Annotated in this window: 42 protein-coding genes, 1 pseudogene and 1 riboswitch (1 of these 44 cut by a window edge); of the genes and pseudogenes, 26 read left to right on the top strand and 17 right to left on the bottom strand. The window is 39.6% G+C overall.

The annotated features are described in order from the left end of the window. Together IGJ63_RS12825 and folP are read left to right on the top strand one after the other, a co-directional pair. Positions 1 to 518: the 3' portion of a non-canonical purine NTP pyrophosphatase gene (locus tag IGJ63_RS12825; protein WP_002379022.1), read on the top strand. It extends 76 nt beyond the left edge of the window; the window shows 518 of its 594 coding nt (coding positions 77-594); its start codon lies beyond the left edge, outside the window; its stop codon occupies positions 516 to 518. Then, positions 511 to 1,302: a dihydropteroate synthase gene (folP, locus tag IGJ63_RS12820; RefSeq protein ID WP_010706955.1), complete on the top strand. Its 792-nt coding sequence runs from the start codon at positions 511 to 513 to the stop codon at positions 1,300 to 1,302. Before IGJ63_RS12825 ends, folP begins: the two co-directional genes overlap by 8 nt. Positions 1,303 to 2,216: 914 nt before the next feature. On the opposite strand, the gene IGJ63_RS12815 is transcribed toward folP, so the two are convergent. The 6 genes from IGJ63_RS12815 to IGJ63_RS12790 all read right to left on the bottom strand — a co-directional run bounded on the left by IGJ63_RS12815 (position 2,217) and on the right by IGJ63_RS12790 (position 7,302). Next, on the bottom strand, positions 2,217 to 2,582 hold the full coding sequence (locus IGJ63_RS12815; protein ID WP_002370162.1) for a type II toxin-antitoxin system PemK/MazF family toxin: 366 nt from the start codon (positions 2,580 to 2,582) through the stop codon (positions 2,217 to 2,219). Then, positions 2,572 to 2,817 (bottom strand): type II toxin-antitoxin system PemI/MazE family antitoxin, encoded by a 246-nt coding sequence (mazE, locus tag IGJ63_RS12810; RefSeq protein WP_002385128.1) that lies wholly within the window; start codon positions 2,815 to 2,817, stop codon positions 2,572 to 2,574. Before mazE (IGJ63_RS12810) ends, IGJ63_RS12815 begins: the two co-directional genes overlap by 11 nt. A 305-nt stretch (positions 2,818 to 3,122) precedes the next feature. After that, complete coding sequence (locus tag IGJ63_RS12805; protein WP_002372605.1) at positions 3,123 to 4,109, bottom strand: polyprenyl synthetase family protein; 987 nt, start codon at positions 4,107 to 4,109, stop codon at positions 3,123 to 3,125. A 37-nt stretch (positions 4,110 to 4,146) separates the two neighbouring features. Next, positions 4,147 to 4,704: a Gx transporter family protein gene (locus IGJ63_RS12800; RefSeq protein ID WP_002354743.1), complete on the bottom strand. Its 558-nt coding sequence runs from the start codon at positions 4,702 to 4,704 to the stop codon at positions 4,147 to 4,149. An 11-nt stretch (positions 4,705 to 4,715) separates the two neighbouring features. Beyond that, positions 4,716 to 5,138, bottom strand: a complete 423-nt coding sequence (locus IGJ63_RS12795; protein ID WP_002354745.1) for a NusG domain II-containing protein — start codon at positions 5,136 to 5,138, stop codon at positions 4,716 to 4,718. Positions 5,139 to 5,355: 217 nt separating this feature from the next. Next, positions 5,356 to 7,302, bottom strand: coding sequence for an NAD(P)/FAD-dependent oxidoreductase (locus tag IGJ63_RS12790; protein WP_002354747.1), 1,947 nt, complete (start codon positions 7,300 to 7,302; stop codon positions 5,356 to 5,358). Positions 7,303 to 7,579: 277 nt separating this feature from the next. Between IGJ63_RS12790 and pplA the strand changes: the two genes are divergently transcribed. The 6 genes from pplA (at position 7,580) to IGJ63_RS12760 (ending at position 18,671) form a co-directional block, all read left to right on the top strand. After that, positions 7,580 to 8,509, top strand: a complete 930-nt coding sequence (pplA, locus tag IGJ63_RS12785) for an extracellular electron transfer flavoprotein PplA (RefSeq protein WP_002368513.1) — start codon at positions 7,580 to 7,582, stop codon at positions 8,507 to 8,509. Positions 8,510 to 8,763: 254 nt separating this feature from the next. Beyond that, positions 8,764 to 9,831: an FAD:protein FMN transferase gene (locus IGJ63_RS12780; RefSeq protein WP_010823312.1), complete on the top strand. Its 1,068-nt coding sequence runs from the start codon at positions 8,764 to 8,766 to the stop codon at positions 9,829 to 9,831. Positions 9,832 to 9,844: 13 nt separating this feature from the next. Next, positions 9,845 to 10,792 carry a 1,4-dihydroxy-2-naphthoate polyprenyltransferase gene (gene menA / locus IGJ63_RS12775; protein WP_010821964.1) on the top strand — a complete coding sequence of 316 codons (948 nt, stop codon included), beginning with the start codon at positions 9,845 to 9,847 and terminating at the stop codon, positions 10,790 to 10,792. Positions 10,793 to 11,179: 387 nt separating this feature from the next. Continuing rightward, positions 11,180 to 11,542 carry an LPXTG cell wall anchor domain-containing protein gene (locus tag IGJ63_RS12770; RefSeq protein WP_438746597.1) on the top strand — a complete coding sequence of 121 codons (363 nt, stop codon included), beginning with the start codon at positions 11,180 to 11,182 and terminating at the stop codon, positions 11,540 to 11,542. After that, entirely contained in the window at positions 11,529 to 15,401 is a 3,873-nt protein-coding gene (locus IGJ63_RS12765) for a WxL domain-containing protein (protein WP_438746595.1), read from the top strand. Before IGJ63_RS12770 ends, IGJ63_RS12765 begins: the two co-directional genes overlap by 14 nt. A 360-nt stretch (positions 15,402 to 15,761) precedes the next feature. Then, complete coding sequence (locus IGJ63_RS12760; RefSeq protein WP_438746593.1) at positions 15,762 to 18,671, top strand: WxL domain-containing protein; 2,910 nt, start codon at positions 15,762 to 15,764, stop codon at positions 18,669 to 18,671. 190 nt (positions 18,672 to 18,861) lie between these two features. On the opposite strand, the gene IGJ63_RS12755 is transcribed toward IGJ63_RS12760, so the two are convergent. Beyond that, positions 18,862 to 19,005: a putative holin-like toxin gene (locus IGJ63_RS12755; RefSeq protein ID WP_002387585.1), complete on the bottom strand. Its 144-nt coding sequence runs from the start codon at positions 19,003 to 19,005 to the stop codon at positions 18,862 to 18,864. Positions 19,006 to 19,390: 385 nt separating this feature from the next. Between IGJ63_RS12755 and IGJ63_RS12750 the strand changes: the two genes are divergently transcribed. Continuing rightward, entirely contained in the window at positions 19,391 to 23,374 is a 3,984-nt protein-coding gene (locus IGJ63_RS12750) for a WxL domain-containing protein (RefSeq protein ID WP_438746591.1), read from the top strand. A gap of 189 nt (positions 23,375 to 23,563) precedes the next feature. Here the strand turns inward: IGJ63_RS12750 and pepG1 are convergent, their stop codons facing one another. Together pepG1 and IGJ63_RS12740 are read right to left on the bottom strand one after the other, a co-directional pair. Further along, the gene (gene pepG1 / locus IGJ63_RS12745) at positions 23,564 to 23,707 is read right to left on the bottom strand and encodes a type I toxin-antitoxin system toxin PepG1 (protein ID WP_277813408.1); all 144 of its coding nucleotides are present in this window, start codon (positions 23,705 to 23,707) and stop codon (positions 23,564 to 23,566) included. A 562-nt stretch (positions 23,708 to 24,269) separates the two neighbouring features. Next, positions 24,270 to 25,886, bottom strand: coding sequence for a phosphatase PAP2/LCP family protein (locus IGJ63_RS12740; protein WP_010820356.1), 1,617 nt, complete (start codon positions 25,884 to 25,886; stop codon positions 24,270 to 24,272). A 91-nt stretch (positions 25,887 to 25,977) separates the two neighbouring features. Continuing rightward, positions 25,978 to 26,144, bottom strand: a riboswitch (M-box (ykoK) riboswitch). A 203-nt stretch (positions 26,145 to 26,347) separates the two neighbouring features. Here IGJ63_RS12740 and IGJ63_RS12735 point away from each other — a divergent pair. Both IGJ63_RS12735 and IGJ63_RS12730 read left to right on the top strand, forming a co-directional pair. Next, positions 26,348 to 27,643: an AAA family ATPase gene (locus IGJ63_RS12735; RefSeq protein WP_086318120.1), complete on the top strand. Its 1,296-nt coding sequence runs from the start codon at positions 26,348 to 26,350 to the stop codon at positions 27,641 to 27,643. Positions 27,644 to 27,651: 8 nt separating this feature from the next. Then, a complete protein-coding gene (locus IGJ63_RS12730) occupies positions 27,652 to 28,284 on the top strand; it encodes an RloB family protein (protein ID WP_002358972.1) in 633 nt (210 codons plus the stop codon). Between the two features lie 66 nt (positions 28,285 to 28,350). On the opposite strand, the gene IGJ63_RS12725 is transcribed toward IGJ63_RS12730, so the two are convergent. Next, complete coding sequence (locus IGJ63_RS12725) at positions 28,351 to 29,343, bottom strand: biotin--[acetyl-CoA-carboxylase] ligase (RefSeq protein ID WP_002358973.1); 993 nt, start codon at positions 29,341 to 29,343, stop codon at positions 28,351 to 28,353. A 138-nt stretch (positions 29,344 to 29,481) separates the two neighbouring features. On the opposite strand from IGJ63_RS12725, the gene IGJ63_RS12720 reads away from it, so the two are divergent. The 5 genes from IGJ63_RS12720 to rpoC all read left to right on the top strand — a co-directional run bounded on the left by IGJ63_RS12720 (position 29,482) and on the right by rpoC (position 38,479). Then, positions 29,482 to 29,697, top strand: coding sequence for a zinc ribbon domain-containing protein (locus IGJ63_RS12720; RefSeq protein WP_002354768.1), 216 nt, complete (start codon positions 29,482 to 29,484; stop codon positions 29,695 to 29,697). A 405-nt stretch (positions 29,698 to 30,102) separates the two neighbouring features. Next, the gene (gene mazE, locus IGJ63_RS12715; RefSeq protein ID WP_002367500.1) at positions 30,103 to 30,333 is read left to right on the top strand and encodes a type II toxin-antitoxin system PemI/MazE family antitoxin; all 231 of its coding nucleotides are present in this window, start codon (positions 30,103 to 30,105) and stop codon (positions 30,331 to 30,333) included. Beyond that, on the top strand, positions 30,333 to 30,674 hold the full coding sequence (locus IGJ63_RS12710; RefSeq protein ID WP_002360937.1) for a type II toxin-antitoxin system PemK/MazF family toxin: 342 nt from the start codon (positions 30,333 to 30,335) through the stop codon (positions 30,672 to 30,674). Before mazE (IGJ63_RS12715) ends, IGJ63_RS12710 begins: the two co-directional genes overlap by 1 nt. 370 nt (positions 30,675 to 31,044) lie before the next feature. Beyond that, the gene (gene rpoB / locus IGJ63_RS12705; RefSeq protein ID WP_002389470.1) at positions 31,045 to 34,659 is read left to right on the top strand and encodes a DNA-directed RNA polymerase subunit beta; all 3,615 of its coding nucleotides are present in this window, start codon (positions 31,045 to 31,047) and stop codon (positions 34,657 to 34,659) included. Positions 34,660 to 34,825: 166 nt separating this feature from the next. Further along, positions 34,826 to 38,479, top strand: coding sequence for a DNA-directed RNA polymerase subunit beta' (rpoC, locus tag IGJ63_RS12700; RefSeq protein WP_002354777.1), 3,654 nt, complete (start codon positions 34,826 to 34,828; stop codon positions 38,477 to 38,479). 47 nt (positions 38,480 to 38,526) lie between these two features. Here rpoC and IGJ63_RS12695 read toward each other — a convergent pair whose 3' ends face one another. Further along, complete coding sequence (locus IGJ63_RS12695) at positions 38,527 to 39,219, bottom strand: prepilin peptidase (RefSeq protein WP_085443201.1); 693 nt, start codon at positions 39,217 to 39,219, stop codon at positions 38,527 to 38,529. 108 nt (positions 39,220 to 39,327) lie between these two features. Here IGJ63_RS12695 and IGJ63_RS12690 point away from each other — a divergent pair, with 108 nt between their 5' ends. The 5 genes from IGJ63_RS12690 to rpsI all read left to right on the top strand — a co-directional run bounded on the left by IGJ63_RS12690 (position 39,328) and on the right by rpsI (position 43,317). After that, the gene (locus tag IGJ63_RS12690; protein WP_438746587.1) at positions 39,328 to 40,848 is read left to right on the top strand and encodes a gluconokinase; all 1,521 of its coding nucleotides are present in this window, start codon (positions 39,328 to 39,330) and stop codon (positions 40,846 to 40,848) included. A gap of 83 nt (positions 40,849 to 40,931) precedes the next feature. Then, positions 40,932 to 41,651 carry a DUF5105 domain-containing protein gene (locus IGJ63_RS12685; protein ID WP_438746586.1) on the top strand — a complete coding sequence of 240 codons (720 nt, stop codon included), beginning with the start codon at positions 40,932 to 40,934 and terminating at the stop codon, positions 41,649 to 41,651. A gap of 127 nt (positions 41,652 to 41,778) precedes the next feature. Further along, complete coding sequence (locus IGJ63_RS12680; RefSeq protein ID WP_002354782.1) at positions 41,779 to 42,246, top strand: Dps family protein; 468 nt, start codon at positions 41,779 to 41,781, stop codon at positions 42,244 to 42,246. Positions 42,247 to 42,482: 236 nt separating this feature from the next. After that, positions 42,483 to 42,911, top strand: a complete 429-nt coding sequence (gene rplM / locus IGJ63_RS12675; RefSeq protein ID WP_048670019.1) for a 50S ribosomal protein L13 — start codon at positions 42,483 to 42,485, stop codon at positions 42,909 to 42,911. 13 nt (positions 42,912 to 42,924) lie between these two features. Next, positions 42,925 to 43,317, top strand: a complete 393-nt coding sequence (gene rpsI / locus IGJ63_RS12670; RefSeq protein ID WP_002354786.1) for a 30S ribosomal protein S9 — start codon at positions 42,925 to 42,927, stop codon at positions 43,315 to 43,317. 51 nt (positions 43,318 to 43,368) lie between these two features. Here rpsI and IGJ63_RS12665 read toward each other — a convergent pair. After that, positions 43,369 to 43,528, bottom strand: a pseudogene (locus IGJ63_RS12665) (site-specific integrase); the annotation flags it as partial. A gap of 362 nt (positions 43,529 to 43,890) precedes the next feature. Here IGJ63_RS12665 and IGJ63_RS12660 point away from each other — a divergent pair. From IGJ63_RS12660 to IGJ63_RS12640, 5 genes are all read left to right on the top strand, one after another. After that, the gene (locus IGJ63_RS12660; protein WP_284955244.1) at positions 43,891 to 44,532 is read left to right on the top strand and encodes a hypothetical protein; all 642 of its coding nucleotides are present in this window, start codon (positions 43,891 to 43,893) and stop codon (positions 44,530 to 44,532) included. 84 nt (positions 44,533 to 44,616) lie between these two features. Beyond that, complete coding sequence (locus tag IGJ63_RS12655; RefSeq protein WP_284955243.1) at positions 44,617 to 45,537, top strand: DNA-methyltransferase; 921 nt, start codon at positions 44,617 to 44,619, stop codon at positions 45,535 to 45,537. After that, a complete protein-coding gene (locus IGJ63_RS12650) occupies positions 45,506 to 48,262 on the top strand; it encodes an N-6 DNA methylase (RefSeq protein ID WP_284955241.1) in 2,757 nt (918 codons plus the stop codon). The genes IGJ63_RS12655 and IGJ63_RS12650 overlap by 32 nt, the downstream gene beginning before the upstream one ends. Before the next feature lie 755 nt (positions 48,263 to 49,017). Further along, positions 49,018 to 49,434 carry a (deoxy)nucleoside triphosphate pyrophosphohydrolase gene (locus IGJ63_RS12645; RefSeq protein WP_438746583.1) on the top strand — a complete coding sequence of 139 codons (417 nt, stop codon included), beginning with the start codon at positions 49,018 to 49,020 and terminating at the stop codon, positions 49,432 to 49,434. After that, complete coding sequence (locus IGJ63_RS12640; RefSeq protein WP_438746581.1) at positions 49,427 to 52,303, top strand: DUF3427 domain-containing protein; 2,877 nt, start codon at positions 49,427 to 49,429, stop codon at positions 52,301 to 52,303. Before IGJ63_RS12645 ends, IGJ63_RS12640 begins: the two co-directional genes overlap by 8 nt. Before the next feature lie 43 nt (positions 52,304 to 52,346). Here the strand turns inward: IGJ63_RS12640 and IGJ63_RS12635 are convergent, their stop codons facing one another. From IGJ63_RS12635 to IGJ63_RS12615, 5 genes are all read right to left on the bottom strand, one after another. Next, positions 52,347 to 54,866 (bottom strand): sigma 54-interacting transcriptional regulator, encoded by a 2,520-nt coding sequence (locus IGJ63_RS12635; RefSeq protein ID WP_131750330.1) that lies wholly within the window; start codon positions 54,864 to 54,866, stop codon positions 52,347 to 52,349. 147 nt (positions 54,867 to 55,013) lie between these two features. Then, entirely contained in the window at positions 55,014 to 55,841 is an 828-nt protein-coding gene (locus IGJ63_RS12630; RefSeq protein ID WP_002360964.1) for a PTS system mannose/fructose/sorbose family transporter subunit IID, read from the bottom strand. Continuing rightward, on the bottom strand, positions 55,838 to 56,653 hold the full coding sequence (locus IGJ63_RS12625) for a PTS mannose/fructose/sorbose/N-acetylgalactosamine transporter subunit IIC (RefSeq protein ID WP_002365419.1): 816 nt from the start codon (positions 56,651 to 56,653) through the stop codon (positions 55,838 to 55,840). The genes IGJ63_RS12630 and IGJ63_RS12625 overlap by 4 nt, the downstream gene beginning before the upstream one ends. Before the next feature lie 16 nt (positions 56,654 to 56,669). Continuing rightward, entirely contained in the window at positions 56,670 to 57,161 is a 492-nt protein-coding gene (locus IGJ63_RS12620; protein ID WP_142956677.1) for a PTS system mannose/fructose/N-acetylgalactosamine-transporter subunit IIB, read from the bottom strand. A 12-nt stretch (positions 57,162 to 57,173) separates the two neighbouring features. Further along, positions 57,174 to 57,593 (bottom strand): PTS sugar transporter subunit IIA, encoded by a 420-nt coding sequence (locus tag IGJ63_RS12615; protein ID WP_002354802.1) that lies wholly within the window; start codon positions 57,591 to 57,593, stop codon positions 57,174 to 57,176. Positions 57,594 to 57,671: the final 78 nt, after the last annotated feature.

Here is a 57,671-nt window from a genome sequence, read left to right as displayed (position 1 = left end):
GACTTGTCTCTTATCGAAAGTATACAACCAGTCAAGAACAACCTGCAGAAACTGGCACTACGTATGCTGAAAATGCTTATCTAAAAGCTCGCTTTTTCCAACAATTAATTGGCCGCCCAGTGTTAGGTGATGATGGCGGCTTAACGTTAACTGCTTTTCCTGATTTATTAGGTATTCATACAAGCCGCTTTTTCCATTCAGCCAATCCGGAAGAACAGAACCGCGAACTGTTGCACTTATTTGAAGGGCAACAGTCGACCCGAGAGTTAACCTTATCAGCCACGTTGGTCTATGTACTCAATGACGACAAACTGTTGCAAACGGAAGCCACTTTGACTGGTGAATTAGTTGAACCGCGCGGTACAGGCGGTTATGGCTTTGATCCGATTATTTATTTACCAGACCGAGGCAAAACCTTAGCGGAGTTGTCCACGAGTGAACGAATGAAGATAAGTCCTAGAATACGGGCTTTACGAAAGATGATTCAGCAGATAAAGGAGCAATGTGACAATGATTGATTTAAAAAAGAATTACCAAATTATGGGAATTGTCAACACGACTCCCGACTCTTTTTCTGATGGCGGTAGCTACACAACGGTCGACGTGGCCTATCAACATGCGCTTCATCTACTAGAAGCGGGGGCCGATATTTTAGACATTGGCGGCCAATCCACACGTCCTGGCTACGAAGAAGTTTCTCCACAAGTTGAGGCAGAACGAGTATTACCATTAATAAAAAAAATACGTGAGACTTCTCTAGCGCCGATTTCTGTGGACACCTACTATCCCGAAGTAGCGGAAGCTGCGATCCAAGCTGGCGCCACAATGATTAATGACATCAAAGGATTAGACACTCCGGGGATGGCAGAAGTCCTCGCACAATATCCTGAAATCCAAGTTGTGATTATGCATTCTAGAAAACGCCAATCTCTTTCTTTAAAAGAAGAGTTACACCAATTTTATACAGAAAAAATTGAACAATGCCAAAAATATGGGCTTTCCTTAGAAAAAATTTGTTTCGATCCAGGGATTGGCTTTCATAAAACTGTCGCAGAAAACCTTCAACTGTTAAAAGATCCTAACGCCTTTCGCTACCAAGATTATCCGTTACTATACGGCGTTTCTCGCAAACGAACCATTGGCGCTTTAACGAACGAACCAGAACCAGCCAACCGTGATTTTGGCTCAGCCGCTGCTTCCTTGTATGCAGCACAACAAGGCGTAGAAATTTTACGTGTTCATAATGTCCAAGGCTTAAAACAAACATTTGATGTCTGGCGAGCATTGTCGGAGAAGGAGTAAAGGCGGAGCAATAGACTAAACAGACCGACCATCAAAAAAGATGGTCGGTCTGTTTAGTCTAAAAAATTTTAGTTGGCTGAATCGTTTTATCCCAGTAAACGGTGCGCGATTTTTATTACAAAAGAAAGCGGCTGTTGAATAATCAGGAAAGTAAGCGTATTCTAGGAAGGTACAAATGTGTTATACTACACAAGTAGGAAGTTTATGACGGTGGCAATTTCTCAAAAAAAGGGGGACTGCCAATGTTTTTGCTTGTTTGCTCTTTCCCTAGAAAGGAATAGTAGTGACTGTCTTTGAAGCATTGATGCTTGCGATTGCTTTCGCAACATTAATTGTCAAAATCAGTAATAAAAACGACAAAAAATAAACCCGTCATAACTTTTAGCGAAGATTGACGGGTTTATTAACCAATAAATTAAAGCTACCGTCTTAAACGGTCTACCCGAGAGCGTATGTCTAGTACGCTCTCTTCGTGTTTATTATAGCAAGTTGAAACGGAAAAGTCGAATAGTAAATAAAAAAGAAAGCGTATTCTAGGAAGGTACAAATGTGTTATACTACACAAGTAGGAAGTTTATGACGGTGGCAATTTCTCAAAAAAGGGGGACTGCCAATGTTTTTGCTTGTTCGCTTTTTCCCTAGAAAGGAATAGCAGTGACTGTCTTTGAAGCATTGATGCTTGCGATTGCTTTCGCAACATTAATTGTCAAAATCAGTAATAAAAACGACAAAAAATAAACCCGTCATAACTTTTAGCGAAGATTGACGGGTTTATTTATCCACAATTAAAGCTACCGTCTTAAACGGTCTACCCGAGAGCGTATGTCTAGTACGCTCTCTTCGTGTTTATTATAGCAAGTTGAAACGGAAAAGTCGAATAGTAAATCATATATGCGTGTTCAGTTGAAGCCGAATTAAACAGCAAAAGAAAAGTTTTGTAAAAACTTTTGAGCAATTTCGTAAAATGTTTCTTCGTCTAACGTATCTACATATTTTATTCTGCGTTGTGCCTGTTCTGTATAGTCGAGTGAATAGACTTGGAGCGTATTCACTTTACTTACTGCATTATCGGAGGTATGAAGTTTTTCGCTATAAATAGGGACAAGAAAAGGACGTTCCTTATCCAACGAGGTTATTGGACAGACAATAACTAAATTTGTTGAAATATTGTAACTGTCTTTGCTCATTACGAGAGCAGGTCGTCGTTTTCTGATTTCATAACCTTTAGAAGGCGCAAAGTCGATAATAACAATATCTCTTTGAGTTGGTTTATAGCCCATCAACTTCTCCTCCGCTAGGTGAATAATCAATCGCTAATTCAGGAAGATAAAACTCTCCTTCAGCAGTATTTTCAAAAAAATCTTCTACTTTTGGAATCAATGCGATGGAGCCATTATTTTTGCGAAGAATAACAAATTCTTCCCCTTCTTTAACTCCTAAAGTAGCAGGAATTGTTATAACTAATGAGTTTCCTTGTTTTCTTGTTTTTGTTGATGTCATAGCTAACACCTCCATTTTTTAATTAGTATAACATGTATTCACTAGGTAATACAAATTAGAGATGGAATGAAGCATCAAAAGTAGTTAAGTTGTATAAGTAACAACATTAATTGTCAAAATCAGTAATAAAAACGACAAAAAATAAACCCGTCATAATCTTTAGCAAGGATTGACGGGTTTATTTCCGTATCAAAATCAAGCTACCGTCTTAAACGGTCTACCCGAGAGCGTATGTCTAGTACGCTCTCTTCGTGTTTATTATACCAAGATATCACCTAAAAAGCTAGCCGCTAAATCCTCAATAGGATCCAGCGGCTTTTTTAATTTTCTCTTGTCAAAATCGTTTGTGTAATTTCATACAATTGTTCTTTCGCTTGGGCCTTTGTTTCAGGAAGTTTGCTGATTTCTTTCAGCGCTTTTTCTGTGTAATGAGTGGCTAATTCTTGGGCCTTTTCTACGCCACCTAGTTCATGGACAAGACGATAAATTTCCTGTGTTTCTTCATCGGTCAAGGCTTCTTTTTTCATTAAAAGTGGCAACAAGACTTCACGATTGGCTTCAAGTGCATAAATCAAGGGCAAAGAATACACGCCTTGACGTACGTCTTCTAAGACGGGTTTGCCGATAGCGTCAGCAGTTTGTGTATAGTCCAAAATATCATCAATAATTTGAAAAGCCAGTCCGATATTTTCGCCGATTTCACCACAACGTTTGGCAAAACGTTGGGAGGTGCCACTTTCATAGGCACCGACAAAACAACTTAGCGCAAACAATTCCGCTGTTTTCCCGGAAATATTTTTTAAATATTGGTCAATCGTTACCTCGAAATTATAGCGATTGTCCATTTGACCAAGCTCACCAGTCAGGACTTTTTCCATACTGCGCGAATTTAATTGAATGCTTTTTAATGAAGAAGAATAATCAGATAAGAGCTTGAAACAGCAAACAAAAAGATAATCGCCTGTATACACGGCTGTGCTATTTCCAAAGCGCGAACGCAATGTTGGCAAGCCACGACGCGTATCAGCTTCATCGACAATATCGTCGTGAACTAACGTGGCGGTATGCAGTAATTCAATGGAAGCCGCTAACGCTGTCGCCTTTTTAGGGTCCCGCTGTTCACCAAAATAAGAGAACAACAGTTGGTAGGCTGGACGTAGCAATTTGCCGCCAGAATGAATCATGTCATGGACAGCAGCTTGAATCTCTTGATTATCGATTTGAACCGCTTGTTCCATCAAGCGAAGAGTAGTTGTTAATTCTTTTGATAACGTAGGATAGGTATTCCACATAGGATGTATATTCATAAGATGACTCCTTTAATTGTGGCGGACAGGTTTTCAATTAGAAAAATTGACTCCACTTATGTTTCGTTGTTTGTTCATAATTCAGTTGGAATTTTCGTAACGTCTGGACATGTTGTAGTAAATAATTAGCGGCAATCCCAATGGCAATCCCCGAGAGTAACCCAAACAGAGATAAAAATGGTAAGTACAGCATCGGCGCCCACGAATGAGCAAAGAAAGAGGTCGTTAGCAACTGACCAACGTTGTGTAAGAAACCACCAACGGCACTAATCCCGATAATGCTGACCCGTTTTGGCCCCAGCTGCTTGACAAGCAACATGCCGAAATAACTTAATAAGGCACCACTGGCACTATAGAAAAAGGTCGAAAGTGTGCCGCCCAGTAATGTCGTTAAAATCAAACGTAAACAGACCAGGAAAAAACTATCACGCTTACGCATGGTGAAAATCGCAATAATGGTAATTAAATTTGCTAGACCGAGCTTTGCCCCAGGAGCAAATGCGAAAGGGTAAGGAATCATATTTTCGATTAAGCCAATAATGACCCCTTGGGCAACGAGCATAGCAATATAAATATTCTTGTGTAATTTGCTCATAGTTGTCGTGCTTAATAAATTAAGCTACCGTCTTCACTCCCATCAGAAGCTTCCACGGTGATAAACAAATTGTGGGGTAGACAGGCAATCGGGGTTTCACCAGGTTTGGAAATCCAGCCTCGTCGAACATCCACTAAGTCAGCACAGTTGGCTTCCTTCACGCGGATACGATCACCATCTACTTCAATCAGGTTGTAATCACCGTCTTTTGCTTCGTATTTATATGTATAATGCGGGCCGTCTTTTTTTAAGTCAAAGACTTTGATTACTTTGTTGTCTACTTTCAAGACTGCTTGATACGTAGCCGCTTCTTGACCACGGTTTTGCATGGCAAAAACAACAAGGGGCAGAAAAGAACCAAGAACTAAAATAGCAATAATAATAACGTCCCATGTTTTCAAGCGACTTTTCTTAATGAATTCTTTGATCGTCATTTTCTTCTCTCTCCTTTGGTGTTTTTTTCTTGTCTATCATAACACAGTGAACGGAAAAGAAGTATTCTTTTCCAGTTGAGCCACCATATTATATAAAAGAAAATATGTGGGACAAAAGTCATGCTTGACTGCTGTCCCACATACTAAATCCTATGATAGTCAGCTGGAGACATGTGTCTCAGCTTTTGCTCGTAGTTGTCAATCGATTATCGATTGCTTACTTACCGCCGTATCTAGCTTTCGGGGTACCATACCACGCTTTACCAAGTTTGCGTTGAATCCATGGAATTACCCAGCGGTCTAAACCGACAGCACGGCCTGAACCGTTCATCAAAGCAAAAGCGACAAAGATAAACCAGATATTTACCCAATAGAACATGCCAGATAAACAGAAGGCAATTGTTAAACCAATTGTAGCAGCACTTGATAACCAAGTGAATAAACCAGCAATCAATGCTAAAGCAATACATACTTCAACGATTGTCATGAATTTTTGCATGAACAAAGCAACTTCTTGGTTTGGCATCATAAATTTCATTACGCTTTCGAACCATTTAGGCATGTGATCAAACACTTGCATTGGTGTTTCGCCGTAAGCGTAGCTTAAACCAAAGTGCGCTGCTTGTGTTGCCGCATCGGCACCACCGCTTGCCGCCGCATCCGCCGCACCACTTGCAGCAGTTGTTGCTGTTTCAGTTGCTTGAGAAGCACCTGTTGTTACTTGTTCTTGTAACCAAGGGAATGGGAAAACGACTTTATCTGTGAACCAAGAACCATCACCAAACCAAGTGCTTGGTTTCAAGTAATCGCCGTTGCCGACAATTTTCTTCATTGATTCGACTAACCAAACCATACCATAGAAGACACGTAGCGGAACACTCCACAAGACATTGCCGTAACGAGACGTATGTCCGCGAGCAACAGAACGATCATCTTTAATATGGAAGATTTCGTGCATAATGTATTGGAACATGTAGTAACCAGAACGAATATCAAAGAAGTATTTCAAGTTAACGATATGTTTCATAATGATGGCTAAGAAACCACTCAAATGAATTTTATCGAATAAGTTGGCAACGCCCCATTTCGCGCCGATGGAAACCATGAATCCTTGGTAGTTTCCTTTAAAGGCGTGTTTTTCGCCGCCTTTAATATCTGCAACGATGTTGGCAGCCGCAGTATGACCTGTTTGTTCAGCTGCTTGAACGATTTGAGGAGTTGGTGTATTTGGTGTTTCTTCGTAATAAACCAAGTCACCAATGATATAAATGTTTTTGTCTTCGTAACCTTTTGCTTGCATGTATTCATTCGCAACTAAACGACTACCACGGGCTGCTTCTAAACCAAAGTCAGCGGCATCAGAAGTTGCTTTCACACCAGCTGTCCAGATTAACGTATGCGTTGGTACTTCAGAACCATCTTTTAATTTAATGTGATCTGCTGCAACTTCAACGATTGGTGAGTTCAATAATAATTGAACATTTTTCTTTTCTAGATAACGTTCTGCTTTGGCAGCATCGTTACGAGATAACATGTTTAAGATGGTTGGCATTGCTTCAACAACCATTAATGTAATTTCGTCTGGATCAATTTTGGCATCTTTCGCTAAACGATCTTTCCAGTCGATTAATTCGCCGACCATTTCGATCCCAGTAAAACCAGAACCACAGACAACGAATGTTAACATTGCTTTGCGTACTTCAGCATCTGGTTCGATGGCTGCTTTAGCAACGGTTGCTTCAATGTGATGACGAATTTTCACTGCATCATCAAATGACCATAAGGTGAAACCATTTTCTTTCACGCCTGGTGTTCCAAAGTCGTTTGGTTCGCCACCCATACCCAGAATTAACTGGTCAAATGGATAAGAACCTGCTAAAGTTTTCACAACTTTGTTTTCTTTGTCGATCCCAGTAACAGTATCTGTTACCAATTTTACGTTTTTCTTGCGTGAGAACAAACGTTGTAAGTCGTATTGAATTGCTTCTGGTTCAACACGTCCGCCTGCTACTTCATGCAATTCGGTCATCATAGTGTGGTAAGAATGGCGATCAATCAATGTGATTGTTACGTCCGTATCTTTTTTAAATTTCTTTGCTAGAAATTTAGTAGCTGAAACGCCAGCATACCCAGCACCTACAACGACAATATTTTGCTTTGTCATTGACAATCCGCTCCTTAATATTGTAAGTAGTAAAATAGTGATAATGATTAATAAGTACACAATCGACTAACATTATATAAGTATTTCACGAATTTGTCTAATATAAATTTTAATTGTCAACAAATTTACTCCAACGATGAGTTTTTGATGAAAAAAAGACCGAAATGTAAATATTTTTAGGGGATGGTCTTGACAACGTTTTTAAAACCATTATAATGTGTAATGTATCACAAACTTTTGATGTTTGTGAAAATCATGAAAGAAAAGGTGACTATCAATGAAAGTGAATAAATTTGTTAAAGGTTTTGCGGCAATTGCATTATTTAGTTTAGTATTAGCAGGCTGTGGCGCAGACAAGAAAGACAACACAACGAACTCTTCTAGCGCAGCATCTTCAGAAACGAAAAAATCAACTGAATCATCAGCACCAGCGAAAAAAGTTGCCGGTGGCGATTTAAAAGATGGTACGTATAAATTAGAAGAAAAAAATGAAAAAAATGGTTACCGTGCAGTCTTTGAAATGACTGTAAAAGACGGCAAAATCACTGAATCTAAATATGACAACATCAATGCTGACGGCAAATCTAAAACAGAAGACACTAAGTATGAAGAAAGCATGAAAGCAAAATCTGGTGTTGGACCAAAAGAATACATCAAACAATTAAACGATTCTTTTGTTAAAGCACAAAGCGCAAGCGGTGTGGAAGTAGTAACTGGTGCGACTCATTCATCTGAATCATTCCAAAACTACGCACAACAATTAATCCAAGCAGCACAAGCTGGTAACACAGACACAATCGAAATCGACAATGGGGCAACATTGAAAGATGGTACGTACTCATTGAAAGAAAAAAATGACTCAAACGGCTACCACACAACATTCTCAATGACTGTGAAAGATGGTAAAGTGACTGAATCTAACTACGATAACGTGAACGCTGACGGCAAATCTAAAAAAGATGACACTGAATACGAAAGCAAAATGAAAGACGTTGCTGGCGTTGGACCAAAAGAATATATCGAAACATTAAACAAAGAATTTGTTAAAGCAATGGGCGAAGAAGACGGCTCACCTGCAGGTGTTGAAGTGGTAACTGGTGCAACACACAGCACACATTCATTCATCAACTACGCACAACAATTAGTGAACGCTGCTGAAAAAGGCGACACAACTGAAATCGTTGTTGACAACATCGTAACAAAATAATTAGAAATAAATGAATCGTGAAGTAGTTCCTGAAATGCTTTTCAGCAATTACTTGACACCATTGAGGGGTTGGGAAAAAGTCGGTTGGCTGACTTTCCCGCCCCTTTTTCTTCGCTAGTTCTGTCCATCATTTCACAAATTTTTTCACAGAAATTTGTGAATTTCCAAGAGAAAGACTTTTCATTTTTTCCAAAAAAGGCTACTATGCAAGAGAACTTATTTTTTAATTAAAGAAGGAAAGAAGAGGGAATCCTATGAAAAAGAAACTTCTGCTCATGGTGAGTGTTCTAGCATTGCTGTTTGTGGCAGCTGCTTGTTCCTCAAAACCAGAAGCGAAAATTAATACAGAACCATACTCTGACCGTCAAACAATGCTTGGTACCTACGTTCAAATTCGCATCTACGATGATGGCAAAGAAGACGTCTTACCGAAAGCCTTTGCCCGTGTTAAAGAACTAGGCGATAAAATCACGGTCAACCAACCAGGTTCAGAAATTGATGAAATCAACCAAGAAGCAGGCGTAAAACCAGTCAAAGTGTCAGATGACCTGTATCCTTTGTTGAAAAAAGCCTATGAATACAGCAAAGACTCCCGCGGCGGCTTCGACATGGCAATTGGCCCAATCACCTCTATGTGGCACATTGGCTTCGATGATGCCCGCAAACCAAGCCAAGCCGAAATTGATCAAGCCTTGAAACTTGTTGATTACACGAAAGTCAAATTCAACGACAAAGAGCAAACCGTTTACCTTGAAGAAAAAGGCATGCAATTGGATTTAGGTGCAATTGCCAAAGGCTTCATCACCGACGAAGTCGTGAAAGTCCTCAAAGACAACGGCGTCACCACCGCTATCGTCGATTTAGGCGGGAATGTTTACGTCTTAGGACACAGCCCACGCGGCAAAGACATGGATTGGACAGTCGGCATTCAAGATCCGAATAAAGCCCGCAACACTGTTTTAGGTCAAGTCAAAGAAAGCAACAAAACCTTAGTCACATCAGGAATTTATGAACGCTACTTAAAAGTCGATGGCAAAACCTACCACCATCTCTTCGATCGTGAAACTGGCTATCCGTTTGATAACGACATCGCGGGTGTCACCATTATCACCGACAAATCCATCGATGGTGATGGTCTCTCAACAGCCGTCTTCTCAATGGGCGTCAAAAAAGGACTAGAATATGTCGAAAGTCTGAAAGGAACCGATGCCATTTTCGTCACAAAAGACGACAAAGTCTACATCAGCAAAGATATCGAAGGCAACTTTGAAATCGGCAAAGACTCTGGCTATACGATGGGGAATCGGGCCGATTTGAAATAAGGAGCGACTAAAAATGTCTTTAAATGTGTTTTTAAAAGTAGTGGAAATTCAGACGAAGCTTGCCAGTCTCTTTCCCTTTATTATCGGGGTCTTGTTTTCAATGACCTATTTTGGGGAAGTTCAGTGGGGCAACACGCTGGTTTTCTTCATTGGTATGGTGGTCTTTGATATGGCCACCACCGCCATTAATAATTACATGGACTTCAAAAAAGCCAAATCAGACGTCTATAAATATGAAGAAAACATTATCGGACAATCAGGGGTTTCACCACAACTAGTTCGCAACATGATTTTCGCCATGATTGCCTTCACTGCCGTTGTGGGTGCGTACTTAACGGTTCAAACCGGCTGGCTCTTCCTCGTATTAGGCGGGATTTGCTGCTTCATCGGTATTTTCTACACGTATGGACCGATTCCGTTATCCCGCATGCCCTTGGGGGAAATTTTCAGTGGCTTCACGATGGGCTTAGGCATCTTCGTCTTAACCGTTTACTTGAACGTCGTCACCAATCCGCCTTTTTACTTAACGGTTGATTTCGCCAGTGGCGCCTTTCGCTTAGACGGCAATCTCTGGGCGGTACTTGCGATTGTCGTGGCGTCCTTGCCCTTGGTCTGTTCGATTGCTAACATCATGCTCGCCAATAATTTACGGGACTTAGACACGGATATTGAGAACCACCGTTATACGTTAGTCTATTATATCGGGCGCCCAGCAGGGATTGTGCTGTTTCAAGTGTTAGCGCTAGCTGGTTATCTGGTGATTTTATTCGGCTTCATTAGTGGTATTTATCAATGGCCAGTGTTAATCACGTTTGCCACTCTGCCTGTCATTTGGAAAAATATTCAAACGTTTAAACAAGAATTGCCGCAGCCGAAAAGTTTCCGTCATTCCATTAAAAACTTAATGGTTTTCAATGGCACCTATGCCTTAGGGCTATTCATTAGCGCCTTACTTGGTTAGTCTTGCGGAAAAATAGCGGGCTGGGCGAAAAAAATACTGTTTTTTTTCAGAGGCTTGCGTCAAAACAATCAAACAAAGCTCAAAATGTTAGTATTCGTTGCTAACATTTTGAGCTTTTCTTGTTAAAAATAGCGGAATCTTAAAATTTTGTCAGGGGATTTTGGTAAAAATTTGCCGAAATCGCCCTTTTTTTGAGCCGATTATTAAATAACAGCTGTTGTAACCCTTGTCAGAATAGGAACCTTCAAAATTTTCGCATGGGGTGCGAAAAAATCGTCAATTTCTGCTGGGGGTTTCTTTGTTATTATAGAGGAGTAACAAAAGGTTGTTTCGTCTTTCTTGTGTAAAAGGGCAAGAAAGGCTAGCGAGTTAAAAGGAGGTTTTTCAATGAAAAAAAAGCGTTATTTAATGATTGTGTGTCTACTATCTTCTTCTAGTTTTTTTATAAATGTTGAAGCGTCTGATGGTGGTTCTAGTTCGGTGGGGATTGAATTTTACCAAAATCCGACAACACCCGCTCCTAAAGATCCCCCACCGAAAACAGATGCGCCAGCTGCTGATCCCAAGGAACCAGCTGGTCCTCCGCAAGGAGATCAACGAAGTGGTGGTTCGACACAGACCACCACAACTGGCTCAACGCTCCCTCGTACAGGGAGCAAGAGTCAGGCAAATTTGAGCATTCTCGGCTTGGTCTTAATTGGCTTGGCGGGAATCGTACATAGAAAGAGGGGACGACATGAAGCGAAATAAATGGCAACGTCTTGCAGCTATTGGCTTATGTAGTTCTTTGCTAGTGAATGCCTTTTCTGGCGTGACGGCAGTTGCGGAAACCGTGACGATTGAAAGTAGTCCAACCGCCGAAAGTAGTGTCAAGGAAGAGACACCAGCCAGTAGCGTGAAGGAAGAAACAACGAAAGCCAGTACGGAAAATAGTCAAGTAACAACTGACACGAGTCAGGAAGAAGAAACGAAAGAAGCGGAGAAACAAGCAGAAACAGAAGTACCAACGGAATCTTCAGAAGCTGTCCAAGAACATACACCTGAAGATGGTAGACAAAATCGTTGGTTACCAACAGGAACTAATATGTATGTAGGTACGACTTTAAAGTTCATTGATGAAAGTAATATGCCGTTTAATGAACCACTCGTGATTTCGGGGAATTATATAAAATATGGAAGAAAAGACAGTAATGATTTCTATACAGTTGGTACTGGCTATAAGATTAATTCTTCAAATAAGAGCGGTGGAACATATGTAATTTCGACCAGCACGCCAGTCCCTGTACCATATACTTTTACAGATTTGGGAAATGGAGTATCCAATTCAGGCTATGCATTAGACAATTTGTCTATCACGACAGCATTAAAATACGTAGACAGAATAGAAGAAACGAGCAATGTTGTAAAGTTTGTATTTTATACAACGAATCCGAACACCTCGGATAAAGGCGTATGGGATACAATTATATTGAATCCAGATAGGTCTAGAGAGTTTATAAAGCAATCTGACAATAGTTTTAGAATGGTCTCTACATGGGGAACAACAGTAGCGACTGATTTGATTTCGTCATTACTGCGTATGGGCATAGAATCAGATGCTGGTAGTAAAAAACTTGTTTTGAATAATTTTAGCGGAACGACTGATTACAGTGCGGTAACAAAAGAATATAAGGTCACACGTAAACAAGTCACCGAAAAGTTCGTCAATACTAGTGGCGTAGCCATTACACCGCCAACAGGGTTTACCCAAAATAAGAAAACACCAATGACCAGCAATAACTTTACCTTCAAACAAGCAGGTACCTTACCCGACACCTATACAACAGGTGGTAAGACCTACAAGTTCAAAGGCTGGTACAAAGGCAAAACTAAACCAAGCACCTTGACCGCCACCAAAGCACCAAGTTATGCGGTGACGTATGATGGGAATGATGACTTGAATGTGGTGTATGAGGAAACAAAAGAAAAGACCACCACGATTCCAGCAGTTACGTATAAATTTGGTTTTGTCGATGAAAAAGGTGCGTTAGTCGCACCAACGAATTTTAACATGACAACTAATTTAACAACTATCATGAATGGCACGCCGAAACAAGTCGGCACAGCTAGTGGCGTGAATAATGGTAATTTGAAACAGTTAACGATTCCGAGCCAACAACTAACGTATACACCTTCGGTTAATCCTGCCTATTCTGGTAGCACAAATTTACGTTTAATTATTCCTAAACGGTATAAGTTGCCAACAGTTAAGCCAGGAACGTATTATACAGGTTCTAGTACCGCTTATCCAATCGCTACAACAAGAATGAGATATGTAGGTGGTGTCTTACCTGATGATCGTTTAGTAACAGATGGTAGTGATTATACTTTAGCTACAACGACAACCGCTCATTCTTATCGAATACGACAACTCTTCTGGGAGTCAGATACAACTAAAACCGTATTTGACTTAATTTTATCAACAGCAAATGCAACAGGAAATGCACCTGCTTACTACACTACAGACGAGACCATGTATTATTTCTTAGAAAACCGCCGTGTCACTGAAAACTTCGTAGACACAAGCGGTGCCAAAATCACCGCGCCAACAGGTTTCACTCAAGGTAAAAAAACGGTGATTACAAGTGATGCCTATACCTTCAAACAAGCAGGTACCTTACCTGACACCTATACAACAGGCGGTAAGACCTACAAGTTCAAAGGTTGGTACAAAGGCAAGTCCATACTCAACACATTGACAACTACCAAAGCGCCAAGTTATCAAGTGACCTACGATGACAATGATGATTTGAATGTGGTGTATGAAGAAGAAACAGTTACGACCTTTTATCCATCAATCAATCTGAATTTTGTGAATGAAAAAGGTGGTGCGTTTACACCAGCGTTAACTTTTAGTGGTAAGTACAATGTACAAAGAGCTAGTGACAACGTAATTACCAATTTATATGACGTGACCTCAAAAAGTAAGGGTAATGGACAATACACAGTAAGTGTTAACAACGGTAGTATCCCATTGTCCCAAGAGTTGTTTAAAAAATATACGAATGGCAACCCGCCAATTGGTTCAAATGCCCTTAGTTTTAAGTTAGACAAGTTGGCAATTGATCAACAGTTAAAATATGTTGATAGCATTCAAGTAGAAGCTGTTCAAAGTAGCGGTTTGAATGTGTATCGTTATGAGTATGCATTGGGTAGTTCAACGATAATCGATTCGAGTGTAGCGCCTATGGCGAGTAATCTGCCTACAGCAGATATTAATGGGCTAAGCTTTAATAAAAATGGAACCAATTTTTCCAATACTACTTATAGATTTTTGGGCATGAGCATAGGCAGTAGCATGAGTTCTACTGGAAAGTATCTTTTTCATACGAACCTTTTCAGTAACAATCCTACCAATGATGCGAAATTAGTCTACAAAGTCACACGGAAACAAGTTACTGAAAACTTCGTGGATGCCAACGGTGCCAAGATTACTGCACCAACAGGCTTCACCCAAGGTAACCAAGTACCAATGAACAGTAACACCTTCAAGTACACAGCGGCAAAAGCTTTACCAGCGACGTATACTACAGGTGGCAAGACTTATACCTTCCAAGGGTGGTATAAAGGGAAAACCAAGCCAAGTACGTTGAACAAAACCACAACACCAACGTTCAATGCGACCTTTGATGGCAATGACGATATGACCGCCATGTATAAGGAAGAAATACCAACAGCTAGTGTCACATTAACTCGACCAAAAGAAGTGATCGATACGAATACCAATGTAATCTGGACAACAACGATCACGAATACCAGCAAAGCACCCTTACAAAATCTCACCTTGAAAAAAGGGCCCAATTGGTCAGCTGGTCTGACGATCCCGACCTTTATGGAAGTGACACCAGAAGGAGAAACGACAAAATCAATCCCAGTAAATAGTACACTTTGGACAGATGGGGTTTCTTTACCAAATGCTGTTCCTATCGGTAAAAAAGTTTCAGTTGCTTTCACAACTCGCGCAACAGGGAGACCAAACACTGTTTTGAAAGCAGAAGTTGTAGTGTTTGGTGGTATTAAAGATCGTACAGTGGATAACTTCGTGAGAATTCGTCCAAATGATCAAGAAGTAGTTACACCAACGACCGAAGGCTTCATCAGTGTGCCAACCTTCGACTTCGGCCAAGTGGGCGTTGCAGGAACTAAGCAACAACACAGCTTGAAAAAAGCCGCGGATTACTACGGTAACGGTACCCGCAATCCGTATGTCCGAATCAAGAAAACGCAACCAAGTTGGAGCCTAACGGCGCAACTGTCGCAACCAAAATCAGCGACAGACAGCTTGCCTACAGCGACCCGCTTATTATTAGGGGCGGCGCCTGTCTCTAGCTTCACCAATTACAATCAACCAACCGAGTTGAAAAATGCGGTCGGTACCACGAGTGCCATTAGCTTAACAGCCAACAACACGGCGACGAGTATTATTGCCAACAAGCAATTCACAGGTAGTAATGTTTATCAGTTGGACTTCACCTTCAATAATGTCAAACTTGAAGTGCCAGCCAATCAAGGTGTTAAAGGGCAACAATACAAGGCCGCAGTTACATGGAACCTAGTTACAGGTCCTTAAAATAGTTAAGTTATCATGAGAAAAGCTCAAAATGTTAGTGGTTATCACTAACATTTTGAGCTTTTTGGTTTAAATATTAAGGAAAAAACAGTTGGAGTTCATCAAAAGAGCGTTTAAATCCTTGATTTTCGCTAAAATAACACTTGTTTTCAAAGGGAACAGAGGCGCTCAGCCTTGAAAGGATAGGAATCACTAAAAAACGGCACTCAATATGTCAAAATTTGAAATTTCAAGCGGTGTGTTCTTTGGTAAAATAAATAAAAAATGCTAGTTATCAGTATAGATAATAACAGGATACTGATTAAGAAAGGACTTTATAGAGACTATAGATTGAATTTTTACATAGAAAGAAGGAGCAAGATGAAGCGAGTAAATTGGAAAAGATGGCTAGTTGTTGGGTTAAGTTGTTCTTTGTTCATGGATTCAGTGGTTGGTGTGACTGTGTTAGCGGAAACGATTACTGGGGAGACGGAGCAAGGAGTAGCAACATCTCAGTCTAGTGACGAAGCGAGCCAGACGACACAAACAACCGAAGAGTCACAGGCAACGGTCGCTAGTGAAGCGAAAACAGTGCCGTCGCAGGAAACGGCAAGAATTGCTTCTCGAGCGATTGGTTATTCTTCTGTGGAAGGGCGCGAGATTCCCTTTTTCTTTGTGGAGGAAGACGGGACGTTGTTTGATCCCGACCGAATTACGATGGCGGTCAATCTTTCCACGTTTTCGTTTTATGAAGAGAAATTACAACGAACCCCCCTTGAGCCTACCACTGTGAATGGCGGAAAGTTACTGTCTATTCCAACGTCACCAGCTTTTAAATATGATACAAATAACCAGAATCCAAGTAATATTTATGGCGTTTCTGAAGTGTCGTTTACTATTCCTAAGGAGTATCAAAGCCTGGATATTCGACCAAGTACGTTTTATACAGGAGACACTACGCAATATCCAGTGCCAACGGTTTTTGCGAACGTTGGGGGCAAAGTGACGAACTATGTGGGCGCCAATGCGGAGACGGAATTAGAGTTAACCAATGAAAAAATGCCCAATAAGCTGACGTTTGGTCCTAAAAAGACGTTTAAATATACGGTAGCTACGGCACCAGGAGGCGTTACGTATGCACTGACCTATTTTTATGGAGATGTCGGCGGTCCAACTAGTTCGCACCAAAGACGAGGAACAGCGGGTCCTGTGTATTATTATTTAACCAAGCGGCGTGTCACGGAAAAATTTGAGAATCCCGTAGGCGGGGCGATTCCTGTGCCAGAAGGTTTTACGCAGGATAAGAAAACCATTGTGACGGGGGAGGATTTTACTTTTACCCAAGAAGGCACCTTGCCTGAGCGTTACACAGGCAGTGATGGGAAGACGTATTTATTTAAAGGTTGGTACAAAGGGAATGCGAAACCTAGCACGTTGGAAACCACCAAAACGCCTAGTTATGCGGTGACCTATGATGACAATGACGATTTGCATGTGGTCTATGAAGAAGCAGTGATGAAAACTTATACGTTGCCAGCGAGAGAAGCTTTGTTCGGCTATGTTGATGAGCAAGGAAACTTGATTAATCCCGCCAAGTTTAAGCTAAGTGCGACCATGGGTGAAAGTGACGGAGCCACAGGGGAAATGACGACTTTTCCCACAATTGATGGAATCGATATGCTAGCAAGTCAATTAAAGAAATTAGCCATCCCGCAAAAAGTCTACACACGCCCAGACGATGGGACAATCGTGACTTATGGCCCGCAAGAAGTGAGTGTTGAAATTCCTAAGTATTACCAGACGATTTCGATTAAACCAACTACTGCGTATACAGGGGATAAAACCAAGTATCCAGTACCAAATGAAGTGCGCCGTGGCATCGAAAACCCCGACAACATTGTTAGTAGTTTAGTGGGAACCACTGCGTATAACTTGACCAAAAAAAGTGCTACGCGCTATACTGCCCGCCGTTCTTACTGGACGTGGGACCCCACGAAGACACTTTACTCAATGAGTATCTATTCAGGAACTGCTGGGGGCAACTATAATTTATCGACCCCCGATGGCACCATTTATTATTACTTAGAAAATCGGCGGGTCACTGAACATTTTGTAGATGATGGTGGTGCAAAAATCACGCCACCAACTGGCTTTACACAAGGAAATCAGCTAGTGATGGACAGTGAAAACTATGTCTACACTGCCGCAAAAGCTTTACCGAAAATCTACCAAGCTGGTGAAAAAACCTATATCTTCCAAGGGTGGTTTAAAGGTAAAAGCAAGCCAGCAACATTAAAGACGACAACGACCCCAAGTTTTACACCAACTTTTAATGATGAGGACGACATGACCGCTGTGTACCAAGAAGCGATTCCCACCGCGGAACTAACGTTAACAGGTGCCGTTGACATAATCGAAAATGGCGCCACAATGGACTACTGGGAAGCACTACTGAAGAACACAGGCGAAGCGCCGTTAACCACCATTAAAATCAAGCCAACGGCAACTTGGGCGGCCGGCATCGGCGCACCCAACACGATATTTGTACAAGGAACGGGTCAAAACACCAAAGCTTTTCCTGTCACCAAAGAACAATGGACGACCGGTGCAGGAGTGTCCATCACGTTGGATCAGCCTTTACCAGCTGGCGGTCAATTAAAAATGAACTTATTAGGAACCGCCGTTACAGGAAATCCTGGTCAAGTTTTAACCGCTGATGTTGAAGTAACGGGCAACTTTGGCAGTTTAACTGCCAAAGATACGGTCCGTATTAAAGACTTAGATCAAGAAATTACGAGTCCTGACGGCGACGGCTTTATTAGTACGCCAACATTTGATTTTGGTAAACTAGCAATTTCAGGAAGTAAGCAACAATATGGTTTGAAGAAGGCCGCAGATTACTACGGCAATGGCACTCGCAACCCTTATTTACGCCTGAATACTAGCCAAGCCAATTGGAGTTTAACGGCCCAGCTGTCGCAACCAAAATCAGCCACAGACAGCCTGCCAACAACGACCCGCTTGTTGCTAGGAACGGCCGCTGCTGCCAGCTTTACCGATTACAACCAACCAACAGAAACCAGGACACCACTTGGCAAGACCAGCACCGTGACTTTAACCGCCGACAATGCCGCAACAGCGGTGGTCGCAAACCAACAGTTCACAGGCAGTGACGTTTACCAACTAGACTTCACGTTTGCTAACATCAAACTAGAAGTGCCAGCCAACCAAGGTATGGCTGGCCAACAATACCAAGCCGCGGTCACGTGGAATTTAGTGACTGGCCCCTAAAATAAAAATGCCCGAGCCTCTTATTTTTCTAAGGCTCGGGCATTTTTATTGATGGTCTTTTGATGGTCGTTGTGCTATAATAGCATTGAAAAGAGAGATATGCTGTAACATACCTCTCTAGTGTAGAGCCGTTTAAGACGGTGACTTTTTGGATTATTTAAAAATAACCGTACTTGGTCAAAGTAGACGGTTATTTTTTCTTGTCTTCTTTAACAACCTTTAGGATTCCGAAGATTAAAGTCGCGATAAAAGAACCGAAACTAATCATCAGAGCTAAAGCTTCTGCGATAGACAAAAGGCCTCTCCTTTCATAGATTTTAGTACTTACATTCATAAGCACCACCACCTTTCAGATTGGATAGCCACCGCCATAACTTCTCTACACTTTTATTATACCATTTAGAACTAAAAAATAATTAGTTTTCAATATATTTTTTTAGGAAATTGTGCTATAATAGCAATGAAAAGAGAGATATGCTTCAACATACCTCTCTGATGTAGAGCCGTTTAAGACGGTGACCTTTTTAGTTACAAAAAATAACCGTACTCAGTCAAAGTTGACGGTTATTTTTTATTGTCATTTTTAAGCTTTAAAAGATTTTCCTGTTCCCTAATTGTTAAGAATAGAGAAGAAAAGCTCAAAATGTTAGTTCTGATTACTAACATTTTGAGTTTTTTTCAATAAATATCAAGAAAAATCAGCGGAAATTAGAGAGAAAATGGTGAATTCCACTGATTTCCAGGCTGTTTTTTACCAAAAAACAGTGGCTCCTCCTTGGTATAAAAGGAATCATTGGAAATATCAAGTTGTCGTATCAAAATTTAAAATTTCAGTGGGGCCTTTTTTTGATAAAATGAAAATCATACAAAAAATCATACATAGGACAATAAAAATAACAATAAAAAGTTACATAAAAAAGGAGAATGGCATGAATCAAAAAAGAAACCGTTTATTTGCAATCGCTTTGTGTGGTTCTTTACTAATCAGTTCATTAAATGGCATCCCAGCAGTTGCTGAAACCATAAACGCACCAAATATCACTCAAGAAAAACCACAAGAAGAACCGCAAACTGATGCACCACCAGAAAGTTCAGAGAGCGGAGCACCTCTTCGAGGACTACCAGTGATTCCACCAATTACAACAACGGTGGCAGAAGCGCAACCAGAAGAACCGCCAGTGGCAGAAGTTTCTGAAAACGTTCAACTGGATCAGCCTGTTCCGCTTATGCCTGACTCACAGCAAGGGAGCAAACGAGAAAATCGGGCAGGTACTGTTGCTGTTCCCGCCAAAACGTATAAATTAGCGTTTATTGATGAAGCGGGTAATTATATTGATCCCGCTAAAGTCACGATTACTGGCGATGTAATGAAGGTTGAAGCGCAAGGTACTTCTGGCAAAGTTGGTGAGGTTGTCACAAGCAATGTCGGTAATCTTAAAGAAATGACGGTGCCGACAGTGATGTTGGCTGATGATGATAGTACGGGAAATACGGGGTATTCGGGGGTTCAGAATAGTCAGATTCGTTTACCTGATTACTATGATTTACCTCAAATATCCCCCACTAGTTATCATACAGGCACGACATTTCCAATCGCTCAATCTAAGAGAGTTAGCGTCCCAAACAATGAAGTAACAGAAATAGATGAGAGTGGTATACGCTTTAAGTTGGCTAGAACTATTCCGAAGCAATACGAGTTTACTACAACTGCTTGGAACAGTGATGTATCAAAGACTAAGTTTGCTTATGGCTTTAGTCTGGCCACGACAAGTGGTGTCAATGCTTATTATACGACGGATGACACGGTTTACTATTATGTACCCAACAGACGGGTTAATATTTATTATAGTACCATGGTACCAAGCGCTTTACCTGCCTATCCTACAGGGTATAATGCCAGTCTTTCAAAAACAGTGGTTGATTCAGACAATTTTCACTATAAAGCACCAAAGGCGTTTCCAGCAAGTTACTCTTCTGGGAATCGTCATTTCCAGTTTAAAGGCTGGTACAAAGGGTCAGCAAGACCAGCGGACCCGAAAGCCGTTAAGTTAGAAACCTCATTGACGCCAGAGTTCGATGTCACTTATGATAATGCCGACAATTTATATGTTTTTTATGATGAAGTCGATGAAATGACCACTACTATTCCAGAAGTTACCTATAAGTTTGGCTTTGTTGATGAAAAAGGGGCGCTTGTTGCGCCAACGAATGTAGACATTCAGGCGAACTTAACAACTGTCGAGGATAAGGTGGTCCAGAAGGTGGGGGCTATTACAGGCGCTAATGTAGGCAATTTAAAACAGTTAACCGTTCCTAGCCAAACACTAACCTATGTACCTAAAATTAAAGTTGCTTCTTCTGGGGTAACCGATTTTCGGTTGACTATTCCCAAGCGCTATAAAATTCCAACAGTCACACCTGGTTCATTCTACACTGGCTCAACGACCGCCTATCCTTTGGCGACAACGCTGTTAAGGCATATTAGTGGTCAGGCAGATGAACGGATAACAACGGATGGCACTCGCTATAGTTTATATAATTTACCGACGCCTCATAGCTATCGTATGTACAGAAGTAGTTGGCAACCTGACGTTACCAACACGGGATTTAGTGCAACTTTAAACATGGCGACGACCGAGATTTATCCAGCTTATTTCACGACCGATAACACGATGTACTATTTCTTAGAAAACCGCCGCGTCACTGAACACTATGTTAATGAAGCAGGTGCTGAGGTACCGATGCCTACAGGCTTCACGCAAGGGAATCAAACGGTGATTGACAGTGATACTTATCATTTTAAATTGGCAAAGGAATTGCCGTTTAGTTATTTTTTAAACAATAAAGCATACCGATTTAAAGGCTGGTATAAAGGCAAAACCAAACCTAAGGTATTGGAAACGAGTCGAACGCCTGAGTATGATACAACTTTCGATGATAACGATGATTTAACCGTTGTTTACGAAGAAATTAAATACGGCGGAAATGCGGTGACATTTGGTTTTGTTGGGGAAGATGGGCAATTGCTTCAGCCAACAGGGTTTCAGGTGACTACGGATATTGTTGAAACAATCGATGGGCTGAGTACGGTTTTAAGTAATGTTTCAGCTGTCGACAGTACAGGCAACGTTAAAACTTTGACGATCCCGCAAAAGGAATATGTATTGACTCCCCAGATGAATTTCTATGGAACAAAAAATTCATTGATTACGATTCCAAGACAATACCAAGAAATTTCTTTTACGAAACCTGCCAACTATCAAGGACTAGATTATCCAGTTGCAGGGCGTGTTGAGAATATGTTTAGTGGTAATCTGTATGATGAGGGGGCACAACCACCTTACTTTTCTGCTTCGAAAGTCAAAGCCAATCAATACAAAATAATTGAGTTTCATTGGAAAGAAGAGCCTACACAAAGTTTCTCTAGTTTGTACAAAGCTACGTTAATTCGAAGTAGCGTGGCACCAACAGGCGTAGAAATGTATCCTAATAAGCCAATCTATTACTATGCGACCAATCGCCGAGTGACTGAAAACTTTGTAGATAAATCTGGCGCAAAAATCACGCCACCTCAAGGATTTACGCAAGGGAATCAAGTCACAGTCACCAGTGATCCTTTTACTTATACTGCTTCAAAAGCTTTACCAAGCGTTTATGCGGCTGGGGCAAAAACCTATAAGTTTGTTGGTTGGTATAAAGGAACCACCAAGCCAACGACCTTAAAAACAACGGCTACTCCTAATTATTTGGTGGATTTTGATGATAATGACGATATGACGGCGGTCTATGAAGAAGAAACGCCGACTGCTGCTTTAACTTTGACCAGCACCAACCGTGTCGTGAATAATGACGATAGTGTAGATTGGGTGGCAACACTGAAAAATACTAGCCTGGCACCACTTAAAACGCTGACAGTGAAACCAGCGACTACTTGGCCTGCAGGAATTGGTACGCCGACGTCACTTTCTGTCCAATTGGACGGACAAGCACCGAAAATTTATCCAGTAACGGCGACTACTTGGTCTGAAGGAATCAGCTTAACAGGTCTTGAAATACCGGCAGGTCAAACAGCCAACGTGACGCTTGTTGGCACCAAAATTTCAGGAACATCAGACCAACGCTTGACGGCAACCCTTGATGTTACAGGAAATTTTGCGACAGTGAGCGCCGCGGATGCGGTACGTCTGACAGATACAACCCAAGGAACAATTACACCAACAGAAGGCTTTATCAGCGTGCCAACCTTTGATTTTGGAAAAATGAATATTGCTAGTAAAACGCAACAATCAGGCTTGAAAAAAGCGGCCGATTACTACGAAAATGGTACACGCAATCCTTACTTGCGAATTAAGAAAAATCAACCGAATTGGCAGATGACAGCGCAACTATCTCAACCGAAAGCAACCACAGATAGTCTGCCAACAGCGACTCGTTTATTGTTAGGTCCAGCGAATGTTTCAAGTTTTACAAATTATAACGAAGCAACCGAACAAATCAAAGCAGTTGGTAAGACTAGTTCTTTGAGCTTAACGGCGAATAATGTGGCAACCAGTGTTGTCGCAAACCAACAGTTCACAGGTAGTGACGTCTACCAACTGGATTTTACGTTTGAGAACATTAAATTAGAAGTACCAGCCAACCAAGGAACCAAAGGACAACAGTACAATGCTGCGGTCACTTGGAATTTGGTGACTGGTCCCTAAAATAAAAATGCCCGAGCCTTGAAATAGGAGGCTCAGGCATTTTTTATTGATGGTCTTTTTAGGGTTGTTGTGCTATAATGATAAAGAAAAGAGAGATATGCTTCCAACATATCTCTCTGATGTAGAGCCGTTTAAGACGGTGACCAATTTTATTATTTAAAAATAACCGTGCTTGGTCAAAGTAGACGGTTATTTTTTCTTGTCATTTTTAAGCAATTTCACAATCAGCGCAATCAAAGCAATGGTAAACATACCAAACCCAAGAATTGTCTGAATTGTTTCATATGCTGACAAAAGGCCTCTCCTTTCTGTGAATTTCGGAAATACGTGCATACGCATCACCTCTCTTTCAGATTGGATAGCCACCGCCATAACTTCTCTACACATACATTATACCATGTGGGGCTAAAAAATAATTAGTTTTCAATATATTTTTTTAGGTAAGTGTGCTATAATAGCAATGAAAAGAGAGGTATGCGCCAACATACCTCTCTAGTGTAGAGCGGTTTAAGACGGTGACCTTTTGGATTATTTAAAAATAACCGTACTTGGTCAAAGTAGACGGTTATTTTTTCTTGTCTTCTTTAACAGCTTTTAGGATTCCGAAGATTAACGTTGCGATTCTTGTTGCAAAGCGCATGTTCCTGTGCGCTTGCCGCCGCCATAACTTCTCTACGCTTAGAGTATACTATGTAAAACAAAAAATAATTAGTTTCCAATATATTTTTTAGGCAATTGTACTATAATGGTAATGAAAAGAGAGCTATGCGCTAACATACCTCTCTGATGTAGAGCCGTTACTAACGGTGACAAAAATTAATATTTTTGAAATGACCGTCTAACTAGGCAAAGTTAAGCAGCGCCCCTTTCATTAAGGGGCGCTGCTTTTTAGTCGTTATTGCGATTGTTCAGTGTCTTTTGTAGAGAGGTTCATTTGTTCTTTGATGGCATTTTCGACACGTTGGCGTTCACTCTCTTCCACAAGTTGATAAGAAATACCTTCAATCCCTGTCACGCCATCGCCAGTGTAATCGTAGCCTTTTAATTGATCGGTTTCAATCGTTTTTAGTGCGGGGGTGTATTTTTTTAGCATTGCCATCATTTGGTCAAAGGATAAGTCGGTTTCGCCATGTTCGCCGATTACGTCCAGAATTTCTTGATATTTTAGCAAGCTGTTAAAAGAAAGTAGCTTGTTGGTTAATTCGATTAAAACTTCTCGTTGGCGGCGTTGACGACCATAGTCGCCTTCGGGGTCTTCGTAACGCATGCGCGCGTATTGTAAAGCTTCCCAGCCACCTAAATGCTGTTTGCCTTTCGGATAATGAATCCCTTCAGCGTCAAAAGCAAAGGCATTGTCAACAGTGACGCCGCCCACCGCATCGCCAAGGTCCTTCATAGCATCCATATCAATTGAAAAGTAATGATTGATTGGGATGTGCAAGACATTTTCAACCGTTTTAATTTGCATATCGGCACCACCGAAAACGTGGGCCGCATTGATTTTATTGTATTCGCCATTGGTGCCAGCCATTTCCACATAGTAGTCACGCGGGATGCTAGTGATGGTAGTTTTTTGTAATTGATTATTCACTGTAACCACCATTAAGGCGTTGGAGCGGTAATCGGTTTTGCGTTTTGAGTCATTCGCAATCCCCATAATTAAGAAACTAACCGGTTCCCCTTTGGCTAAATCGGGACTCTTCGTGGAAGATTTTCTTGGTTTATACATGGTGTTCGCCGTTTTTTGCAAATTGCGATACATGCTGACGCCGTAAGCCGAAACAGAAAGTGTGCCTAAAAATAAAAGGGTTAAACTGAAGACCACGAATAAACTTTTTCTTTTACGAGAATGGCGGCGCCGGCGTTGTGTCGGTACTTCTGCTTCCTCTGGTTCAGGTGTCGGCAAATAACGTTGAACAATTTGAAATGAAAAGTTGATCCAGCTATAACTTAGGAGCATACCAGCGATGACATCACTAGGATAATGAACGCGTAAGATTAAGCGACCTAACACAATCAAAACTAAATAAGTGAGTAAGAAAATTTTGATGCCTTTGGTTTTTTCGACATGAAGATAGGCCAAAACGATCAAAATCGTACAGACTAGCGCCATTGCTAATAATGAATGTCCGCTGGGAAAGCTAGCAGAGCTCCGGTCAGCTAAAGCGCCTAGGTTTGGTCGAGCCCGACCCACCACATGTTTAAAAACGCTCCCTAAAAAGCCGACAGCTAATAGGTTACTGACAGCCCAAAAGGCTAGGATTTTTTCTTTTTTGCGTAAAAGGTATACCATCAATAATAAGAAGAATAGCAGCATTGGTCCAATCGTGGCTGTTTTTGCTAACAGATTGACTGCTGTTAAAAGTGGGGCATTTAATTGCCATTTGATGTGATAGATAGCTTCGTCCATTTGTTGAAACCAATTTGGACTAGCCGCCACTAACAAAGTGAGGAAAGTAAAACCAAGCGTTGTTAGGGCATAAAGTGGAAATTTTTTATTCGATGTTTGCATGAGAATCCCTTTCTTTTTCCCTTGAAAGAGTAGACTAAGCCAGCATCGATCGTAAATAAGCGCTTGTGACTAAACAGGACACAGCAAGCCAATCGGTTCTCATCGTCTGAGCTTTAGCACTATCCAACGTAAAGATTTCTCTTAGCTATTTTTAGAAGAGCCTTAATTCGACCATTCCTGTTTTACACATTGGTGTCTTTCGACATTTCTGCGCAATAGCCTATGTTTGGATAGGAGCCTCACCTAACAAGGTTATTTTATCTAACGCTAGAAGTATAGAATTTATGCAGCGGTTCTCACAATGAAGTTTAAGAAAATTTATTGTTTTTTAAATAAATTTAAAGGTGTGGGGGAAAAGCGTTATTTCGGGAAATTTATTTTAAAAACGGAAAAACGTTTTACAGCATCAGTCTTTAACGATATAATAAAAGAATAGATGAAAAAACGAGGAGGTGAACAGCATGCTAGTTAATTTTACAGTCAAAAATCTTCTATCTTTTAAAGAGGAACAAACACTTTCCCTACAAACAGGTGCGTATTTACGAAAGTATGTCAATAATCGTTTCGAAGTGAAACCTAAAAATTACCCAGAAAAACTAAGGTTACTGAAGAGTGCCATTGTTTTTGGGGGAAATGGTTCAGGAAAATCAAATTTAGTGAGTGGGTTAAATGCATTAAAAACATTAGTTTTAAGAGAACAAGCTTCGATTAATGATGCTTTATTATATGAACCTTTTGCGTTAGACCCTCTCACTAAACAGAGCCCATCTGTTATGACCATTGAATTTATTAATGACAGTGTCTTGTATCGCTATTCGTTAGCTAACACAGCGCGCGAAGTAGTTAAGGAATCTTTAGAGATTTATGACAAAACGCAGGATGATTTTGTTTATTATTTTAAGAGAGACGGTGCGGAATCTTCCGTTTTTCCAGAAAAATATCAAGAATACCAAACACAAATTAAGTCTAATTCGTTAGTTATCCATACGTTGGAATCAAAAAATGATCAGCACGCTACGAATGTCGTTCGTTGGTTTGCCAATCAGTTAGTTATTTTTGATGGGTCTTTATGGAATATTGAACGGCTGAGCAATGAAAAAGACAAAGAGAAAGTCTTGAACTTTTTGAAACTTGCGGATATGAACATGGTTGATCTGGTTCCTGTGAAAGACAAAGAGGAAGATTACTCGAAACAAGAAAAATTAGCCGCTGTTTTAGAACGAATTATCCAAGAAAAAGACCCGACCATTGAAATCGGTCGAGTCAAGAAAAGTCTGTATTCGCTGTACTCTGTTTATAACCAATATGACGAAATGAATCAAGTGGTCGGACAAGAACGTATTCATTATGATTTGGAATCTTCTGGGACGAAAAAATTAATTGGCTTAGCGCTAAATATTTTATTTAATCCAGAAGAAAAAGTTTTTGTTTTTGATGAATTTGATGATGCATTTCATCAAGAGTTGTCAGGAACATTGTTAGAAGCGTTCAATGCCATAGAGACGAATACACAATTTATCTTGACCTCCCATGAACTTCATTTGATGGATAATCAATTGAGAAAGGATCAAATTTACTTCACAGATAAGAATTATCGTGGCGCCAGCGAATTATACGCTTTGTATGACTTTGAAGCAGACCCAAAAAAAGGTCGCGGAGATATCACATATTATCGCCGTTATTTAAATGGTCTGTTCGGTGGTGTTCCTCATATTGATCGAAGTGAAATCGTTCAGGCAGTGAAGGTAAAGGAGTAGAAGTTGGTATGCCAAAAATAAAAAGGGTAAAAAAAGGAAAGAAATTAAAACCAAATGTCATGATTTTTTGCGAAGGAGAAACAGAAGAAGCTTACCTTAGATTGATTAAACGAAAATATTCTGCAGTCAATATTAAAAGTAAACTCAAAGTAAAAACATGTAGACGTCAAGGAGAGGCGTTGGTCGAATACGCCGTTTCCTGTATTCGGAGTATGGGAAAAGCGGAGCGAGACAATTATGATTTGTTTTATGTTATGTATGACAAGGACGAACAAACCACAGAATCGATTGAAAACGCGGTAAGATGTGCGCAACGACATCGTCCTGAAATCAAGACAATTTTTTCAAATGAATGCTTTGAACTCTGGTTATTACTTCACTTTGAGGAAGTCAATCGATACATGACTAGAGAAAATTTATATGGGAGATTAGAGAAAGTTCTGCATTTAAAAGACAGTTATCGAAATTTTAAAGGCGCAGAAGTATGTAAGTATCTTGAAGAAAAAGTAGCTATTGCTTTTCAGAATACGAATAAAAACTGGTTGTCTCCTTTAGAAGAAATGAAAATCAATGAAAATCCCTATACGAATTTCCCAAAAGAATTGTGCGAAATGTTAGCACAAAAAGAAGTTGATTTTTAAAGAGCAAGAAAGCATCTGTTTAAATTTAGACAGATGCTTTCTTGCTCTTTTTCTAAACTTCCCCACTTATCCTCGACGCCATTCACCAATCTGGTCCAAACTAATTTCCCCAGAAGACAACGTTTTGGCCGTGCCATCAGGCAACTGGACAATCAATTCTCCATTTCCATTAATGGTTGTCGCAACGCCGCGGAAGTCTTGCCCGTTTTGGGTAAAAGCGACGTCTTTGCCAATCACAAAGGAGCGTTGTCGGTATTCTTCTAAAAAGTCTTTCGTTGAACGTTCGTCTAAAATTTGATAAAAATGATTCCAAATGTTGGCGACTAATTCATTTCGCGTCGCTGTCGGTTCACCATCTGGGAAAAGAGAAGTCACTTTCTGCCGAATGTCCTCAGGAAATTCGGTTTCTGTAATTGAAAAATTAATCCCCATGCCGATGATAACATTAGAAATCTGCCCTGTTTCCACATTGCTCATGGCTTCCGACAAAATCCCGCAAACTTTTTTGCCGTTTAAATAAAGATCATTGACCCATTTAATTTCTGTGTGAACGCCTGCCAGAGCATCCATTGCTCGAGCGACCGCTACGGCCATAATCACAGTATATTGGGCGATTTCTTCAAAATTTTGGTTCGGTTGAAGCACCATGCTCATGTAAATCCCTTTACCTGGCGTAGCGAAAAACGGTCGGCCGAACCTGCCCCGCGGCATTTCTTGCATGTCAGCAACAATCAATGTATTGTCGGGCGTCTGGTCTAAAATCGCCCGCTTAGCATCGGTCATGGTAGATTCAGATGTTTCTAGGACGGTAATTGTTAAAGGCGGTGTTTGTGGCCATAATGCCAACTGAATGCCTTCTGCAGAAAGGACATCTGATTTCTCAAGGCGATACCCCTTATTTTGCACGCTAGTAATTTGATAGCCATCTTTTTTCAATTCATTAATTGCTTTCCAAATAGCTGTGCGAGATAAGGACAGACGTTGTGCCATCTCTTCGCCCGAAAGGAATGCGGGCGTTTGTTTCATCAATAAAGTTAGGACTTGGCTTTTTGTCGACATATTTTTTCCTCCGATTCGTTATGCTTATTGTAGCGGAAAGGAAAAGGCTTGGTCAACTAGTGAAAAAATCCATCTTAGGATGGAGGAAAATGAAGCAGGCGTTTGCTATACTTGTTTTATTGAGAAGGAGTGAGGGGAATGGAAAAGCAACAATATGTTTGTGAGAAATGTGGCAACATGCACTATGTGTCGGACCAATTTCAAGCAACAGGTGGGAACTTTGCGAAAATTTTTGATGTTCAAAATAAAAAATTTATTACAATTAGCTGTACCCAATGCGGCTACACCGAACTTTACCGCAGCCAAACAAGCGGCGGCATGAATGTCCTAGACTTTTTATTAGGTGGCGGTTAGTCAAAAACGAATGCATCTTTGCATTCGTTTTTTTGTGTGAATAGAAGATAGGGGAAAAGGAGGTCGGGCCAGAAGCGTTTAACTCCGAGAACCAAGTAGGTACGATGATTTCATCTGTTCATGCTTCACAGTGAAACATCGCAACTCTTAGAGCTGTAGCTCTTTTGAAGGCTGTACTGTGACGAGACGCATGTCGAGAAAACACCTTAGAAGTTGTTGAGATCGGAGCAACGCGTAGTGTTGCTTCTGTTCCCGCCGTTTATCAGTTTTTGAGCGTGGAGCAAAAATCCAAAGTGATTTTTGTCCCACACGCATTATATAGTAAACTCAGTCACATTAAGTGTGATTTAAAATTCTTTCTATCATTGCAAAGGCATAGTATAATGAAGCGAAGGGAGTGATTTCATGCTAACAACTAAATCAAGAAGACAAGGAAACTCGGTCGTTTTAACTTTACCCACTGATAATGGTAAAAAACCAAAAGTCGACCAAGAATATATTGTGATGTATTCTGACGACGGTACAATTACATTAGTCCCTAAAATTCAGGATCCATTTAGTGAAGGTCCAGAAGGTGAGTATTATGAAAAAGATGAGTGGCATGATCTTGCACCTGAGGGGAGAGAACTTTTTTAATGAACGTTGAAAAGAAGTACATTCCCAAAAAAGGAGATATTGTATGGATTGATTTTGATCCTGCTGCAGGTAAAGAAATTCAGAAGAGACGCCCTGGTTTAGTCGTGTCAAGATATGAATTTAATCGGAAAACCATGTTTGCTGTGATTTGCCCGATTACTTCCACCATTAAAAATATTCCCACTCGATATACGTTGCCCGATGACATAGAAACCCATGGACAAGTAGTGATCTCACAACTGAAATCTTTGGACTTCACTGAAAGAAAATTAAGTCAAATTGAGCATTTGCCATTAAAAGATATGGCGAAAATTGACCAAATAATTGAATATATTTTCTAGTTGTTGAAAAAATGCGTAATTATTTATTACGCATTTTTTCATTAAAACCCTTTACAAAAAAACTCCTTTTTATGAAAAAGAAAACCTTAAAGAAACCCTTGACTTTTCTAGACAAAGGTAGTAGAATCTATAGAGCAAAAACTATCTGAAAGTGACGAAGCAGGAGCGAAATATTGTCCGTTCCGGTTTTTTATAGGAAAACAAAAGTAGAAACGCCAGAAAATTTTTCGGAAGCATGTTCTATTTTTGGTTTTTTTTTGCTTAAAAACTGCAAAAAATGCTTTTTGTTATATATATTTAATATATGTAATGTAAATGTAATTTTTCGGATCGGTGTTTTGATAGACTTATAACTAGAGGGGTGAAGAGCTTGGCTGGACACGTAGTAAAATACGGAAAGCATCGCGAACGTAGAAGTTTCGCACGTATCAGTGAAGTATTGGAATTACCAAATTTAATTGAAATCCAAACAGACTCTTATCAATGGTTTTTAGATGAGGGACTTCGTGAAATGTTTGAAGACATTTTACCAATTGATGATTTCCAAGGAAACTTATCCTTAGAATTTGTTGACTATGAATTAAAAGAACCAAAGTACACAGTAGAAGAAGCCCGCGCACATGATGCCAACTATTCTGCGCCATTACATGTAACATTACGTTTAACCAACCGTGAAACAGGTGAAATTAAATCCCAAGAAGTCTTCTTCGGCGATTTCCCATTAATGACAGAAATGGGTACCTTCATCATCAACGGGGCAGAACGTGTTATCGTTTCCCAATTAGTTCGTTCTCCAGGTGTTTATTTCCATGGAAAAGTGGACAAAAACGGCAAAGAAGGTTTTGGCTCAACAGTCATTCCTAACCGTGGTGCATGGTTAGAAATGGAAACAGATGCGAAAGACATTTCTTATGTTCGGATTGACCGCACACGTAAAATTCCTTTAACTGTGTTAGTTCGTGCTTTAGGTTTCGGTTCAGATGATACCATCTTCGAAATTTTCGGCGACAGCGAAAGCTTACGCAACACAATCGAAAAAGATTTACACAAAAACGCAAGTGATTCTCGTACAGAAGAAGGCTTGAAAGACATTTATGAACGTCTTCGCCCAGGCGAACCAAAAACAGCAGATAGCTCACGTAGCTTGTTAACTGCACGTTTCTTTGATCCAAAACGTTATGATTTGGCAAACGTTGGTCGCTACAAAGTTAACAAAAAATTAGACTTAAAAACACGTCTATTAAACTTAACCTTAGCTGAAACGCTAGTTGATCCAGAAACTGGTGAAATCATTGTCGAAAAAGGCACGGTTTTAACACACCAAATCATGGAAACATTAGGCGAATACATTGACAACGGCTTAAACAGCGTAACTTACTATCCAAGTGAAGATGCGGTAGTAACTGAACCAATGACAATCCAAGTGATTCAAGTTCTTTCACCAAAAGATCCTGAACGTATCGTAAATGTGATTGGTAACGGCTATCCAGACGACAGCGTAAAAACAGTTCGTCCAGCAGATATCGTTGCTTCAATGAGCTACTTCTTCAACTTAATGGAAGATATCGGTAATGTCGATGACATCGACCACTTAGGTAATCGTCGTATCCGTTCAGTAGGCGAATTATTACAAAACCAATTCCGTATTGGTTTAGCCCGTATGGAACGTGTGGTTCGTGAAAGAATGTCTATTCAAGACACAGAAACATTGACACCACAACAATTAATTAACATCCGTCCAGTGGTAGCAAGTATCAAAGAATTCTTTGGTTCTTCACAGTTATCACAGTTCATGGACCAAACAAACCCATTAGGTGAGTTAACCCATAAACGTCGTCTATCAGCCTTAGGGCCTGGTGGTTTGACTCGTGACCGTGCCGGTTATGAAGTTCGTGACGTTCACTACTCTCACTATGGTCGTATGTGTCCAATTGAAACGCCTGAGGGACCAAATATCGGGTTGATCAATAGCTTATCTAGTTATGCGAAAGTGAATAAATTTGGTTTCATCGAAACGCCTTATCGCCGTGTTGATCGTGCGACAGGCCGTGTTACTGATCAAGTAGATTACTTAACAGCAGACATCGAAGACCATTATATCGTAGCGCAAGCGAACTCACTTTTAAATGAAGATGGCACATTTGCCAATGATGTTGTTATGGCGCGTCTACAAAGTGAAAACTTAGAAGTTGCCGTAGACAAAGTTGACTACATGGACGTTTCACCAAAACAAGTAGTCGCAGTCGCAACAGCATGTATTCCTTTCTTAGAAAACGATGACTCCAACCGTGCCTTGATGGGTGCCAACATGCAGCGTCAAGCGGTGCCGTTAATTCAACCACGCTCTCCGTGGGTAGGTACAGGTATGGAATATAAATCAGCCCATGACTCAGGTGCTGCTTTACTATGTAAACATGACGGTGTCGTAGAATTCGTCGATGCAAAAGAAATTCGCGTTCGTCGCGACAATGGCGCATTAGACAAATATATGGTTACAAAATTCCGTCGTTCTAACTCAGGAACAAGCTACAACCAACGCCCAATTGTTCACTTAGGTGAAAAAGTTGAAAAAGGCGATACTTTAGCGGATGGACCTTCTATGGAAGAAGGCGAAATGGCTTTAGGGCAAAACGTCTTAGTTGCCTTCATGACATGGGAAGGTTACAACTACGAGGATGCCATTATCATGAGCCGTCGTTTAGTTAAAGACGATGTCTACACTTCTGTGCATATTGAAGAATATGAATCAGAAGCACGTGATACAAAATTAGGACCTGAAGAAATTACCCGTGAAATTCCAAACGTTGGGGAAGACGCGTTGAAAGACTTAGACGAAATGGGGATTATCCGCATTGGTGCTGAAGTTCAAGATGGCGACTTACTAGTTGGGAAAGTCACACCTAAAGGGGTCACAGAATTATCTGCAGAAGAACGTTTATTACACGCAATCTTCGGGGAAAAAGCCCGCGAAGTTCGTGATACGTCTCTCCGTGTACCTCACGGTGGCGGCGGTATCGTTCATGATGTGAAAATCTTTACTCGTGAAGCTGGCGATGAATTATCACCAGGTGTCAACATGTTAGTTCGTGTCTATATCGTTCAAAAACGTAAAATTCACGAAGGAGATAAAATGGCGGGACGTCACGGAAATAAAGGGGTTGTTTCCCGTATTATGCCGGAAGAAGATATGCCATTCTTACCTGACGGAACACCTGTTGATATCATGTTGAACCCATTAGGGGTACCTTCTCGTATGAATATCGGACAAGTACTTGAATTACACTTAGGTATGGCTGCTCGCCAATTAGGTATTCACGTTGCAACACCTGTTTTCGATGGGGCAACCGATGAAGACGTTTGGGAAACTGTTCGTGAAGCTGGTATGGCTAGCGATGCTAAAACAGTTCTTTACGATGGACGTACAGGTGAACCATTTGATAACCGTATTTCCGTTGGTGTCATGTATATGATTAAATTAGCCCACATGGTTGATGACAAATTGCATGCTCGTTCAATCGGACCTTACTCTCTTGTTACGCAACAACCGTTGGGTGGTAAAGCTCAATTCGGTGGACAACGTTTCGGGGAAATGGAAGTTTGGGCACTGGAAGCTTACGGTGCTGCTTACACATTACAAGAAATCTTAACTTACAAATCTGATGACGTTGTCGGACGTGTGAAAACATACGAAGCCATCGTTAAAGGTGAACCAATTCCAAAACCAGGTGTGCCTGAATCATTCCGAGTATTAGTGAAAGAATTACAATCACTTGGTTTAGACATGCGTGTCTTGGACATTGAGGAAGCTGAGATTGAGTTACGCGATATGGACGATGACGATGATGATTTAATCACCGTTGACGCACTAACCAAATTTGCGGAACAACAATCAGCGAAACAGCTGGAAAAAGAAGCAGAATCAGTCGTGAAAGAAGAAGCACAAGACGTTGTTCAAGAAATTGAAACAGCCGAAGACAGAGACTAATTTGTCGCTACCACTCTGATGAGTTGATTCAACTGCGACTTTGTTGCAACTGCGCAAGCCATTACTTGTTCCAAGTGTCGTCAGACCTTCTTTCAAGTGATGCTTGCCATTTGCTAACAAGTTGCTGACTCAGCTTCTCTAAATAAGGAAATGGAGGGAATTCCTTTTGATCGATGTAAATAAATTCGAAAGTATGCAAATAGGGCTTGCTTCACCAGAAAAGATCAGAAGCTGGTCTTATGGGGAAGTTAAAAAACCCGAAACAATTAACTACCGTACATTAAAACCCGAACGTGAAGGGTTATTCTGTGAACGCATTTTTGGTCCAACCAAAGACTGGGAATGTGCTTGTGGTAAATATAAACGTATCCGTTATAAAGGTATTGTCTGTGACCGTTGTGGCGTTGAAGTCACTCGTTCAAAAGTACGTCGTGAACGTATGGGACATATTGAATTAGCCGCACCAGTTTCACATATCTGGTACTTTAAAGGAATTCCATCTCGGATGGGTCTTGTTTTAGACATGAGCCCTCGTGCATTGGAAGAAGTCATTTATTTTGCTTCATACGTTGTCATCGAACCAGGTGACACAACATTAGAGAAAAAACAATTGTTAACGGAACGCGAATATCGTGAAAAACGTGAACAATATGGCCAAGCCTTCAAAGCTGCTATGGGTGCCGAAGCCGTGAAACAATTATTAGATAACGTCGATTTAGATGGCGAAGTTGCGCAATTAAAAGAAGAATTGAAAACAGCTTCTGGTCAAAAACGGACACGTGCCATCCGTCGTTTAGACATCTTAGAAGCCTTCCGTGCTTCTGGTAACCAACCAAGCTGGATGGTAATGGATGTTATCCCAGTTATTCCACCAGATTTACGTCCGATGGTTCAATTGGAAGGTGGTCGTTTTGCAACAAGTGACTTAAACGACTTATACCGCCGTGTTATCAACCGTAACAACCGTCTAAAACGTTTATTAGACTTAAATGCGCCAAGCATCATTGTTCAAAACGAAAAACGGATGTTACAAGAAGCGGTCGATGCTTTAATCGATAATGGTCGTCGTGGCCGTCCAGTTACTGGACCAGGTAACCGTCCATTGAAATCTCTTTCTCACATGTTGAAAGGGAAACAAGGTCGTTTCCGTCAAAACTTACTAGGTAAACGTGTTGACTATTCTGGTCGTTCCGTAATCGTCGTTGGTCCGTTCTTAAAAATGTACCAATGTGGTTTACCAAAAGAAATGGCGATTGAATTATTCAAGCCATTTGTAATGCGTGAATTAGTACAACGTGAAATTGCGACAAACATTAAAAATGCGAAACGTAAAATCGAACGTGGCGAAGATGAAGTTTGGGATATCTTAGAAGAAGTTATCCAAGAACACCCAGTTTTACTTAACCGGGCACCTACGTTGCATAGATTAGGGATCCAAGCTTTCGAACCTGTTCTTGTTGAAGGTCGTGCGATTCGTCTTCACCCATTAGTATGTGAAGCCTACAATGCCGATTTCGATGGAGACCAAATGGCGGTTCACGTGCCTCTAAATGAAGAAGCACAAGCAGAAGCTCGTATGTTAATGCTTGCTGCCCAAAATATCTTGAACCCGAAAGATGGTAAGCCAGTTGTTACACCATCTCAAGATATGGTTTTAGGTAACTACTACCTAACAATGGAAGAAGAAGGCCGTGAAGGGGAAGGCATGATCTTCCGCGACATGAACGAAGCTGTTTTAGCATGGCAAAATGGCTACGTGCATTTACACTCACGTATTGGGGTTCAAACAACACTTTTAGGTGACAAACCATTTACTGATTGGCAAAAAGAACGAATCTTAATCACCACAGTTGGTAAGATCATCTTTAACGAAATCATGCCTGTTGAGTTCCCTTACTTGAACGAACCAACAGACTATAACTTAACTGTTCAAACACCAGATAAATACTTCGTAGAAGCTGGTACAGACATTCCTGCACACATTAAAGAGCAAGAATTAGTTTTACCATTCAAGAAGAAAAATCTTGGAAATATCATTGCTGAAGTCTTCAAGAGATTCCACATTACGGAAACCTCTAAAATGCTTGACCGCATGAAAGACTTAGGTTACAAACACTCAACTTATGCTGGGATGACGGTAGGGATTGCCGATATCATGGTTCTTCATGAAAAACAAGCAATCATTGACGCTGCCCACAAACAAGTTGAAACAATTACTAAACAATTCCGTCGTGGTTTAATTACTGATGACGAACGTTATGAACGTGTAATCGGCGTTTGGAACGGTGCCAAAGATGAAATCCAACAAAAACTGATCGAAAGTATGGAAGCTCGTAACCCAATCTTCATGATGTCTGACTCTGGAGCCCGTGGTAACATCTCCAACTTTACACAGTTAGCTGGTATGCGTGGTTTGATGGCCGCTCCGAATGGACGAATCATGGAATTACCAATCATCTCAAACTTCCGTGAAGGACTTTCTGTCTTAGAAATGTTTATCTCAACTCACGGGGCTCGTAAAGGGATGACCGATACGGCCTTGAAGACAGCCGATTCAGGTTACTTAACACGTCGTTTAGTTGACGTTGCCCAAGACGTAATCATTCGTGAAGACGACTGTGGCACTGACCGTGGTCTTGAAATCGAAGCCATTCGTGAAGGTAACGAAATTATCGAACCATTAGACGAACGTCTATTAGGTCGTTATACACGTAAATCAGTTGTTCATCCAGAAACTGGTGCAATCATCATTGGTGCGGATCAATTAATCACTGAAGATCTTGCCAGAGAAATCGTGGACGCTGGTATTGAAAAAGTAACCATCCGTTCTGTCTTTACATGTAACACAAAACATGGTGTATGTAAGCACTGTTACGGACGTAACTTGGCAACTGGTTCTGACGTTGAAGTCGGAGAAGCAGTTGGTACAATCGCCGCTCAATCAATCGGGGAACCTGGTACACAGTTAACCATGCGTACGTTCCATACCGGTGGGGTTGCCGGTGACGATATCACTCAAGGTTTACCTCGTATCCAAGAAATCTTTGAAGCACGTAATCCGAAAGGGCAAGCAGTGATTACAGAAGTAACCGGTGAAGTTATCGATATTTCTGAAGATCCTGCCACACGTCAAAAAGAAGTAACCATCAAAGGAAAAACAGATACACGTACCTATACCGTCCCTTACACTGCACGTATGAAAGTTGCTGAAGGCGACATCATCCACCGTGGTGCACCGTTGACAGAAGGTTCAATTGATCCAAAACAATTATTACAAGTTCGTGATGTTTTATCTGTTGAAAACTACCTATTACGTGAAGTACAACGTGTTTACCGTATGCAAGGGGTAGAAATCGGCGACAAACATATCGAAGTAATGGTTCGTCAAATGTTACGTAAAATCCGCGTAATGGATCCAGGTGACACTGAAATCCTTCCAGGAACATTAATGGACATCGCAGAATTTAAAGACCGTAACTACGACACATTAGTTGCTGGTGGCGTCCCTGCTACTAGTCGTCCAGTCTTACTTGGTATTACCAAAGCGTCATTGGAAACAAACAGCTTCTTATCTGCTGCATCCTTCCAAGAAACAACACGCGTGTTAACAGATGCTGCTATCCGTGGCAAAAAAGATCCATTACTTGGATTGAAAGAAAATGTTATCATTGGTAAAATCATCCCAGCTGGTACTGGTATGGCTCGTTACCGTAACATGGAACCAAAAGAAGTTGGCGTAGCTAGCGAAAACGTTTATAGTATTTCAGACATTGAAGCACAAATGGCTGCTGAAGATGCGATGAAAAACATCAATAAATAAACCCTAAAAAGCCGTAAGGAGCATGCTCCTTGCGGCTTTTTTATTTGCTATAACCAACTGATTGTGAGTAAGCCCAAACTTAAAAAGGGGACAAAGGGAAGTTTCTGTTCAACTGGATACCCCAAAAATTTACAACTGTAGCCATAGATTAGGCCATAACTACTGGCAAAAAATAGTAGCATCAGCAACTGAGGTACCTGTAAAAAACAGCCCCACAAACCCAGTAACAAAAGATCCCCTCGCCCCATGGCTTCCGGAAAATAATGTAAGACGGCTCGGAAAAAACAAAAACAAAAAAGACCAGTCAGTAAGTAAAACGAATGCTGACCCGCCACTTTCAGTAAGCAAAGCACAAAAAAACTAGGATAAAGAATCTTCGGTTCAACCACTAAATACCAGTAATCAATCAAGGATAATGTGAAAGCACTCGTCAGCCACCACCAGAGAATCAAAGCATCAATCGTCAGGCCAGCTGAAAAACAGCTTGCGGTTAACCCGCCCATGACAAGTTCTGCTAAAAGATAACTCTTAGCCACTGGCTGTTGACACTTTCGACAACGAAAGCGCTGCAGCAAAATCGAAACAACTGGAATTAATTCATAGAGTTGTAGAGGCTGGTGGCAACCTTGACAGTGGGAAGGGGGCCACCACAGAGAACGCCCTACTGGTAAGCGCTCCGCCACTAAGCATAAAAAAGAACCGAAACAAGCACCAATCAAAAAGAGACTCAAGAAAAACATAGGTTACCTCCTTAAAAATAAACTACGCTTTTTTTAAACTTTTTCGTTTGACTAGACAAATCTTTTTTTGTTAGGAATAATAAAAGAAACAAGAAATGAGGGAATCAAATGGAAAAATTAGCGATTGGTGTCGACGTTGGCACCACGCAAGCCAAAGCAGTGGCTTTTCAAGCAAATGGCACAGTCGTAGCTTCTAGCTATGTGCGTTATCCATTAATTCAAGAGACTGAAGGAATGGCAGAGCAAGACCCAGAAACGCTGTTCCAAGCTGTGGTGAACTGTATTCGAACCGTCACACAACAAGTGAAGAATCAACCAATTGGGCTCATTTCTTTTGCTTCAGCGATGCATGGCTTAATTGCCATGGATGCGCAAGGACGCCCATTGACCCAAGTGATTACTTGGGCTGACACACGAGCATCTGATTATGCGGAAGCGTTAAAAGAAACGCCAGCGGCCCAATTGTTTTATCAATTGACAGGCATGCCAGTTCATCCAATGGCGCCTTTGTACAAGATTCGCTGGCTGCAGGAAAATCAGCCAGACGTTGCGCAGAGCGCGGCCAAGTTTATTGGGATTAAGGACTACATTTTTTACCGTTTCTTTGGCGAATACTGGACAGATTATAGTAGTGCTTCAGGAATGGGTTTATTTAATATTCACACGCGACAATGGGAATCGTCGATTTTAGCGTATTTATCTATTGAGGAGGAACAGTTGCCAAAAGTTGCCCCGTCAACGTTCATTTTTCCAGCATTAGCGCCTTCTTGGCAAGAGATGCTTGGTGTTGAGGAGGAAACGGTTTTAGTTCTTGGTGGCGCGGATGGTCCATTGTCTAATTTAGGTTTGGGAGCGCTAGGAATGGGTGTAGCGACTCTGACCGTTGGTACTAGCGGCGCACTTCGGTATATTGTCGAGGAACCTTTTTTGCATCCGCAAGGTGAAACGTTTTGTTTTGCTCTAGATGAACAGCACTGGGTGATTGGTGGCGCAAGTAGTAATGGTGCAGTTGCGTTAGATTGGGCGAGCCAAACGATTTTTGCAGAAGAACGTCAGCAAGCTATCCAAAACGGGACCAATCTCTATGACCCAATTATGGCCAAAATTGCAACCGTGCCAGCTGGGGCAAATGGCTTACTGTTTCATCCTTATTTGCTTGGTGAACGAGCACCGCTGTGGAATGCAGAGGCGAGCGCAAGTTTTATTGGCTTGCGCAAAAATCACCATGCCGGACATTTAGCTCGAGCGGTGGTGGAAGGAATCTGTTTCAATTTAAAAACCATTTTAGAAGATTTGAAACAACTCGGTGGACCCGTTCAGGAGATTCGGGCGACAGGCGGCTTTGCTGATTCCCCTGTGTTCCGTCAAATCATGGCTGATGTGCTGGGAGAAACGTTATCGTTCACTGATAGCACCGAAGCTTCGGCATTAGGCGCTGTTTTGCTAGGCTGGCAAGGCTTAGGGCAGTTACCGAATTTACAAGCAGCGGCGCAACAGGTGCTGGTTCATGAAACGGTCACGCCACGAGCGGATCAATTGCTAGTTTATCAAGAACTGTATCCTGTTTTTCAAGAAACCCAACAAGTTTTAGCACAAAGTTATCAAAAATTAGCAGAATTCCGCAAATAATTGATAGTAAATAGCTTTGACAAATGGCTGAGAAGTTGCTTAACTAGAAGAGAGACAAAGACTTGAGGAAATGAGGATGAGAAATGAAGAAACAGCTACTACCACTATTTCTGTTATTCATTGGGGCGTTAGCAAGCTGCAGTGCACCGTCTCGTTCCGGCGAAAAAGCAGCGCAACAGTTGATAGATTACTTTATTTATCAAGAAAAGCCAGAGACATTCTCTCAAACTTTTCGTGAACCGAAAGTCTTAGCGGAGCATTTGCAGACGAGCCGTCAACAGTTCCAGAAGCAATTTTTCAATAGCTTAAAAGAAATGAACGCTGAAGTCACCGAGACTGAAGCCCAGAAGCTTAGCGCAGAATTACTGGCTCAAGTGAAGAAAAAAGCGTCATATCAACTAGTAGCCACGAAAGAATTGAATGGACAAGCGACAATCACTTTTCAGATTAAGGGCTTAGATTTTGTGACGGCGATTGAAGATACAACCACTGCTCTTCTTCAGCAAACGCAACAGGCGACACAAGCGCTAGACATGCAGCACACGTTAGCCGTTTTAAAAAAAGAAATCCAACAAATCAATGTCAGCCATGAGCCAGTTGAACTGCCATTAACGGTTAAGCAAGTAGAAGGACAATGGTACTTGCCAGCAGTGGAGCAACTGAGACTGAATCAGTTTTTTTTAGCTTTCGTCACAGGAAAAGAAGATACTGACCAGTTGACAGAGGCACTCGACACGATCCTCACTCAAGCAGAACAAAAAGTCGTCGCTGCGGATGAAAAAACAGCGATTTCAGGAAATTAATTAGATTCTTGATTGTAATTATTATAATTTGATAATAATTTTAAAAAAGAAAGGTTTTCAGTGTACTTTTTTCACAATTCATATTACACTAAGAGTGTAGAAATAATATTTAGGAGGATGACAAAGAATGAAATTTGAAAAAACAAAAGAAATTTTGAACCAACTCGTTGCAGATTTAAGCCAATTTTCCGTGGTAATTCATCAAACACATTGGTATATGCGTGGACCTGAATTTTTAACACTTCACCCACAAATGGATGAATACATGGATCAAATCAATGAGCAATTAGATGTTGTTTCAGAACGTTTAATCACATTGGACGGCTCTCCATTCTCAACATTGCGTGAATTCGCAGAAAATACAAAAATTGAAGATGAAATTGGTAACTGGGACCGCACCATTCCAGAACGTATGGAAAAATTAGTAGCAGGCTACCGTTACTTAGCAGACCTTTACGCAAAAGGAATCGAAGTTTCTGGTGAAGAAGGCGACGACTGCACACAAGACATTTTCATCGCAAACAAAACAGACATCGAAAAAAATATTTGGATGTTACAAGCCAAACTTGGCAAAGCGCCTGGTATTGACGCATAATTTAAAACAACTCCCAAAGCCGCTGACGTTGACGTTGGCGGTTTTTTTCTGTTTAAAAGGCACAAAAAAATAAGTAAAAATCTATTTTCTGAAAGCGCAGAAAAACATTGACTTTATCAGTGATTGAAGGTAAAATATTAAATGGTATTGTTTGCCCCACAATGAGCCCCGGAAACTCAAGTGTATGTCAAACATCGAAAACAAAATTGGAGGAAAGAAACGTGCGTACAACATATATGGCCAAAGCTGGCGAAGTAGAACGTAAATGGTACGTAGTAGATGCAACAGATGTTCCTTTAGGACGTCTATCAGCAGTTGTTGCTTCTGTACTACGTGGTAAAAATAAACCAACATTCACACCACATGTGGATACTGGAGATTTCGTAATCGTAATTAACGCTGATAAAGTAAAATTAACAGGTAAAAAAGCTACAGACAAAATTTACTACCGTCACTCAATGTATCCTGGAGGATTAAAATCAGTGACAGCTGGTGAATTACGCGACAAAAACTCTCGCCGTCTTATCGAAACTTCTGTAAAAGGTATGCTACCTAAAAACACTTTAGGACGTAAACAATTTACTAAATTGAACGTATACGGTGGAGCTGAGCATCCACATGCTGCACAACAACCAGAAGTATTAGATATCACGAACTTAATTTAAGGAGGGAAATTCATTGGCACAAGTACAATATAGCGGCACAGGCCGTCGTAAAAATGCAGTTGCCCGCGTACGCTTAGTACCAGGTACTGGTAAAATTACTGTAAACAAAAAAGACGTAGAAGAATATATTCCACATGCTGACTTGCGTGAAGTTATCAACCAACCATTTGGCGTAACTGAAACAAAAGGCGCTTACGATGTAATCGTAAACGTAAACGGTGGTGGCTATGCTGGACAATCAGGAGCTATCCGTCACGGAATCGCTCGTGCATTGTTACAAGTAGATCCTGACTTCCGTTCTGCTTTAAAACGCGCTGGGTTACTTACTCGTGACGCACGTATGGTTGAACGTAAAAAACCAGGTCTTAAAAAAGCTCGTAAAGCTTCACAGTTCTCAAAACGTTAATCGTTGTTATATCAACGTTTACAAGAGATTTTTGGTTCAAGTTGGTTCAAATCAACTCGATAAAGAATTTAATAAGTTTAAAGCATCAGCATTTTGCTGGTGCTTTTTTTCTGGCATTAATTCAAGACAATGACTAATTGTCGTTTGAAAACAGAAATGATACAGCAATGTCACGTAGCCCATGGAAAGTAGTGATAGATAATTCCAACTCTGTTTAAGATTTTTTGTTGGTGTACCCAAATTTTTGCTTCAGATTTACTTTTAAACGTTTTTGCTACTTGTTTTTATTTACCATGTTCCATGACAGACACATGTGCACGGGAGGATTGTTTTCCTAGTCTGCCATATCAACGTTCCTTTCTGTATAAACTGACTACTAGCAAATAATCAGTGAGTGAACCGATAAGTGACATCCCGTATGGGTTTGCCAGCTATCAAGCGAGTTTTCTGTTCCCTTTATAATTCTATTAAAACATAGATATATATGGAATTAAAATGGGTTTAATATGTTGTAACTTTTGTAATTAAAGAGTAGAATTAAAATAAATATGGAAAATATCGAGGTATATACGGATGATTAAAGAGAAAGAATATACAATACGACAAATTGCAGAATTAGGATTAAAAAAATACAAAATCAATCCTGATGAAGTTGGTAGAGAGACATTGATTGACTCTATACGTAAACAAATAGAAAAGATTATTAAACAAGTGGGTATTGAATCAGTCGGTGTGGGAAAATCGACACCCGCATCTAAACGTCTAGCAAAAACTTATTCGAAGGAAACCAAAGATACGCTACTAGATGATTATTTGTTTGATTATTTTTTAGGATTATCACAAGATGAATCAGTAAAAAAATATGTATCACCAGCAATGTACGAAGAAAAAGCTAGAGAATATAATGGGAGATATGAGGATAAATATTTAGAATTTCTAAAAAAAATGGATAAACTGGGACACGATGCTATGATGAAAAATCAAGAAAGTAATATGCTGATTAATGAACATGATTCTCTAATTCGCGAGAAGAAAAAAGAGATCATGTTAGAAGCACTATTCTCAAAATTTTATTCATTGAATATAGATGACCTAGTAGAGGATACAAACAAAGTAGAAGATATATGCTATTATAAGCAGGGAAATTTTGACGCTAATGATATGCGTGCTATTGAACGATTTAAAAATTGGGAAAGCTATGTTGAAGAAAAATAGTGACTATTCATTTTTCGACTTATTTTCGCTATATTAAATAAATTAATGTAAAATATAATGAAATGTGATGAAGGAGAATATATAGTGAAAATTGAGATAAATATTTTAGATGAATTAAAGGAAGAAAAAAAATTGATAGATAATAAGCAGAACGATAGATTAATAAATTCAATTGTAGAGGGAGACACAATTGATGTGATGAGACAAATTGCTGATAAATCTGTAGATATGTTATTAGTGGATCTTCCATATGGTACAACTCAAAATAAATGGGATAGTGTAGTTCCACTTGATGAGCTGTGGGAACAATATCATCGAATTATTAAGGATAATGGGGCCATGGTATTTACCGCATCAGGCTTGTTTTCAGCACAACTAATGTTATCGAATCCTGATGAATATAAATATAAATTCATTTGGGAGAAATCTAAGGCGACTAATTTTTTAAATGCTAAAAAACAGCCTTTGAGAAAATTTGAGGAAGTACTGGTGTTTTACAAGAAGCAACCAACTTATAATCCACAAATGAGAGATGGCGAGGCATATGATAAAGGTGTGAGAAAAGATCAATTGACAGGTTCATACGGTGATTTTGGGCCGACTCATGTAAAAAGTTCTGGAGAAAGATACCCAGTAGACATCATTTACTTTAAAACGGCTGAATCAGAGGGTGAGGTTATACATCCAACTCAAAAACCAGTTGAGCTAGGACGATATTTAATTAGGACTTTTTCTAATCCTGGAGATATAATTTTAGACAATACATCAGGTAGTGGATCTTTTTTGGTTGCGGCAATAAAAGAAGGAAGAAATTTTATTGGAATAGAAAAAAATGAGCATTCAAAACTATTTAAAAACCGAGATATCGATTATATTGAGGAGTCCAACAAAAGGGTTCAGAAAGCATATCGAGAGTTACCAAGTCACATAAAAAACTATATAAAGAAAGCTAATCTATTCGAGGAGAAAAGTGATGCCAGATTTGAAAACAAACGAGAGAAGTGAAGCAATAGAGTTAATAAAAGAGTCACAAAAGATATTTGATAATAGAGATTTAGTATTTAAGCAAGCCACGGGTGAGCAGTCCTTAAAACGTTCGGGTGGTCATGATCAACGAGCAAACACTCTATTTCCAGATATACTTTATTATGAAGATGAACTTCAGACAAAGGTTGCTCTGGGATGGGAACTAAAAATGCCAGATACTGATATAAATGATAAAGAGCTGTTTAGTAATGCTGTAGATAAGGCTGATCGACTGAAAACTAATGCTTTTGTGTTATGGAATTTTAAGCAAGTAGTAGTGTATTATCGATCAAACGAAGGTAGTTGGATGACCAGCAAGCGATGGGATGATCTCAAAGATAATACTACAAGACAGGATGTAATAAGAAATCGTAATTCCTGGAAGGCTTTGCTGTTGGAGGTAATAGTTCATTTAAATGAACTATTCAGAGAAAAAATTGTAAGTGTGGTTCCGGTACTATCTTCTGCAGAGACGATTGCAGAAGACATCGCTAACAAATACTCTGCTGAATTAGCGCAATATTATAAAGAACTTGGTAATCGCCCGTTATTGATTGAAATTAAAAGATGGTATGAAACTGAACTACTAGAATTCAGTTCGAAGTTAGTTGAAGATGTGAGTGAACAAGAAATGACTAGAATGTTTGCTAAAAATATCCTGATAAATTGGGTCAATCGGATCATATTTAGTAACCTTCTAAAAAGTCAACATAATTCAATTTATAATGCATTAGGTTTTTTACTTGATGAGAGTAGCAATTTCAATCAAATTGCGGAAGCATTCAATGAAGCAACAAAAAGTTCTGATTTCTACTCAATACTGCACTGTGATCCAACAAGTGAAATATTATCAGATAGTAGTCAAAGTGTTCTAAGGGAGTATGCGTCTTTCTTAAATGAAAAGCAATTTGATGATCTTGATCAGAAGGAATTTCAAACAACGCTAGAAAGCATTGTTGACGTTTCGAAACGCGAATTAATGGGATTATATACCACGCCCAAGTTACTTGCAAAATTTCTGGTGAAATCTTCCATAAAAAGCACGGATTCAAAAGTGATTGACCCCTGTGTGGGATCGGGGACGATTATTAGTACCACCATGAATCTTATTGCAAAATCTAAAGGAGATAGGTTTGCACATGATAATATTTGGGCATCTGATAAATATCGGATGCCCATGCAAGTGGCTAATATTTCTATGTCTTCAAAAGAAAGTCTTAATCTTCCCAATATTATTTTCCAAAAAGATTTGCTTAGCTTGCGAAGTGGGCAAAAAATAAACATAACGGATCCAATTGATGGAAAAGTTTTAGAGAAAACTGTCCCAGAATTTGATTATGTGATTTCAAATTTGCCGTTCATTCGGAGTGAAAGGATTAAGAATGATCAAGAAGAAAAAGTATGTATGGCGGAAGTTAACGAGTATCTAAAAAATAGAGGATTAGGTCCGCTAGATTTAAAAAAAGACTGGTACCAGTTCGGAATAGTTGGTATTGAACGAATTTTAAAAGATAACGGTTCCATGTCGGTAATAACGTCAAACTCTTGGTTAAAAACTAAAGGAAGAAAAAACTTTATAGAACTTCTTTTTTCATTGTTTGAAATTGATAAGGTAATTATCTCTGGAAAAGGACGTTGGTTTGATAATGCGGATGTTGTTACTACAATTTTAGTTCTAAATAAGAAAATGAGCACAAATAATCAGGTGAAATTTGTTAAATTAAATGTAGATATAAATCATATATCTGAAGAAAGTCTGACTGATTTGGCAGACTCAATGTTAATAAATGATGATAAAGGAGAAAATTATACCTCCATAAGCTATTCTAAAGAAGAAATCGTCAATTTTATAGAAAATGGATTGTCTTTAAATGTGTTATTTCATAATATGAAATGGTTTGAAAAAATCCAACATTTAATAATTCCTATGACTTCGGTATTTAGTGGAAGAAGAGGAATTAAGTCAACGAATGACAGGTTCTTTTACGATATTGCTCCATCTGAAAAGATTGAACCTAAGTATATTAAGCCGCTACTTAAAACGCCAGCTAGTGTAAAAGGTTTCACCGCTTTAGCGGATTCGAATGTATTTCTCATAAGAGATAATTTTAAAGATTTAGCGCAGAATAGTGAAGGAGGAGCTTATCACTACATTAAAAAGTTTGAGAAGCAGCCCAAAACTAAATCCCAATTAGAATTAGAACAGTGGTACCAATTACCAGATCCAGTCTATGGTGATTTTGTGACATCATTGAATCCAGACCAAAGATTATTTTGGTCATCAATTCCTAATGATCTTCTAATTAATCAACGACTAACCGTTTTTAGAGTTAAACAGGAAGTTAATGCGGATAAAAGATTAATACATGCGTTGCTTAACACTTATTTTGGACAATTTATGATTGAAGCCACTGGTTTTGGGCGAGGGCTGGGTGTTTTAGATACAACGAAAGAGGGTATAATGGATAGTGTTATGCTAGATTTTAATAAACTAAATGCTGATGATGCTCTTGAAATAGTTCAATTGTGGGAGATTATTTCCGATGAACCAGTTCCAAATATTTTAGATCAACTATCCGACAAAAAGTGGCTCGATTATAATAAAAAAGTCTTTGAGAAATTTGGTGTAACAGAAGTACTAGATGAGCTAGTGGAGACGTTCAAACAAGCGGTGATGCTACGTAACAGTGTGAGGGTTGAATGAAAGTAAATTATTGGCTCGAAAAATTATTGTGTTCATTTGATGTAATCGTAATCGGCAATCAACTTGGGCATAATTTTTCTTGGTTTTATCCACTTTTATCCATTTTTATATTTTTAAAAGGATCTTTAATATAAAAAAATATGGATGGATGTAAGATGATTTTTAGAAATATATCCTCTTAGATATTGCAGATGGTAGTTCTCAAAACGTTAATTATTTGGAGTCGTTGCGAACGTGTTCGCTTACCAATCAATTACAATGTTTCAAGACACTTTCCATTTTTTGGAAGGTGTCTTTTTTATGGTAGCAACAGTGTGTGTTCTGTCATAAACCAGTATATAAAAATTCACATACTGACAATATGTTTATCTTTCTTACCAATAGAATAATTGATTCCGATTTCAGCAAGTATCCTCATTCCGAATAACGCACTTACGCAAATGATACATTTCTTTTTAGTTGATTTCCTCATTTTGATCGCCGCTATTTCTTTTTTCTTTGAATTCATCATACGTTTTTGGGAGATATTTCTTTATTAACTTTTTCTCTCTTGCGTTTTGGAGGGAGTAAGTAGCGGTTTTTTGAGAGATTAGTATGTTTAAACTGAAGAGTTATTAAATAATTAAAGTATAGTAAATCAAAAAACAAATATAATAAATGAAATTTACGCCACTAATATTGCAACCCTAGCTTATTTATGCGATCCTAAATATAATAAAACTAACAAAATCAATTAGATTAGAGGGTTAAAATATATGAAAAAAGAAATTCACGTAGTAGGAGCAATCATAGTGGGGAACGGGAAAGTTTTGTGTTGTCAAAGAGGACCTGAACGTGCATTAGCAAATCTTTGGGAATTTCCTGGTGGAAAAATCGAGAATGGTGAGACGAAAGTTCAAGCGCTTGAACGTGAATTGCAAGAAGAATTAAAAATAGAAGTAACGATCGTCAAGGAAGAGTATGCTTTTTGTCGATATGAGTATGATTTTGGTTTCGTTAATCTAACTACATTTATCTGTTATTTAGAATCAGGTGAACCTCAGTTGACAGAACATCTACAAATTAAATGGCTAACGCCAAATGAATTAAACCAACTTGAGTGGGCGCCTGCTGATATTCCTACTGTGGAAAAATTAGTAGAAAAAGGTGTGGGAACTGAACAAAATGGATAATTTAGAATTGGCGTTACAAAAGGCATTTATTAATAAGGAAGCTCTAGGTGACGAACTTACACCTAAATTTATTGTTAACAATCCCAAAAAACATGATTATTTACTGAATACATTGAGTAAAGATTTGAAAAGCTGTAAGACTTTTTTTATAGCCGTTGCATTTATAACACCTAGTGGCTTAAATGCAATAAAAACACAACTGGCTGATCTGGCTTTGCGTGGAATCTCTGGAAAAATTTTAACATCAACATACTTAAATTTTAATGATCCACACGTATTTCGAGCATTGTTGAATATTCCAAATGTAGAAGTACGAGTTTCTAAAAAAGAAGGTTTTCATTCAAAAGGATATTTGTTTGAGATGGAGGATTATCAAAGCTTTGTTATTGGTAGTTCGAACCTAACAATGTCTGCTTTGAAACTTAACTATGAATGGAATGTTAGATTAACTTCAAGAGAGAATGGCGAGATGGTTTCTTCTATTCAAAAGCATCTCATTCAAGAATGGCATGAGGCACAGTCGCTAACCCTAGAATGGGTCGATGCATTTGAAAAAAATTATCATCCTATTGTTAATAGAAAGATGTTAGTACAAGATGTTTCTGAAAACGAGTGTTTAGATACGCAATATATTTTGCCGAACTCTATGCAGAAAGAAGCGCTTAGAAGTTTAAAAGCGCTTAGAGAAACGGGCGCAACTAAGGGAATGATTGTTTCGGCGACTGGTACAGGGAAAACGTATCTAGCAGCATTTGATGTGCAGCAATTCAATCCTAAACGTGTATTATTTATTGTTCATAGTGAGCTAATTTTAATGAAAGCATTAGAATCATTCAAATTGATTTTAGGTGGAAAAGATGATGATTATGGTGTTTTATCAGGGAATTCTAAGAATTTTGATGCAAAATATCTATTTGGAACAATTCAAACAGTATCTAAAAGTGAATATCAAGAGCGTTTAGGAAAAGAAGCGTTTGACTATATTTTGATTGATGAAGTCCATAAAGCTGGAGCGAAATCTTATATTAAAGCCATTGAATTTTTCAATCCCAAGTTTTTATTGGGGATGACGGCTACACCTGAAAGAACAGATAATTTTAATATCTTTGAGCTATTTGATTATAATGTAGCGTATGAAATACGTTTGCAAGCCGCTTTAGAGGCAGAACTGCTTTGTCCATTTTATTATTTTGGCGTAACTGATTATGAAAAAGATGGTGAAATCATTGATGAAACAACCGATTTAAAACGTTTGCTACAGAAAGAACGAGTTGATTTTTTAATAAAAAAAATTAACTATTATGGTTATTCGGGAGATAGTCCTCGAGGCTTGGTGTTTTGTAGTCGTAAAGACGAAGCAAGGCAGTTAGCAGAGATGTTTAACGATCGTGGAATTCCGAGTGCTTATTTATCAGGTGACCATAATTTTGGTAAAAGAGAAAAGGAAATTAAGCGTTTAGATACTGGAGAGATTCATTATATCTTCACGGTTGATATTTTTAATGAAGGTATTGATATCCCTAAAGTAAATCAAGTAATTATGCTGCGAAATACGCAATCTAGTATTATTTTTATTCAGCAATTAGGTCGGGGGCTAAGAAAAGACCCATCAAAAGAATTTGTTACGGTAATTGATTTTATTGGTAATTATAAAAATAACTATATGATTCCTATGGCTTTATCTGGAGATAGTTCTCAAACTAAGAATAGTTTACGTCGCGATACAATTGATGTGACGTATATCAGTGGTTTATCTTCAATTAATTTTGAAAAAGTTGCTCGTGAACGTATCTTTAAATCAATTGATCAAGCTAAATTAGATGCGATGTCAGAACTAAAAGCTAGTTATTTTAAGTTGAAAAATCGGTTGAATAGGGTTCCTTACCTGAATGATTTTCAAGTGTTAGATGGCGTGGATCCATTGTTGATTATAGGTAAAGAAAAAACATACTATAATTTCTTGGAGAGGATTGGGGAAACAGAAGCTAAATTAAGTGAAGAAGAAAACGGTGCACTAAAATTTGTTTCTGTAGAATTGCTATCAGGAATTCGCCCGCATGAACTTTATGTTATTGAAGAATTTTTAATGACAGATAAAGAACAGTTATCTTTAGAGGAAATCACAGCGCTGTTTGATACGTTTAACCTGACGTATACGACAGATACTCTAGCATCTGTTGTTAAAGTCTTAGATTTATCTTTTTACGAGTCAACAATTAGAAAACGTTATTTGTTATCACAAATGTTTAAGATGAAAGAGAATTGTTTACAAATAACAGAAAAATTCAGAGAGTTTAAAAAGAATTCTTATTTTATCAATTTGATGTTAGATGTAATCCATACAGGGATTAACAAATCTATGGAGTATGATTTATCCCAACCGTTAAATTTATACAAAAAATATCGTCGTAAAGATGTTTTACGATTATTAAATATGAACTTTAATCAAAATGAACAAAGTATTGGTGGATATACAAACAGTAACAATCATTTTGCTATTTTTGTAACTTTGGATAAAGGCAAAGATTTTAAAGCTGCACGTATTGCTTATGAGGATGAATTTATTGATGAACGAACATTCCATTGGTATACAAAAGCGCCTAGAAATCTACGCTCACCAGAAGTTCAACTTTTGCGAAATCCTGGGGAATATAAATTTCATTTATTTGTGAAACGGAAATATAATCAAAAAGAGAATGAAACAGATTTCTATTATCTAGGCGAAGTAGTCCCTCTTCAAGAAACTATCCAACAAGTTGAAAAACAAGACAAAGAGGGTAAGAAAAAAAGCGTCGTTAAACTAGACTTTACCTTAGAAACACCTGTAGAACCTAATATGTATGAATTTTTAATGCAGAACACAAACTAAAAAAAGCCACTTTCCAGAGGAAAGTGGCTTTTCCCATCCCTCCTCACCGAGAAGACAAAATTTCATAAATCACATAGAGTTCCCAGTTGGAAATCTCTATTCGATAAAACTGTTCTAGGGTATAGAAAATGTTTTTAGCATTTTGGAAAAATGGTTTTTGGTTAATGGTTAGTTCCTCTAGGTTAGCAGGGATTTCATAGTCTTCAACGCCGAGCATGGTTCGCTCTACCATGAGCGCGTTGTGCATCATTAAGTTAAATTTCATTTTGCCGCTGAGTGTGAGGTCGAAGCGTTTTTCAATGTTTTTTGTAACGTTTTCGACTTGTTTAATAATGACGTCAGGATTTAGAAATTCTAGTTTTTCTGACAAGCCCTCTTTCGAGAAGAAGTGAACAAATTCGTTAATCATGCTATCGATGTTATTGGGATGCATCAAGTTTTGGAAAGGTTCCATCAACTGGGTTCCTGCATCTTCGTCTAACATGTCTAAGAGATTCACGCTAGCAACATTCGTATGATTGTCTAAGTAGGACGTCGTCAAAATGAGCGAGGTTTCTTTTAAATAATTTTCTTCGGCGTTGGCAATGTCTAACGTGTTTACCAAATCTTTGTATTTTAGGGTAATGACTTTAATATCAGTATACAGGTATTTTTGACAGATTTGTTTGATTTGCTTGGCAATATCCAGACCTGAAATACTAGAGACAATGATATTTTTTTCCACTGAAAAGCCTTCAAAGTACTGTACATCGGTTTTAAATTTTTTTTCAGCGGTTTTAGCAATACCATAGAAAAGTTGTTCGTTCATTAATTGATGACCAATTTCCAACGCATAGGCAGTGGTCAGGTTATTGATCACCAAGAGTTCTCCAAGAATTTGCGGTTTCAAACTTTTATAAAGTTGTGTCAGGGAACCCATATCGACGAGCATGATGACGCCTTGTGATGTGTCCCGCTGAGAAAGCCAGTCTTTAACTTCGGCGACGATATCTCGGACGGAGGAGGTTAAGGGCATGTTAATCGCATCGAAAATATAGGTACCACATAATTTGTTGGCAACGGCTTGAATACTTGTGGCAGTCGATTCACCATGCGCCACGAGGAGCGCTTGGTAAGGAATCGTTTCAGAAATTTCCCCGCTGAGTAATACAGATAAGAGTACCTCTGTCAAGTAACGGTATTCTTCTGGCAGCGGACTGACTAAGTTTTTGACGAGGGAAACCGTTCGCGGATAGTGTTCTTTTAACTGTGCTTGGACTGGAAGGAGCATTGTTTCGTTAAATGTTGGCGGTAAAATTTTCAGCAATTTGGCAACATCTTTCATCGGTTTTTCAGTTTGCTCAGGTTGGTTAATAATTAGTTTGTTTTTGGTTTGGACTTCCGTGACTAGGTTTTGTAAAAAATAATCATTTTCCAAGGTTATTTCATCGTCTAAACAATATTTAATGAATTGTGTCAGTTCAGTTTTTAAGTGGGCCAGTGTTTTTTCTTTTGTAAATAAGGCTTCAAATGTTGCGAAAATATCGGAAGAAAGTGTGTCTTCTTCTAACACTTCTTTGTCTAAAGGAATCGCAATCATTGGTTGAGTCGCATCGCCAATGACGACAGGTTGATTGGGCAAAGTTTTTCGTAATTGCGACGCGCAAAGGAGCTGCACTTTGTTGGATAAACTTCCCACGTTACCAGGTTCGTCATTTTCTAATAATGCCGTAAAGATTTCTTCGTCCACGTTGATGTCTTTGGTCATTCGTTTTGCTTCTCGGTGGAATAAGTTTTTCAAAATCGCAATCCGTTCTCGAATGGGGCGCTCTTTGAAGTTCGGAAGTGAGACGATTACGGAAATTCGGCGATAAAAGGTTGGTAATAAGACTTTTTTCGGGTTTTCGGTGGTCGCAAATAGTAGCCGGACCTTGGAATGGACCATTTTTCCTTCTTCACCAATAGGGCGGAAGGTCCCGGTATCCATAAACTGAAAGAGTTTTTCTTGGTTTTCGTTGGATAATCGATGTACTTCATCTAAAAAGAGTACGGAATTATTAGCTTGGGCCAAGAGTCCTTGTTTTTCTGATTCAGCCCCAGTGAATGCGCCTTTGGTATGGCCGAAGAGAATGGATGATAGCAATTCGGGATTATTGGCATAATCGGCACAGTTAAAGGTATAGAATTTTTCCAGGCCAATGATTTGTTCGTTTTTTAGATACTCATAAATCAGTTTTGCCAAAAAGCTTTTGCCGACGCCACTGGCTCCATGGATTAATAAAGGCATACCCAATGGGGGATACAACATAGCGGCTTTGCATTGTTCAATGGCTTTTTTGGCGCTGCCTTGGCTACCGATGTATTGTCGAAACACATCGGTCGTGGGGGTTGTTGCACGGGTTAATTGCCAATAAACGGGTTTTTTTCCCGTTTGTTGGACTTCACCTTTTTCCAATAATTTATTTAAGTATAAGCTGGTTACCGAGCGGCTTAATTGAATTTTTGTGGCAATTTCTTGTGTGCTCATCGGGGTGTTGCTGGTTTCTAAAATATCAACTAAGTGTTGGTAGGTCTCCAAGCGCATGATTCATCGTCCTTCCAAAAGAGAGGTCGGGAAAGGGGTTGCTTCTGTTCCCGCCGTTTATCAGCTTTTAAGCCTGAGATAAAAATCACTTTGGATTTTTGTCTCAGGCTCTAAGTGTTTAATAATTAAATGTTTATTGTTTCAATTTTAACAGATGCCTAGTAATCCTAGCAAGATGCCTAAGAACATGATGCCAAACATCACTACGTTAACATTGACTTTTTTGCGTAATAGCCAGAAAGCAAGTAATGTCACGGCTAATGGTACGATACCGACGAATAGTTGATCCAAATAGTCTTGGATTTTAACTACATCTTCGCTTCCTTTAACGGAAACTTCAAGAATCGTTTTGAATTTTACATTTGAAGCAGTCATACTGCCCATCATCATTAAGCCTAGCATACTTGATACTTTTGTGAGTATCTTCATTCCGCCTGATTCGTACATTTTTTGGATAAAACTTTCACCGATTGAGTAGCCGCTATACAACGCATAATAGTGAATCAGGAACGCAGGGACGTTGTATAAAAGTAAGAAGACAATCGCCCCTAATGGCGAACCAGTGCTGGCTAATGAAATCCCAATACCGGCAGCAATGACACGCAAGATGCCCCAGAAGAAGGAATCACCGATGCCTGAAAGTGGCCCCATTAGTGAGGCTTTAACCGCTGTAATAGAGCTAGCATCAAAATTTTCGTCTTCACTGTTTTGTTTTTCCATCGAAGCAACGAGCCCCATGATGAAGTTATTGATATGCATGGTTGCATTGAACCAAGTGGTGTGACGCACCAATGCCTCGGCCCGTTCTTCCTTGGTTTTATAAAAACGATTGATAACTGGGAGTAAAGTGTACATGACACCCACTGCGTGGTATTGTGTAGCTCCTGTCCGGCTAGCGTTCATCGTCCAAGAACGCCAGAAAACAGAGCGCATCATTTTTTTCTCTTCTTTAGATAAATTCTCTTTTAACTTCATGCGAAAAAGTCCTCCTCTTCGATTTCTTTCGCGCTGCCTTCAACCGCAGAAGACGCCGCAGGTTTTCTTTTTAGAATGTCGCGAAATTCTACATCCCGTTGGGCACTCACGACACAAATTACTGTCCCGATAACCGCCACCGCAACGGCTGGTAATTGTAGGTATGCGGTTAAAACAAAGCCTAAAATGTAAAAGACGGCCAATTTATTATCCCATAATAGTTTCATTAACATAGCAAACCCAACGGCAGGTAAAAGTCCGCCAGCTGCGCTTAAGCCGTTCATCAAATTTTGTGGAATACTTTCAACAAACAGATTTACTGGCCCGCTTCCTGCTAAAATTCCGATAAATGAAATCGAAGCGATGATTAAATAATAAATGATCCACGTTCCGTAATGCAGTGTCACAACCATTTTTTGGTTGCCTTCACGTGCTGCTTTGTCAAGAGAAGGAGCAAAGATATTCATAAAGACATTTTTTAAAAACATCACCACGAAAGCGGCTAACATCCCAATTGGTACGGCTAACGTCATGGCGGCTTTTTGTTCGACATTTGAAATAATTGCAAACGTTGTGGCTAAAGTAGTCGCAGTTACAGGTTCCGCTGCGATAACACCACCGATATTAACATTTCCTAAGAAAATTGCTTCCAGAGAGGCCCCCATTAGAACCCCTGTTTTCATGTCGCCCATTAAAATTCCTGTGACTAATCCAACGACTAAGGGACGTTCCATCATACTTTGACCAGTTAAATAATTCCCAGCAAAACAGATAAATACAGCTAAGGCTGCCATTGTTGCATGCATAAGCATTGTTCATTTCCTCCTTTTAATTGACGGCTTGTTTTAGACTTAATTTTGAGTTGGTTGGCAGGACTTGGTTATAGCTTTCCACGTGAGTCAAACTGGCTAATTCTTTGGCAGCTTCTAACTCTTCAGGGTTTAATTGGACACTTGGGAAAACCATTGTTTTGGTGGTTGGATCTGATTTATCAAAGCGGCCAGCGTTGGCAACATTCACACTTTCAATATTTGTCACGTTTTTCGCAATTTTAGTAGCATCCGCTACACTGTTCACAATTACAAAAATTCGTTTGTCTTTGCCACGAGGATCATTGAAGACATCAATCGCATCATCGACTGAGCGAATTAATAGTTTCATGCCATTAGGGACAGCCATTTTTAACGTCATTTGCATTACTTCGTTTTTGGCTGCTTCATCATTCGCTACAACTAATAAGGGGGCATTCAATTCTTTGGTCCAAACTACGGCTACTTGGCCGTGAATTAATCTGTCGTCTACTCGTACTTGTGTAATCATTTTAATTTCCTCCTAAAAAAAGTTTTCTTCTTCATTTGATGGGTTTAATTCAACGAATTGAATTTGTGCTTCAGCAATTGCTGCTTGAATATCTTCTTTGGTTAGCTTTTCGCCTTCTTTTAAGAAAATCAGAGATAAGGCAATGGCTAAGTTGGCATTGGAAATGATAAAAACATTGTCTGGTTTTGTCGTCATGACTTCTTGAACAATTTTTTGATTGACACTACCACCATATAAATCTGTTAAAATAATAGCTTGTTCTTCTGCGCCAAGGGACTGAAGAAACGTTTGAATAATTGGCGTGTAGTCCTCAGGAGTCACATAGGCATTGATGACCGCCAGCTCTTTTCCTTTGTCTGCGAGAATATCCAAGGAACTTTGGAAGCCTTTCGCTAAGTTTCCATGACTAGCAATTAAAAATTTTCTTTTCATTCTTTTCACCTCACTTTTATATAAAGCAAGTTCTGTGCCAAAAAAAGAGAACTCTAAATCCTTGATTTAAAAGGGTTT

The organism is Enterococcus sp. DIV1375a, assembly GCF_051712205.1.
Classification (GTDB): Bacteria; Bacillota; Bacilli; order Lactobacillales; family Enterococcaceae; genus Enterococcus; species Enterococcus faecalis.
Note: the sequence above shows the minus strand (reverse complement) of the source record. Positions and strands in the feature narration are given on the sequence as shown.

Bases quoted from the DNA above. Each gene is read 5' to 3' on its own strand.
- folP (WP_010706955.1), top strand. From the start codon at position 511: ATGATTGATTTAAAAAAGAATTACCAAATTATGGGAATTGTCAACACG.
- IGJ63_RS12815 (WP_002370162.1), bottom strand. From the start codon at position 2,582: ATGGGCTATAAACCAACTCAAAGAGATATTGTTATTATCGACTTTGCG.
- mazE (WP_002385128.1), bottom strand. From the start codon at position 2,817: ATGGAGGTGTTAGCTATGACATCAACAAAAACAAGAAAACAAGGAAAC.
- IGJ63_RS12805 (WP_002372605.1), bottom strand. From the start codon at position 4,109: ATGAATATACATCCTATGTGGAATACCTATCCTACGTTATCAAAAGAA.
- IGJ63_RS12800 (WP_002354743.1), bottom strand. From the start codon at position 4,704: ATGAGCAAATTACACAAGAATATTTATATTGCTATGCTCGTTGCCCAA.
- IGJ63_RS12795 (WP_002354745.1), bottom strand. From the start codon at position 5,138: ATGACGATCAAAGAATTCATTAAGAAAAGTCGCTTGAAAACATGGGAC.
- IGJ63_RS12790 (WP_002354747.1), bottom strand. From the start codon at position 7,302: ATGACAAAGCAAAATATTGTCGTTGTAGGTGCTGGGTATGCTGGCGTT.
- pplA (WP_002368513.1), top strand. From the start codon at position 7,580: ATGAAAGTGAATAAATTTGTTAAAGGTTTTGCGGCAATTGCATTATTT.
- IGJ63_RS12780 (WP_010823312.1), top strand. From the start codon at position 8,764: ATGAAAAAGAAACTTCTGCTCATGGTGAGTGTTCTAGCATTGCTGTTT.
- menA (WP_010821964.1), top strand. From the start codon at position 9,845: ATGTCTTTAAATGTGTTTTTAAAAGTAGTGGAAATTCAGACGAAGCTT.
- IGJ63_RS12770 (WP_438746597.1), top strand. From the start codon at position 11,180: ATGAAAAAAAAGCGTTATTTAATGATTGTGTGTCTACTATCTTCTTCT.
- IGJ63_RS12765 (WP_438746595.1), top strand. From the start codon at position 11,529: ATGAAGCGAAATAAATGGCAACGTCTTGCAGCTATTGGCTTATGTAGT.
- IGJ63_RS12760 (WP_438746593.1), top strand. From the start codon at position 15,762: ATGAAGCGAGTAAATTGGAAAAGATGGCTAGTTGTTGGGTTAAGTTGT.
- IGJ63_RS12755 (WP_002387585.1), bottom strand. From the start codon at position 19,005: ATGAATGTAAGTACTAAAATCTATGAAAGGAGAGGCCTTTTGTCTATC.
- IGJ63_RS12750 (WP_438746591.1), top strand. From the start codon at position 19,391: ATGGTGAATTCCACTGATTTCCAGGCTGTTTTTTACCAAAAAACAGTG.
- pepG1 (WP_277813408.1), bottom strand. From the start codon at position 23,707: ATGCACGTATTTCCGAAATTCACAGAAAGGAGAGGCCTTTTGTCAGCA.
- IGJ63_RS12740 (WP_010820356.1), bottom strand. From the start codon at position 25,886: ATGCAAACATCGAATAAAAAATTTCCACTTTATGCCCTAACAACGCTT.
- IGJ63_RS12735 (WP_086318120.1), top strand. From the start codon at position 26,348: ATGCTAGTTAATTTTACAGTCAAAAATCTTCTATCTTTTAAAGAGGAA.
- IGJ63_RS12730 (WP_002358972.1), top strand. From the start codon at position 27,652: ATGCCAAAAATAAAAAGGGTAAAAAAAGGAAAGAAATTAAAACCAAAT.
- IGJ63_RS12725 (WP_002358973.1), bottom strand. From the start codon at position 29,343: ATGTCGACAAAAAGCCAAGTCCTAACTTTATTGATGAAACAAACGCCC.
- IGJ63_RS12720 (WP_002354768.1), top strand. From the start codon at position 29,482: ATGGAAAAGCAACAATATGTTTGTGAGAAATGTGGCAACATGCACTAT.
- mazE (WP_002367500.1), top strand. From the start codon at position 30,103: ATGCTAACAACTAAATCAAGAAGACAAGGAAACTCGGTCGTTTTAACT.
- IGJ63_RS12710 (WP_002360937.1), top strand. From the start codon at position 30,333: ATGAACGTTGAAAAGAAGTACATTCCCAAAAAAGGAGATATTGTATGG.
- IGJ63_RS12695 (WP_085443201.1), bottom strand. From the start codon at position 39,219: ATGTTTTTCTTGAGTCTCTTTTTGATTGGTGCTTGTTTCGGTTCTTTT.
- IGJ63_RS12690 (WP_438746587.1), top strand. From the start codon at position 39,328: ATGGAAAAATTAGCGATTGGTGTCGACGTTGGCACCACGCAAGCCAAA.
- IGJ63_RS12685 (WP_438746586.1), top strand. From the start codon at position 40,932: ATGAAGAAACAGCTACTACCACTATTTCTGTTATTCATTGGGGCGTTA.
- IGJ63_RS12680 (WP_002354782.1), top strand. From the start codon at position 41,779: ATGAAATTTGAAAAAACAAAAGAAATTTTGAACCAACTCGTTGCAGAT.
- rplM (WP_048670019.1), top strand. From the start codon at position 42,483: ATGGCCAAAGCTGGCGAAGTAGAACGTAAATGGTACGTAGTAGATGCA.
- IGJ63_RS12660 (WP_284955244.1), top strand. From the start codon at position 43,891: ATGATTAAAGAGAAAGAATATACAATACGACAAATTGCAGAATTAGGA.
- IGJ63_RS12650 (WP_284955241.1), top strand. From the start codon at position 45,506: ATGCCAGATTTGAAAACAAACGAGAGAAGTGAAGCAATAGAGTTAATA.
- IGJ63_RS12645 (WP_438746583.1), top strand. From the start codon at position 49,018: ATGAAAAAAGAAATTCACGTAGTAGGAGCAATCATAGTGGGGAACGGG.
- IGJ63_RS12640 (WP_438746581.1), top strand. From the start codon at position 49,427: ATGGATAATTTAGAATTGGCGTTACAAAAGGCATTTATTAATAAGGAA.
- IGJ63_RS12635 (WP_131750330.1), bottom strand. From the start codon at position 54,866: ATGCGCTTGGAGACCTACCAACACTTAGTTGATATTTTAGAAACCAGC.
- IGJ63_RS12630 (WP_002360964.1), bottom strand. From the start codon at position 55,841: ATGAAGTTAAAAGAGAATTTATCTAAAGAAGAGAAAAAAATGATGCGC.
- IGJ63_RS12625 (WP_002365419.1), bottom strand. From the start codon at position 56,653: ATGCTTATGCATGCAACAATGGCAGCCTTAGCTGTATTTATCTGTTTT.
- IGJ63_RS12620 (WP_142956677.1), bottom strand. From the start codon at position 57,161: ATGATTACACAAGTACGAGTAGACGACAGATTAATTCACGGCCAAGTA.
- IGJ63_RS12615 (WP_002354802.1), bottom strand. From the start codon at position 57,593: ATGAAAAGAAAATTTTTAATTGCTAGTCATGGAAACTTAGCGAAAGGC.